Source organism: Sunxiuqinia elliptica (assembly GCF_900113005.1).
GTDB classification, from domain to species: domain Bacteria; phylum Bacteroidota; class Bacteroidia; order Bacteroidales; family Prolixibacteraceae; genus Sunxiuqinia; species Sunxiuqinia elliptica.
Genome location: NZ_FONW01000004.1, coordinates 115,343 through 173,013, shown reverse-complemented (window position 1 = coordinate 173,013; position 57,671 = coordinate 115,343). Strand labels below are relative to the sequence as shown.

General features: G+C 39.1%; 53 protein-coding genes and 1 riboswitch (2 of these 54 running past the window's edge). Of the genes, 20 read left to right on the top strand and 33 right to left on the bottom strand.

What is annotated here, in order from left to right; translation table 11 throughout:
• Both BM156_RS10545 and BM156_RS10540 read left to right on the top strand, forming a co-directional pair.
• Positions 1-500: the end of a TonB-dependent receptor gene (locus BM156_RS10545; RefSeq protein ID WP_170846932.1), read on the top strand. 2,932 nt of this gene lie to the left of the window's left edge; the window shows 500 of its 3,432 coding nt (coding positions 2,933-3,432); its start codon lies off the left edge, out of view; its stop codon occupies positions 498-500.
• A gap of 22 nt (positions 501-522) precedes the next feature.
• The gene (locus BM156_RS10540) at positions 523-2,250 is read left to right on the top strand and encodes a RagB/SusD family nutrient uptake outer membrane protein (RefSeq protein WP_212733479.1); all 1,728 of its coding nucleotides are present in this window, start codon (positions 523-525) and stop codon (positions 2,248-2,250) included.
• Positions 2,251-2,406: 156 nt separating this feature from the next.
• Here the strand turns inward: BM156_RS10540 and BM156_RS10535 are convergent, their stop codons facing one another.
• The 14 genes from BM156_RS10535 to BM156_RS10460 form a co-directional block, all read right to left on the bottom strand.
• Positions 2,407-3,471 carry a linear amide C-N hydrolase gene (locus BM156_RS10535; protein WP_093919835.1) on the bottom strand — a complete coding sequence of 355 codons (1,065 nt, stop codon included), beginning with the start codon at positions 3,469-3,471 and terminating at the stop codon, positions 2,407-2,409.
• 103 nt (positions 3,472-3,574) lie between these two features.
• Complete coding sequence (locus BM156_RS10530) at positions 3,575-4,984, bottom strand: serine hydrolase domain-containing protein (RefSeq protein WP_093919834.1); 1,410 nt, start codon at positions 4,982-4,984, stop codon at positions 3,575-3,577.
• A gap of 170 nt (positions 4,985-5,154) precedes the next feature.
• Positions 5,155-5,736 (bottom strand): hypothetical protein, encoded by a 582-nt coding sequence (locus BM156_RS10525; protein WP_093919833.1) that lies wholly within the window; start codon positions 5,734-5,736, stop codon positions 5,155-5,157.
• A gap of 183 nt (positions 5,737-5,919) precedes the next feature.
• A complete protein-coding gene (locus tag BM156_RS10520) occupies positions 5,920-9,351 on the bottom strand; it encodes a C10 family peptidase (RefSeq protein ID WP_093919832.1) in 3,432 nt (1,143 codons plus the stop codon).
• A gap of 208 nt (positions 9,352-9,559) precedes the next feature.
• Positions 9,560-10,438, bottom strand: coding sequence for a hypothetical protein (locus BM156_RS10510; RefSeq protein WP_093919830.1), 879 nt, complete (start codon positions 10,436-10,438; stop codon positions 9,560-9,562).
• A 93-nt stretch (positions 10,439-10,531) separates the two neighbouring features.
• On the bottom strand, positions 10,532-11,581 hold the full coding sequence (locus tag BM156_RS10505) for an MAE_28990/MAE_18760 family HEPN-like nuclease (RefSeq protein ID WP_093919829.1): 1,050 nt from the start codon (positions 11,579-11,581) through the stop codon (positions 10,532-10,534).
• 1 nt (position 11,582) lies between these two features.
• Positions 11,583-12,779, bottom strand: a complete 1,197-nt coding sequence (locus BM156_RS10500) for a DUF262 domain-containing protein (RefSeq protein ID WP_093919828.1) — start codon at positions 12,777-12,779, stop codon at positions 11,583-11,585.
• A 750-nt stretch (positions 12,780-13,529) separates the two neighbouring features.
• On the bottom strand, positions 13,530-14,114 hold the full coding sequence (locus tag BM156_RS10495; RefSeq protein WP_093919827.1) for a hypothetical protein: 585 nt from the start codon (positions 14,112-14,114) through the stop codon (positions 13,530-13,532).
• The gene (locus BM156_RS10490; protein WP_139218259.1) at positions 14,107-15,174 is read right to left on the bottom strand and encodes a M48 family metalloprotease; all 1,068 of its coding nucleotides are present in this window, start codon (positions 15,172-15,174) and stop codon (positions 14,107-14,109) included. The genes BM156_RS10495 and BM156_RS10490 overlap by 8 nt, the downstream gene beginning before the upstream one ends.
• 153 nt (positions 15,175-15,327) lie before the next feature.
• Positions 15,328-16,275, bottom strand: a complete 948-nt coding sequence (locus BM156_RS10485) for a nucleoside 2-deoxyribosyltransferase (RefSeq protein ID WP_093919825.1) — start codon at positions 16,273-16,275, stop codon at positions 15,328-15,330.
• Positions 16,276-16,452: 177 nt separating this feature from the next.
• A complete protein-coding gene (locus BM156_RS10480) occupies positions 16,453-17,166 on the bottom strand; it encodes a hypothetical protein (RefSeq protein WP_093919824.1) in 714 nt (237 codons plus the stop codon).
• On the bottom strand, positions 17,150-17,908 hold the full coding sequence (locus BM156_RS10475) for a HEPN domain-containing protein (RefSeq protein WP_170846931.1): 759 nt from the start codon (positions 17,906-17,908) through the stop codon (positions 17,150-17,152). The genes BM156_RS10480 and BM156_RS10475 overlap by 17 nt, the downstream gene beginning before the upstream one ends.
• Before the next feature lie 140 nt (positions 17,909-18,048).
• Positions 18,049-18,378, bottom strand: a complete 330-nt coding sequence (locus tag BM156_RS10470; protein ID WP_244525732.1) for a tyrosine-type recombinase/integrase — start codon at positions 18,376-18,378, stop codon at positions 18,049-18,051.
• A gap of 490 nt (positions 18,379-18,868) precedes the next feature.
• Positions 18,869-19,555 carry a hypothetical protein gene (locus BM156_RS10460; protein WP_093919820.1) on the bottom strand — a complete coding sequence of 229 codons (687 nt, stop codon included), beginning with the start codon at positions 19,553-19,555 and terminating at the stop codon, positions 18,869-18,871.
• Positions 19,556-20,620: 1,065 nt separating this feature from the next.
• On the opposite strand from BM156_RS10460, the gene BM156_RS10450 reads away from it, so the two are divergent.
• Complete coding sequence (locus BM156_RS10450) at positions 20,621-21,907, top strand: nucleoside recognition domain-containing protein (protein ID WP_093919818.1); 1,287 nt, start codon at positions 20,621-20,623, stop codon at positions 21,905-21,907.
• On the opposite strand, the gene BM156_RS10445 is transcribed toward BM156_RS10450, so the two are convergent.
• From BM156_RS10445 to BM156_RS10385, 13 genes are all read right to left on the bottom strand, one after another.
• A complete protein-coding gene (locus BM156_RS10445; protein ID WP_093919817.1) occupies positions 21,904-22,314 on the bottom strand; it encodes a Dabb family protein in 411 nt (136 codons plus the stop codon). The genes BM156_RS10450 and BM156_RS10445 overlap by 4 nt on opposite strands.
• A gap of 107 nt (positions 22,315-22,421) precedes the next feature.
• Positions 22,422-23,228, bottom strand: coding sequence for a 3-deoxy-8-phosphooctulonate synthase (gene kdsA / locus BM156_RS10440; RefSeq protein ID WP_093919816.1), 807 nt, complete (start codon positions 23,226-23,228; stop codon positions 22,422-22,424).
• 156 nt (positions 23,229-23,384) lie between these two features.
• Positions 23,385-24,329 carry an MOSC domain-containing protein gene (locus BM156_RS10435; protein ID WP_093919815.1) on the bottom strand — a complete coding sequence of 315 codons (945 nt, stop codon included), beginning with the start codon at positions 24,327-24,329 and terminating at the stop codon, positions 23,385-23,387.
• 21 nt (positions 24,330-24,350) lie between these two features.
• The gene (gene moaC / locus BM156_RS10430) at positions 24,351-24,806 is read right to left on the bottom strand and encodes a cyclic pyranopterin monophosphate synthase MoaC (RefSeq protein ID WP_093919814.1); all 456 of its coding nucleotides are present in this window, start codon (positions 24,804-24,806) and stop codon (positions 24,351-24,353) included.
• A 17-nt stretch (positions 24,807-24,823) separates the two neighbouring features.
• On the bottom strand, positions 24,824-25,621 hold the full coding sequence (locus tag BM156_RS10425) for a GTP 3',8-cyclase MoaA (protein ID WP_093919813.1): 798 nt from the start codon (positions 25,619-25,621) through the stop codon (positions 24,824-24,826).
• Positions 25,605-26,795 carry a molybdopterin molybdotransferase MoeA gene (locus BM156_RS10420; RefSeq protein ID WP_093919812.1) on the bottom strand — a complete coding sequence of 397 codons (1,191 nt, stop codon included), beginning with the start codon at positions 26,793-26,795 and terminating at the stop codon, positions 25,605-25,607. The genes BM156_RS10425 and BM156_RS10420 overlap by 17 nt, the downstream gene beginning before the upstream one ends.
• The gene (locus tag BM156_RS10415) at positions 26,777-27,313 is read right to left on the bottom strand and encodes a hypothetical protein (RefSeq protein ID WP_093919811.1); all 537 of its coding nucleotides are present in this window, start codon (positions 27,311-27,313) and stop codon (positions 26,777-26,779) included. The genes BM156_RS10420 and BM156_RS10415 overlap by 19 nt, the downstream gene beginning before the upstream one ends.
• Before the next feature lie 60 nt (positions 27,314-27,373).
• A riboswitch (molybdenum cofactor riboswitch) is annotated at positions 27,374-27,515 on the bottom strand.
• 120 nt (positions 27,516-27,635) lie between these two features.
• The gene (nadD, locus tag BM156_RS10410) at positions 27,636-28,208 is read right to left on the bottom strand and encodes a nicotinate (nicotinamide) nucleotide adenylyltransferase (protein ID WP_093919810.1); all 573 of its coding nucleotides are present in this window, start codon (positions 28,206-28,208) and stop codon (positions 27,636-27,638) included.
• 78 nt (positions 28,209-28,286) lie between these two features.
• On the bottom strand, positions 28,287-28,856 hold the full coding sequence (gene gmk / locus BM156_RS10405; protein WP_093919809.1) for a guanylate kinase: 570 nt from the start codon (positions 28,854-28,856) through the stop codon (positions 28,287-28,289).
• 131 nt (positions 28,857-28,987) lie between these two features.
• Entirely contained in the window at positions 28,988-29,863 is an 876-nt protein-coding gene (locus BM156_RS10400) for a YicC/YloC family endoribonuclease (protein WP_093919808.1), read from the bottom strand.
• Positions 29,864-30,065: 202 nt separating this feature from the next.
• On the bottom strand, positions 30,066-30,419 hold the full coding sequence (locus tag BM156_RS10395) for a hypothetical protein (protein WP_093919917.1): 354 nt from the start codon (positions 30,417-30,419) through the stop codon (positions 30,066-30,068).
• A gap of 177 nt (positions 30,420-30,596) precedes the next feature.
• A complete protein-coding gene (locus BM156_RS10390) occupies positions 30,597-31,211 on the bottom strand; it encodes an aminotransferase class IV family protein (protein WP_093919807.1) in 615 nt (204 codons plus the stop codon).
• On the bottom strand, positions 31,195-32,169 hold the full coding sequence (locus tag BM156_RS10385) for an aminodeoxychorismate synthase component I (RefSeq protein WP_093919806.1): 975 nt from the start codon (positions 32,167-32,169) through the stop codon (positions 31,195-31,197). Before BM156_RS10385 ends, BM156_RS10390 begins: the two co-directional genes overlap by 17 nt.
• 141 nt (positions 32,170-32,310) lie before the next feature.
• Between BM156_RS10385 and BM156_RS10380 the strand changes: the two genes are divergently transcribed.
• Both BM156_RS10380 and BM156_RS10375 read left to right on the top strand, forming a co-directional pair.
• Entirely contained in the window at positions 32,311-32,982 is a 672-nt protein-coding gene (locus tag BM156_RS10380) for a YggS family pyridoxal phosphate-dependent enzyme (protein ID WP_093919805.1), read from the top strand.
• A gap of 59 nt (positions 32,983-33,041) precedes the next feature.
• On the top strand, positions 33,042-34,028 hold the full coding sequence (locus BM156_RS10375) for a dihydroorotate dehydrogenase-like protein (RefSeq protein WP_093919804.1): 987 nt from the start codon (positions 33,042-33,044) through the stop codon (positions 34,026-34,028).
• Positions 34,029-34,097: 69 nt separating this feature from the next.
• Here the strand turns inward: BM156_RS10375 and BM156_RS10370 are convergent, their stop codons facing one another.
• Positions 34,098-35,075, bottom strand: coding sequence for a hypothetical protein (locus BM156_RS10370; protein WP_093919803.1), 978 nt, complete (start codon positions 35,073-35,075; stop codon positions 34,098-34,100).
• A 279-nt stretch (positions 35,076-35,354) separates the two neighbouring features.
• The gene (locus tag BM156_RS10365; protein WP_093919802.1) at positions 35,355-35,903 is read right to left on the bottom strand and encodes a HEAT repeat domain-containing protein; all 549 of its coding nucleotides are present in this window, start codon (positions 35,901-35,903) and stop codon (positions 35,355-35,357) included.
• Positions 35,904-36,020: 117 nt separating this feature from the next.
• Between BM156_RS10365 and BM156_RS10360 the strand changes: the two genes are divergently transcribed.
• On the top strand, positions 36,021-37,367 hold the full coding sequence (locus tag BM156_RS10360) for an MATE family efflux transporter (protein WP_093919801.1): 1,347 nt from the start codon (positions 36,021-36,023) through the stop codon (positions 37,365-37,367).
• Between the two features lie 84 nt (positions 37,368-37,451).
• On the opposite strand, the gene gdhA is transcribed toward BM156_RS10360, so the two are convergent.
• The 3 genes from gdhA to uvrA all read right to left on the bottom strand — a co-directional run bounded on the left by gdhA (position 37,452) and on the right by uvrA (position 44,171).
• Positions 37,452-38,807: an NADP-specific glutamate dehydrogenase gene (gene gdhA, locus BM156_RS10355; RefSeq protein WP_093919800.1), complete on the bottom strand. Its 1,356-nt coding sequence runs from the start codon at positions 38,805-38,807 to the stop codon at positions 37,452-37,454.
• Positions 38,808-39,412: 605 nt separating this feature from the next.
• Positions 39,413-41,206: a hypothetical protein gene (locus BM156_RS10350; RefSeq protein WP_093919799.1), complete on the bottom strand. Its 1,794-nt coding sequence runs from the start codon at positions 41,204-41,206 to the stop codon at positions 39,413-39,415.
• 163 nt (positions 41,207-41,369) lie between these two features.
• On the bottom strand, positions 41,370-44,171 hold the full coding sequence (gene uvrA / locus BM156_RS10345; RefSeq protein ID WP_093919798.1) for an excinuclease ABC subunit UvrA: 2,802 nt from the start codon (positions 44,169-44,171) through the stop codon (positions 41,370-41,372).
• A gap of 159 nt (positions 44,172-44,330) precedes the next feature.
• On the opposite strand from uvrA, the gene BM156_RS10340 reads away from it, so the two are divergent.
• From BM156_RS10340 to ccsA, 14 genes are all read left to right on the top strand, one after another.
• The gene (locus tag BM156_RS10340) at positions 44,331-44,924 is read left to right on the top strand and encodes an RNA polymerase sigma factor (RefSeq protein ID WP_093919797.1); all 594 of its coding nucleotides are present in this window, start codon (positions 44,331-44,333) and stop codon (positions 44,922-44,924) included.
• Positions 44,925-44,995: 71 nt separating this feature from the next.
• Positions 44,996-45,232: a hypothetical protein gene (locus BM156_RS10335; protein WP_139218258.1), complete on the top strand. Its 237-nt coding sequence runs from the start codon at positions 44,996-44,998 to the stop codon at positions 45,230-45,232.
• 96 nt (positions 45,233-45,328) lie between these two features.
• A complete protein-coding gene (locus tag BM156_RS10330; protein ID WP_093919916.1) occupies positions 45,329-46,174 on the top strand; it encodes an SPFH domain-containing protein in 846 nt (281 codons plus the stop codon).
• 56 nt (positions 46,175-46,230) lie between these two features.
• Positions 46,231-46,401 carry a type II toxin-antitoxin system antitoxin gene (locus BM156_RS10325; protein ID WP_093919795.1) on the top strand — a complete coding sequence of 57 codons (171 nt, stop codon included), beginning with the start codon at positions 46,231-46,233 and terminating at the stop codon, positions 46,399-46,401.
• A gap of 101 nt (positions 46,402-46,502) precedes the next feature.
• Positions 46,503-46,712, top strand: a complete 210-nt coding sequence (locus BM156_RS10320) for a zinc ribbon domain-containing protein (RefSeq protein WP_093919794.1) — start codon at positions 46,503-46,505, stop codon at positions 46,710-46,712.
• 327 nt (positions 46,713-47,039) lie between these two features.
• Positions 47,040-47,702 (top strand): Crp/Fnr family transcriptional regulator, encoded by a 663-nt coding sequence (locus BM156_RS10315; RefSeq protein ID WP_170846929.1) that lies wholly within the window; start codon positions 47,040-47,042, stop codon positions 47,700-47,702.
• Positions 47,703-47,839: 137 nt separating this feature from the next.
• On the top strand, positions 47,840-48,880 hold the full coding sequence (locus BM156_RS10310; RefSeq protein ID WP_093919792.1) for a hypothetical protein: 1,041 nt from the start codon (positions 47,840-47,842) through the stop codon (positions 48,878-48,880).
• A gap of 83 nt (positions 48,881-48,963) precedes the next feature.
• Entirely contained in the window at positions 48,964-49,344 is a 381-nt protein-coding gene (locus BM156_RS10305; RefSeq protein WP_093919791.1) for a c-type cytochrome, read from the top strand.
• 23 nt (positions 49,345-49,367) lie between these two features.
• A complete protein-coding gene (locus BM156_RS10300; RefSeq protein ID WP_093919790.1) occupies positions 49,368-50,249 on the top strand; it encodes a DUF5777 family beta-barrel protein in 882 nt (293 codons plus the stop codon).
• 22 nt (positions 50,250-50,271) lie between these two features.
• Positions 50,272-50,691: a c-type cytochrome gene (locus BM156_RS10295; protein WP_093919789.1), complete on the top strand. Its 420-nt coding sequence runs from the start codon at positions 50,272-50,274 to the stop codon at positions 50,689-50,691.
• Between the two features lie 84 nt (positions 50,692-50,775).
• On the top strand, positions 50,776-51,687 hold the full coding sequence (locus BM156_RS10290) for a cytochrome c3 family protein (RefSeq protein WP_093919788.1): 912 nt from the start codon (positions 50,776-50,778) through the stop codon (positions 51,685-51,687).
• 2 nt (positions 51,688-51,689) lie between these two features.
• Positions 51,690-52,346: a cytochrome b/b6 domain-containing protein gene (locus tag BM156_RS10285; protein ID WP_093919787.1), complete on the top strand. Its 657-nt coding sequence runs from the start codon at positions 51,690-51,692 to the stop codon at positions 52,344-52,346.
• A gap of 122 nt (positions 52,347-52,468) precedes the next feature.
• Positions 52,469-53,971 (top strand): cytochrome c3 family protein, encoded by a 1,503-nt coding sequence (locus BM156_RS10280; RefSeq protein WP_093919786.1) that lies wholly within the window; start codon positions 52,469-52,471, stop codon positions 53,969-53,971.
• Between the two features lie 142 nt (positions 53,972-54,113).
• Positions 54,114-57,230, top strand: a complete 3,117-nt coding sequence (gene ccsA, locus BM156_RS10275) for a cytochrome c biogenesis protein (RefSeq protein WP_093919785.1) — start codon at positions 54,114-54,116, stop codon at positions 57,228-57,230.
• A gap of 21 nt (positions 57,231-57,251) precedes the next feature.
• On the opposite strand, the gene BM156_RS10270 is transcribed toward ccsA, so the two are convergent.
• Positions 57,252-57,671: the end of an SDR family oxidoreductase gene (locus BM156_RS10270; protein WP_093919784.1), read on the bottom strand. It continues 1,026 nt past the right edge of the window; 420 of the gene's 1,446 nt are visible here — the last part of the coding sequence; its start codon lies beyond the right edge, outside the window — the gene reads right to left on this strand; it ends in the stop codon at positions 57,252-57,254.

Here is a 57,671-nt window from a genome sequence, read left to right as displayed (position 1 = left end):
CTTATGGTTTAAACGTTGATGTGAATTATAAGAACTGGGATATGACGATGTTCTTCCAAGGAACTCAAGGGAATGACCTAGTCAACTATGTCAATCGTTGGACTTTATTTACCAATTTCCAAGGAAACCGTAATCCAAGAAGATTGTATGAATCATGGACCGCAGATCGTTATGCTTCTGGTTCGAAAATTACGATGCCAATAGCTCTTCAAAACGATGGTGAAATGCAAAAGAACTCGACTTTCTTCGTTGAAGATGGTTCTTATTTCCGGATGAAAGATTTGCAGATTGGGTATACTTTGCCTAAAAGCTTGTCTTCAAAATGGAATATTGATAATCTTAGAATCTACGTACAGGCAACAAACTTGTTCACCATTTCAGATTATAGTGGATTGGATCCGGAAATTAGAACTGGCCGCGATGATCGTATTTTTGGAGTGGATGAGGGATCTTATCCAACATCCCGCATGTTTATGGTCGGTATTAATTTGAATTTATAATCAATTAAAATTTTAATTTATTATGAAAAAAATAATTGCAATTATATTACCAATTCTATTGATGACCAGCCTTTTTTATTCTTGCGGTGATGATTTCTATACGATCAAACCTAAAGGTCAGGCTTCATTGGAAACTTTTTATACTAAGGAAGGTGTTAATGCCTTGTTAACTGGTGCTTATGCCGTTATCGATGGCGGAAATGTTCGTTCAGGAAGTATTTGGGCCAGTTCAGTTACCAACTGGGTTTGGGGAAGCATCGCTGCTGATGATGCCTATAAAGGTTCTTCTTTCGGAGACCAGGCAACTATTAATCCTATTGAAGGATTCTTTGCTGATGCAGATAACGGATATGTTACAAACCACTGGAGAGCACTTTACGATGGTGTTGTTCGTTGTAATGACGTAATGCTTGTTCTTCCTGATGTTGAAGGAATGACTGATGAGGAAAAAACATTGGCAGCTGCACAGGCAAGATTCTTACGTGCTCATCTTTATTTCGAATTAACGAAGGTACATTATAAAGTGCCTTGGATTGATGAGAATACAGAAAACCCAACGGTTGTTCCCAATGATCATGTGGTATGGCCAGAGATTGAAGCTGATTTGACTTTTGCAAAGGATAATTTGCCAAGTCGTTGGGCAGGTGAGCCTGGGCGTGCAACAGAATGGGCCGCAAAGACCATGTTGGCGCAGGTATATATGTTTCAATCGAAGTTTCCGGAAGCTAAGACGTTATTAAACGACGTGGTTACGAATGGTGGTTTTGAATTGATGGAAAGCTACGAGCAGAACTACCTAGCCGCCACTAGAAATAACAAGGAATCGATCTTGGAAATTCAATATGCTGTGAATGATGGTTCAGATGGTTCTTATAACGCTGGTTGGGGAGATGCACTGAATTTTCCTCAAGGAGGAAAGATTGGAACTTGCTGTGGCTTCTTTCAACCAACTCAGAACTTTGTAAACTCCTTTAAAACGGACGAAAATGGATTACCTCTGTTAGACACCTACAATAACGAAATGTTACCTTGGGCTGACGTATGGGATAAAGATAACCCAGAGGTTTATACCAAAGACTTTTATCCCGGGAATGTTGATCCTCGTTTAGACCATACCGTTGGACGTCCTGGAGTTCCATTCTTGGACTGGGGGCCAATCGATGCTGAGCAGCCTATTCGAGATATTCAGAATGGTGGACCCTATCATTTCAAAAAGAATATGTTTTTGAAAGCTGATCAAGGCTCAGGAAATACAACTACCGGTTGGGCTACAGGAGTTAACAACAATTCATATCGTAAATATCGTTTAGCGCATGCCATGTTGTGGCTGGCCGAATGTGCTGCTGAAACTGATGATTTACCTCTAGCTTTGAATATGGTTAATCAAATTCGTGAGCGCGCAAAAAATAGTAACTATGTGAAGTTTGAGGATGGTGAAGAGGCTGCTTATTATGCTGTAGAACCATACGATAGTTTTGGTAGCAAAGAGTTCGCACTGAAAGCTGTTCGTCATGAGATGCGGATGGAGTTTGGAATGGAAGGCTATCGCTTCTTTGATTTGGTGCGTTGGGGAATTGCTGATAATGTGCTTAATGCTTATCTGCAAAAAGAAGGACAATTTATGGGACATCTTTCTGGAAAGAAATTTGTATCAAATAAGCATGAGTATTGGCCAGTGCCTCAAACTCAAATTGATCTTTCAGTTGACGAGTCAGGTGCAAGTGTATTAGAACAAACACCTGGGTATTAATTATATCTGCTAAGTCGTAAAACGGAAAGGAGTTGTCAGTTTTGGCAGCTCCTTTTTTTATGGAGTGATCGAGCAAATGCCTTCATTCTTCGGATTGGGAGTTGTGCGTTGAAGAGAGGGGAGGGCTTGTTGGAACAAATGAGCGAGAGGATTTATTTAGCAGCAGCTTTCTTGATCATTAAAAACAGTTTGTTCTGGATAATTTGCGCTGATCTCTCTTATTTCCTTTGGAATGTCTTTGAGCATAGCTAAGCTGTCAAATACCCGATTGATTAGGGCTAGATTATTGGCCGATGAGTACGTTTCAAAAAGGACTGTCTTTGTTCGGTTTTGCAAGTCGGAAACCAAGCACGGCGAAGCACTGGAAAAGTCAAAGTCTTCCAAGCGAATTACAGCTTTTTGTAAGTTGCTCTTAGTTTTGAAATGGACTTCCAGATTTGAAATATCGTAAACAATACTCCATTGTGTGAAATTGGCTTGCTTGATAGTATCTAGAATGAGGAATGAATAGTCAATTAAGTTTGGAGAACGCTCCTGATCGAATTCTCGCAGCAGTTTAGCCGTCCGCTTAAAGCGATCTAAAGAGTTGCTGGTAAAAATAGATTGATTAATTTCTTCCTGCTTTGTACGGGACAAACTCCCTAAAGACTCTTCATAGGAGCTATTGGTAAGAGCAGGTACTTTTAGGTCTTTCCCTTTGCTTACGTTCATCTTGCCTTTTATAAACTCAATGCAGGCAGAGTTTCCATTTTTGTCTGTTACGAAGAAATGGAGGTTTGCTCCTGAATTATCAATTATTCTGAGAAGAAGGTCACTTTCGATAACATCATCAATGTGTTCTGCTACGTCAAGCTGGTACTGAATCCATTGAAGCACCGAGATCCCATACCGATGATCAGGACTCGGATATTGCGTTGAGTCGAGCCATAGCTGTTCAATTACTAAGCCAGCTTCGTTGATTCCGCCATATGGAAATTCGCGCCCTACTTGGTTAAAGGTGACACTCCCGAACGTTGATGTCCATTGAAACTGCTTCTCTGATGGGGGAACTAATGCGGTCTTTAACACATTGCGTTTATTCACAACGATATGCCCATAGTCAATCATGAAGTCGAAGTTTCTTCCAAATACGATTTTGTCTTCATGTTGCAAAGCAAAGGTTGTACAACCAAATTCTTTGGTTGTCGTCACGAGTTGTTTCAATAAACTGGCTTCCTGCATCTGGTGGCTATTTTTATTGTTTATTCGTAATCGTTTTAAGGCTTTCCAGGTGTGTTCTATGGTTCTGTGTTTTTTCGGGATAGCTCAGATACAGCCTTGGCTACTATTCGTTTTTATTGAGTTTTTTAGCTAGTTCAAAGCAAAGGTTGTCTATATTCTTCATTTTAGGATTAAATGCCGACACATTTGACAAGACAATTACGGCAAACTTATTTTCGGTATCAAGAACCATTGAAGAAGAATAGCCTCCCGTCCCTCCGTTATGCCAATACCAAGCGTTACCCGTTTCAGATTTCAGAATATGCCATCCCAATCCAATTTTCATTTGGTCGTTAATTGTAAATGTTGGAATTCGGGTCAATGAGAGTTCCTTGTTTTTTGGATCAAACTGAGCATTGGCAAATTTTGCTAAATCTTCTGTCGTCGATAAAATCCCGCCACCGCCAAACAACACATCAAAGTCCCAGTTGGGTACTTCATATCCATTTTTATCCAGTCCTTTTATGAGTGTTTTGTTAAGGTCATTTGAGCCGGTATAAGAATTGGTCATTTTATACTTGTCGAAGACTTCCTTTTGTAGCAAGTCCTGGAAATTTGTTTTTTGTGTTAACCCCAACGTGTAGCCCAATAGTCCCGCTCCTAAGTTGGAATAGGAGTAAGTTTTTGAGCGGTCGTTTTCGAGTTTCAGATACGTTTTTAAGTAGTCCTCAAGGTCGTCTTTGTTATAAGATTTGTACGGGTTCGTTTCGTTGCTTAAATCTAAATTCACAGGAAGTCGAGGCAAGCCTGAGGTGTGGTTTGCCAAGCTCTCAAAACATAGTTGAATATTGTTTTTGAAAGCGAAAGGGAAATAAGCATTAATCGTATCGGTAAGCTTTAGCTTGTTGGCTGTTGCCAATGAAGCCAACACAGTTGAAGTAAAGACTTTGGTAATGGAGCCGATTTCAAAAACTTTAGCTTGATTTTCGGCTGCTTTTATCGAGTCGTTCTCCTTTACGATTCCATAATATTTCGTCATTCCATGATCAATGATTGCAATGGAAAGCTGCGTATTCGTTGGAAATGCTTTTGCCTTACCAAAAATCGTCTGAGCAATGGCCTTGGGGTATGCGGTTAAAGCATTCGTGGTTCGGTTGTCGTTGCTTGTTTCTTCTTCGTAGGGTTTTATTAATAGGCCACCAATTTTGTTTTGATTGTCAAGTGAAATGTAGACTCCTAAAACAGCTCTTTCAAACTTGGCCCTATAAATAGCACCGGTACCCTCCTCATCATTGATAAACTCTTTCGTTTTCATTTTCCCGACACTGGCGAAGAGATTGGTGAAAAACTGCTTGGTTTTTTCGATTGACAGTGCTTGTTGCATCTGGGGGGAGAAGCAATTAAAAATCTGCTCATAGCTTTCCGAATTATAATCTGTCTGCAATTGATCAATTGCAGTTTTATAATTTTCAGGTTGTGCATTTAGAGGAGTTGTCGCAACAAATGCAATCAGAACAAGAATTAATCTTAGCATAGGTTTCTTTTTAGGCAGACTAACTACAGAAAGCTCTTAAAGTACTAATTTATTGTGTTAAAGAGGGGAGTGCTAACCGATTATTTTAGGAGTGACTCGGCCAGCTGCCCTCAATGCTCAAGAAAGGAGCAGAGACAAGGCACCGCAAGGTAATTTTTTTGTAGCTGGTTTTATGCCTTTAATTTGAGTTTCATCGCAAAAACGATCGTAAAACTAAAGGGTATTGCCGAAGTTAACCCTACGAGTAGCCGGGTTTGTAGAGGATTGGTAGATGCCAAATAGAAGGAGTGTGTCGTTGCAAAAAGATAAATAAGCAAACTACAAATTGCGTAATTCCGAATGGCGAGCATTCCCTGGTCTGTTTTGGCGGTATTTCTGAAGAGACCTACAAGCAAGACAACTGTAGCGATAAGCCAAATTGTACTTGTACCTAGCAGAACCACTTTTTTCAAGGGCGATTCGAATAAGCTGGAAAACAGCGTACTCTTTAGAATTAGTTCTGCAGCGAATATTAGAAGAATAGAACCCTGCAAAACCTTCCGTTGATAGTGTTTGAGGTATTTATAGAATGCCAGCATTAAATACCCAAAAGGGATTAAATAGATCGTATTCCAAATTAGCTGCTCAGCAAGCTCAATTTTAGTTGGTGTATTAATCAGGAATAATAATCCTCGGATTAAAATAGATAAAATCAAAAAGCAAGAAGATAAAATGATTCCATTTCTTTGGGTCTTAGTTATTGTGTATTCCATGTTGTTCGTTATTTAGTTTTGATTAATTTGAGCTTGTTGAGTTTGAGCGGAACGGTTGGTGTATGGTGTCGTGTCTGATTGCGGGATAGCTATTCTTTTAATGTTTTTATATTCAATTCTAGATGAGGCAATTCTTTTGACTTTAAATTTGGTTATCACCTCGTATCGATAAATGAAAATACATTAATTAATAATAATTTTTTTTGTTTCATGAATGCTATCTCCCATTAATATGATGTGATATATACCTGCAGATAAAAATGAAACATCAATATTAATACTATGAGCATAACTGAGATTATTCATTTTGTGTACAATTCTTCCGGTATTATCAATAATTGAATATGAGGTGATTTGATCTTCCAATTCTTGTAGATTTACGGTAATTCTATCTGAAGCAGGATTGGGGTATATCTTTATAAATTCATTTGTCGTTTGATCAATTTTTAATTCAAAAGGCTCTGATTTTAGGTTAAAATCTGGAATTTTTTCATTCGTAATAACACAGTGGTATATTCCAGAATCATCTGGCTTAGTTGAACCAATTATAATCTCGGGTATATTAATTGCTCGAAGAACAGTGTCGTTTTTATACCATGTATATTGATTGGATGTTCCGGCGCAGCTTAGTTTATATACAAATTCATAACCTGACTTTTTATAAAAAACGTCCTTATTACCTAATAAGGATTGAGGGGAATATTTAAAATAATTTTTTCCAATTAAGTCAAGATTTTGTTCAAAAGAATTAAATTCTAAGGAGTTATTGCTTACGTCAATATTGTAAATATATTCGAACAAAGAATCTACTACAAAAGCATCTAATTCATCAAATTTATTATTGGCAAAATTCAAGTCTCTTGCTTGGCGGAGATATGAAAACTCCTTATTTATTATTCCTGTTAGCTGATTGTTTGATACGTTAAACAAGTCTAATGCCCTTAAGTTAGCAAAACCTAAAGGAAGATCTCCGCTAAAATTGTTGTTGGATATATTAAAAAGGAAAATATCTCTTAATTGTGTAACTTCTGGTGGTATATTGCCTGAAAATTGATTTCCTGAAACGTCTAGATTACGCAGATTTGGACAATTTTTAATTGTGTTAAATATTTCACCTTCTATATTGTTATTCTTTAGATCAATGACTAAAAGTTTAGAATTTGTTTCAATTTCTTTAGATATTTCACCGGATAGATTACAATTGTATGCCTGAATTTCTACTAGTTTTTTCAGTCCAAATATTCTTTCGTCAATTTTACCTGAGAGTTGAGTTTGGTTAATACCAATAAACTCAATTTCTTTAAATTTTAGAATTGAATCAATACTTCCAGTAAGTCTATGGTTTTGGCCTAATCTAAGAACTTTTAATTTTGAGAGGTCGAATATAGATTGTGGTAGTTCTCCATTTAAATCATTTTCATCTAATACTAACTCTTTCAAATTTTGTAAATGTCCTATTTCATTTGGAATCTCGCCGCTAAGACCAGAGTGATATAAATTGATAAGTTCTAGCTGGCTGAGTTCTCCGATGGACTGCGGCAAGTGTTTAGAATTCATTTCAGCATAGAGAAGTTTAATGCTTCTTAAACTGTCTAATTCTGAGATCGTTTCGGGAAGTCCTAGGGGATACTTATTAAAACCATGTTCAGACGTTCCCCAATCGGGCTCCATTAGTACGTTTTTCTCAAATACATTTGAAATCTCAGTAATATGACCATTTTCTAATGTTAAGCCATCCCAAGTTGAAATTGGTTCATCCAACATCCACCCTTTATTAAACTCCCAATTTCCATTTTCTGAATTCTTATATATTTCTTGTAGAACAGCCCATTCTTTCAGTGGTATTTCCCTATTAAAAGCAAAATTGATGGTGGTTGTGTTATTCTTTTCATCTGTTTCATTTAGTTGATTTTCCGGATCAATAATAATCTTCAATGTTTTTTTGCCCATGCTAATTTTATCCAGAGATAAACGAAATCTGATCACAGTCTTATCTGCCGAAAGATTATAACTTAAATCATCGGTAAACTCAAGCACATCTTTAGAATACACATTGTATCTCATCTTACAACTTCCATTTACTTCTGCATTAGATAGTTCTATTTTATACTCAATATTTGGAGAGTTATATGTGAACTTATTGCTTGTTTCGACTGATTTAATTAACAGGTCTCTTGTATTTATGGCATTTTTAACCTGCATGGTCAAACTATCAATTTCCTGAATTTTGTATCCATCGTCGATAAGTAAGCTTAATCCATAGGTTCCCTCCTGTGATGGGGTTTTGAAATAAATGTGATACTGAGAGTTTGTTGAATCTGTTTCATATGATTGCTCAGGAATTATCTTGCCATTATTTGGTGATTTCAATGCTATTTTTGGGGTTATATAAGAAGGAAAAGATCTGTCTGTTTCCTCTATTTGTAGTGCTATTTTAGTATCACTTAAAGGACTAACTGTATTATTATATTCTTTCAGACTAATAGAGTATTTGATATCTTGCGGAACAATATCGATATAAGCAGAATTAAAAAGTAGATCCGCGCACCAGATATTTTGGGAGTAATGATAAAATCCATCTGATTGACCTCCCCATCCATAATTTAGATGATAAAAACCTTCATCATCGTATCCGTCGCAAATCATTGCATGGAACCCCCCAGAGACATGTCCAATTACAATCACTGGAATTTTGTTGTCGAGATTTTCTTTTATTTTTTCGTGAAATAGAATTGAATCATTTTTACTTTTTAGAACGTCAAGGAGTGATCCATCATATATGGATATATGTTGCGGCAATGAGTAATTGAAATATTTATTAAAAATAGAGAAATCGCTAGCACCTGTTCCCTCTGGAGCGTAGATTGCTTTCATTGACATACCGATGTCTAGCATTAAATTAGAGATGCAACGTTTACTCTCTTCAGTTGAGCTCTCATCGATTTTTGGCAGCATTTTCTCCCAGTTATAGTTGGATTGTCCTAAGCGATGAGAGAAAGAATGTGTTTTATTTGTTTGGGAAATGGTATAGCTGTATTGACAGTTTCCTTTGCTTCTTGGAGGAAATTGCCAATATCTCATCACTTGTGCCACAGCAACAGGGACACATCCAGAAGGTGTTTGTATACCGTCAATCACAGGACATTGTGAGTTATACGGGGCACGTTGAGCCCATTGTATATCTTCACCACTTGATGTTTTCAAGAATGGCTCTACTCCCCTTGACAAGTTTTTGTTTGAAATAGCTTTAGTCGTTTTTGCATTTATTTCTAAGGTGTTATTTAAATTAGATTTTAACCAGTTTTTTACGTAAGGAATAGCTTTATCATAGTTGAAGTTTCCATCTAATGAGTAGGCTAATATTCTTATGTTATCATCGATCATTTCGGAAATGATCCATCCATCACCTTTTCCTACATTATGTATGTATATTTTGTTTGCCTCTTTTTCCAGCAATTTATTTAGCTTGAATATTTTGGCGCTTTTCAACAGATCTTTCGTTTGGAGAAATAATTTGGCATTTGCAATTACTTTTCTCTCGCCTATTTCTTGTGAGTTTGATGATAATGAGTTGGTAGCAATAAACACTGTTAGTATTAGAAGGATAAACTTCATATGTTGGTTGGTTTTTATTTGTCAAAATTGAAAGTAACGGTTCAGGTAAATTTAGGGGCGGATTTCGGAGAGCCTGACCGGACGGGCAGGCGGACGTTCCTGTCCGAAGGACACGGAACTGCAAAACGAGCCCTCGATAGCTATCGGGGCGCAGTTGGCGTACCACTAAACCCCACCCTGCAATATGTACTCGATTAGCAACCTTATTTTATTTTTCTCCAATTGTCAACTCCTTCATACTACCATATATTTCGCTGCTAGTCCGCACATGAACTTCACTGAAACCGAATTTTGCATTTACTTCATTGTTGTATTTATGAATCATGGTATAATAATAGTGGTCCCTGGTTTCATTGTCAAAAGACCTTGCAACATGAGTATTTATTAATGCCTCCACTGCAAGGAATGCAAGACTTAAAGCAGGAATTTGATTCCCTTTTTTTTTAAAGATGTTTTGAGAAATCCGTAAGAAATTGGAAAATAGTGTAAGGATAAGAGGTACTATAAATACCATTGGTACTAAACTCATTATAACTCCACTTAAACCATAGTAGATGTTTGAAATGAACACAATTGTTGCAACAATCAACGGTAACAATAGGACTATAACTTTTAGCATCACATCTGATGATTCCCAAAATACAACCAACCTTCTACGACCATCAAATTTTATGCATAAAAGGGCACTATTAATTATTTCAGAATGCGTTCTTAAATCTCCGCCTGTATCATTATCAAGTAGTTCTATTAATCTTTTAAACTTCGAAAATTTCTTGCCTAATATTTTTTCCAATCCTTCAACATGATTTAGAATGTCTTTAGCCGTGAACTCCCCTCCAAAATGATATGGCAGCTGTTCTTCAGGAACTATATGAATTTTCAAATATCCAATATAAACAAAGGGAACAATGATTAACATACAAGCAAGATATAACAGTATATCCCAATATGATACTAAATCTTTTATCGTTGAAACAGAGTCTGCTGAAGTGTTTGTAGCCAGGGAGTTATTTGTTGCAAAACACAGTGTTGTTATTATAAGGATTACTAATCCAATCTGTTTTATATTATTCGTTTTTATACTCATTTCAGTTTAATCTCGGGTCAATATGGTTGCTAACGGCTAGGCTATGAAGCTGTAGGCTTGTGTTGCGCCTGCGGCAAGCCTATGCTTTATGAGCTATTGTTGTGTTGCGTTATTAATATATACCTTGTAATTCTTCTTGAATGGTTTGTCAATTAATAGGCCTACTTCATAATTCTCTGTTTCATCTGTTGTTTCAATATCAACATCCACTCGCTGAATATTCAATATTTTAGATTTACATATTGTGTCACTATTAACTCCGTAAATCACATCTCCATTTGAGAATCTCAAATTGTTTGAATCCAGACATATAACTTCACCATTTCTATATGTATTGCGTATATCATTGATTAAAACACAATTTTGCTCAACATCTAACGTATAGATACTTTTATTTACAACTTCTATTAAAGCATTTGATAGATGATCAAAATATTCAATGTAATCAATAATGATATCATTACTCAGAATTTGTGAGGGTACACCATGTGCGACTTCATTTCTTCGCTCTGCCAAATCATTGAGAATCGTGTTTATTTCATCGTTACCTAGTTCTTGTATTTCAGCAACTTCATATTTATCTTTTATATAGTTGACAAACTCTGGTACTTTCCTGATTCTATTTGAAATTGATTCTATACCAACTCGACTAAATATCTCATCTACAACCTGTAGTCGAAAATTAGCAGAATGTTGTGAAAATGCTTCTTTATTTAATTGGTAATTTTCATTTACGTTTATACACTCGTGTAGATTCTTAATTATTCCTTCTTTATTTAATGAACCAGAATATCTCGAATTTTGTGTTTTTTCAATTAGCTCAAGCGATAGTCTTAGATGGTTCTTCACTATAGGCTCAGGAAGGCTACTATATCGATTAAAAATAATATTAATCTTATCAATATACTCAACTAATATATTTTCTATGAATTTTTCAAAATAACCATACAATGAGATTATTAGTGAGTTATAATTAAATATTTTCTTTTGAGAATAAAACTCATGGAAATCTGTTTTAAACTCTGTTAATGAATCACACCCTTCTGCATTAATGCGAAGAAGATTAAATTCACTATTATAAAAATCAACTAATTTTTCAAGTGAATTTAATTCAGAAATAAATTGTGATTTTACATTATCCATACTACAACCAACTTTTAAATAAATCATTAAAAAGTTGCTCTCTTACAACAATAACAGAAGCATTTGTATTTCGTCCTTCAAATGAATCATAGTTGTTTTTATAGAATTCTTCCATTTGTGAATCTATTGTTAGAGCTTGCTCTAAAATCTTTTCTTTATGAGGTAAATATTCACTTGCTACTTGAGTAAGAATATCAAAAACTGCAGTTGTAGGCCTTGAATACCAATTCCAACTCCCATTTCTCCTGCGGTATAACCAAAATGCTTTCTCTCCAAAAAGCTCATAAATAAAACTTAATGTGTCAAGAAATAGAGATTCCAGAGACTGAAGAGTTTCAGTACTATATTCATTTCCATGCTTTAAATAAAAGTCAAGATAGTCACGAAAGCGAGTTCCTTTAAATAACTCAGCTCTTTGTCTGTTTGCGAAAAAGCGTAATACGAGCTCAACATCTTCCATTTTTGCAAATGCAGGAGTACTTCTTAATTCATCGCTAAAAATTCCATATTCTACCTCTTCTGAATCAGGAAGAGGAATGTCCCATAGCTTGCATAAATTTGTATTACGTGATAGCTTTAGACATAATTGGTTTAAATCCCCATTGAAAATTGCATTCCTAGTTTCTTGTGGTTCAAGTTTAACTCCACCGCTATTAATTCTTTCAAAAACCAATTGCTTTAATCTATTTGCCTCTAACTCTGTTTTTGCTGTTTCTTGTAGTAAGATAATTGAAGATAAATAGCGTCTGTCAACTCCTTTTTTGACTTGTACAGGTAATTCTGAGTAGCGTTTGCCATTTAGTTCTTTCCATTCATCAAGGCCTTCTAATTCAAACTTGTCTTTATAGAATTCATAAATCGCCGTCATTCTTTGTAAGCCATCCATTACTTCATAATGTGAAAACTTATCCTCATAAAGAAATATTGGAGGAATAGGGACATTCATAATAAATGATTCTATTAGCTTTGACTTTTGGATATTATTCCATCTATGTCTTCTTTGAAATTCAGGATTAAGTGCATAATCCTCACTTTCTACCATCCCGACAATTGCAGTCAGAGGATATCTAGCTTGCTCGGTTATAATACGAACTTCTCCTTTTATATATTTTTCATTAATCTGGTCCTTTGTTGCATTTACTAATGTTTCAGTTTCGTAACCAGTTAAATCAAGCTTTTCTCCTTTTATTAAATTCATAGTTATTTATTTTGATGTATTTAGGGGGCTTTTTAATGCAACACAACGGTTTACTGTAAGCTCTGAAAAAATGTTTAAAATACAAATTTTTATTGTTAAAAGTAAAAGTGTAGCATGAGATTATTCCAGAGGGTGTCCCGCCCGGCTGACTCCGGTCGGACGGGAAGTCCCTTATGCGCCAAGGTAACGATTGGAAGCATTAGCAAGAGGAAGCTGGTTTACCGTAAGGTAAGCAGTGAAGGTTATTTGTGATTGATTAATGAGCAAATAAATTCAACCGGCAAAACCCGGTACTGACGAACAGAAACTGGATACGAGGCTTGATAAACCGGATAAGCAAGCACATCATTGTGACGTCCAAAATGTTCCGTAAGGAATGAGCACCGAAGTAGTAGATCAGGCAGCGATTGGGTGAAGGAAGATGCTCTTACCTGGGGAGATCCTGATGAGTGCAAGCTCCGTCAGGAAGTCAGCAGAAGCCATAGTACCTAGCAGTAACGAGCTGCATTAGTTGCAGAGGTCTCACAAGTTAGGGAAGGGCTAAACGTTGGGCTGTCCTAAATTCGATATGGAAGCTTGAGTTTACTCGTCTAGCCATATCTTAAACTCGGACATAGCTATCATGGTGAAAAGAGCATGGTATTGATGCTCAACGAACCGCCGTATACGAGACCCGTACGTACGGTGGTGTGAGAGGCGCTCCGGTGGGCTATTAGCTCACCGGCCGTCTACTCGATTAGCTACAGTTTTTTATGGGATTAAACCATTTATCCATGAATAAAATTTTAGTCCTTTATGAATTTTCTTCCATATAAGCTTGTATTCAATTGACCTTTGTACATTAATAAAAACTTCATCATTTTTCTTGAATTGAGGTAGTATTTCGTCAATTGTTGATTTAACTATTTCGATACCTTCTTTCAAACTATTATATACTGAATCTAAATTCGAATTTTCAATTGGGAATTCACATTTCAGTATTTCTCCTTCTTCATTCTGACTTACAATAAGTAGCATTGGCAATTTAGAGGTGTCTTTTAAGTCAAATTCCTGCATTAACTTCAAATTCTCTTTTGGCTCTTTCCAAACTGGAACCATCATTTGAAGAAAATTTCCTTTACTTGTAGGAATCTCAATTTTTCCTTGCTTAGGCTTTATTGAAAAAATGGCCCATTCATTTCCTGATATCTCATCTAATGCTTGCCAGAAATCATCATCTCTAAGAACTTTCTTGACGTATGGATTATTGTCAGTAAATAATATAAACCCCATAATTTTAGTGAGTTCATTTTCATTTGCATATTGTTTTGCAATTTCTAGATTAATCCTATTCATAGTTTTCTTTTATTATATCATATAAAGTATTTCCTATTTCAAATCCAATTTCAATTGACATTTTATGTCTTGGATAGTGATTGCGCAAAGTTTTTTCTACTGTTTCATATCGCATTCTTGTTCTGGGATGGGTTGTTGAAAAAACAGACCCATAAAGAATATCAATACTGCAATAAAATATTGTAATTCCAATAATTGCAAAATGAATCGGTAATCGATTGATATTTAGATTTTCCACCAATAATATAGCGCCGACAACATCAGCTTCACTTTCCATTCGATAGTGTTTGCTAATTTGTTCTTTATAGTCTTCAAGTGTTGATGGAATTTTGAGTTCGAATTCAGCTAAATGTTGTTTGAAAAAATGACCAAGTTCATGAGCCAAAATGAACTTGATATAACTATCAGCATATTGTTTGGCTTGGCTTGTTTTATGCAAAACATATTCTCCATTCATAAATTCATCACCATATTCATAGGTAACAAAGTATTTTCTAAATTCATCAAGGGTTAGTAAAAATGACTTCTTTTTAAGGTGATAATTTCGCAGAATAATATTCTTGCTGATTGCATTAAAATCTATCCAACCATGCTTATTTTCAGTAATGAGTAAATCAAATAAGCGTGATAATATCAAACTAAATTTTATTATGCCATGATTTAATAGAATTGCAAACTCATCCGAATTTGGAACTTTGCAGATAAATGCATTTATAGTTTTAATTGGTAAAGTGCCAATTACTGGAAATTGCTCAACATTGAATAGGTTTGGTTTTCCATTATTTTTATTAACGAGTTTAATACTATCAGTTAAGTTTGTATATAAATCATTGATAATTGGATACTCATATGGGTTTTCAAATTTTGTTGGTAAAGGTCGGTTTAGTGCATTGAACAACGAATTTAAATCATCTAAAGACATTCCGCTCTCTTTTAAGAATAAATCTTTATATGCAGGATTTTGAAGTGAATCTCTTATGTTGAACCACAAAGGCAAACCATCTTCTTTTTGGTAAAAATCATCCTGGATGGATTCGATATATTTATATGCAGCTTTCATAAAATTGTAGCTAACGGTCACTTGCAAGTTGTCGTTGCGGATTTTGAAGAGCGTTCCTGTCCGATAGGACGGAACTGCGAAACGAGAATCCAGCGAACGACACACCACGAACCCCGCAATGCAATTTGCAATTTGTTAGGCGTTCGTTTTTTTTTATTTAATCCATGCTTTTATTTTTTTATCTAAAAGTGCAGTTAGTTCTGTTGTTGATTCATAGATAACATGTGGAAAATGATTCGTGTCAAAATGTGATCGTTTAAACCAATCATTGCGGCATGAATAAATAACCGGTTTTCCTAATCCAACCGCAAACCCACTTTCAAAATACACACCGTCTTTTTGTTGTGTAAAGTCAGCAATGCAAAATTTACAACTTTTTATGGCAGCAATAATTGCATCATTGATTGTTTGAGAACTTTCAATTATTTGTTCGTCAATTATTATGGGCTCAAAATCATTTTTCTCAATTGCTAATTTTATTGCGTCTCTTGTCTCTTTCATGTTTTTATCAAAGGACATGGCTACAAAGCATCTATTTGATAAATCACCCCGTTCTGTTAATTCCAAGTAATAATTTAAACCTTTAAATGTAATGCGGAATTTAAATGGCTCATTAGTCGCATCGTTGAAGACACAATCGATTAATTCTTGATATTTAAGTTCTTTGAAATAATAAAAACATTCAGATGCAGACCTAAAGAAATGCTTATAATAAAACTCTGGTTTTGAAACTACTCCATTTATTTGTATAAGCTCACCCTCAACGTTTTGAAATTCAAAAAGCGTTTTTAAAAGGTTATCAAGTTTTGCTTTTGGAGTTTTTGGATATTCAATTCTACTTAGTTTTTCATCGAAACTGTCTGATGTTAATGTAAACCAATAAATATCATTCTCACTTTCATCCGCGAGTTGTTTATTTAATATTGCACCAGCAAGTAAGTATCGATTTTTTTTGAACTTTTCTTGATTTGAAAGCATATTAAATGTAAATCCAAGCCTGACGAACAGGTAATCATCATTTAATTCTAATCTATAAGAGTTGCCATCAACTCTTTCTGCATCTAGTTCGGTTATCGGACATTTCATATTGTTGTGATTCATTCATTTTATAACTTTCAATGCGAGCGTAAAATGACGCCTAACGGTCACCTGTAAGTTGTCGTTGCGGATTTCGGAGCTCGTTCCTGTCCGCTAGGACGGAACGATGTTGCGAGAATCCAGCGTACGACACACCACGAACCCCGCAATGCAATTTACAGTTTGTTAGCGGTAGATTTTTCAATATTTTATACATAAGATTATCACAACAGTGATGAATGATAAACAACTTAATAGAAAAGAAATAGAGGTTAAGAATCCAAAAATTCTAAACTTCTTCGATGAAGTAGGTTGAAACATTTTATCTGCTGCCTTGTCAGATAAACCAAATGCTTCTTTAAAAGTGTCTTTTGCGTAGTTCATTGCAAATTCAAATTCTCGTTTTGCGCCTTGCGCAATAATTTCATAGCGAGCTTTTAAATCATTAAGAACTATAAGTTTTCCTTCCTCGGTCAGTTTTGCATATTCATCCAATACATGCGAAACATCGTCATCGTAGTCAATTTTTAAACGCCTAATAACTTCCTTAATATCATTTTCATTTGAAATGTCATCTGGGTTTACTTCCATAATTTGCTGCCTGGAAAAAGCACCCTGAAGGTAAAATTCAATGTTTTGATAGAGCGTTTGATAAATATAGAAAAACCAACGATATAATATTCCTGAGATTATTGAAATGGATAGCAAAATTAGAATTGTCTTTATTGTGCAATGGTCAAATGAATTACTAAATTTTGCCAAGTTGGTAACAATAATTGAAAGCCCGCCAATGGAAAAACCCACGACCCAAATCATAAATTTCTCAGAATTATTGAAATTAAGTCTTTGATTTTCTTTAAGATTATCTAGACCTTCAAAGAAAGTGTCCATTACAAACTCAAATGGTCTTTTCATTTTCTTTTGTTTTAATTGTTTCTAATGAATATTCCAAAGCCATGTGTAATGTTGGTAATTCTTTGACAAGAGAATGTTCTTTGTTAAATATTTCACTTGGATTTATCATTTGGTCAAGTTCTGGATACCGAACAGTGGAAACAAGTCTTTGTGAGATTGTATTTATGTAAAACAAAATAATTATTCCTTGAATGTATTCATCAAAACTAGCTTTAAAATCTTGCAGCATTTTTTCTGCTATCGGTTTAAATAGTTTATTGTTGTCAATGCGTCTTAATTCTTCAAGTTGCGGCATATCTGGACTTATTTTTTTAAGAACTTGATATAAATCTTCAAAGTTTTTAATTTTTTCAATATCAAATGGTAATTCTGGTTTGTTTTTCAAAACATCAAAAATGTTTTTAAGAATTACTTCTAGTACTTTATCATCAGGAGTTTTCTTTATGATTTCATCTAATTCTTGAAACTCTTTATTTATATCAAAGTCAACAATTGAATTGTTAAGGCTCTTATATTTAGTCAATGCTTTTTTAAAGATAAGACTTGAGTTATGACTTATTTTCCTACTCAGGTCTTTGGTGGAAATAATTCCATCTTTTAAGCCTAAGTATTTTATTAATTTTTCAATGGATTGTTGAAAGTAAAAAAGTGATTGAGGATAAAAATTGTTTTCGAGAAGCAATTTAGAAGTCTCAAAATCTTCTTTTGAAATGTCATATAATATTTTGTAATCTTCAGTCACTATTATTTTAGTTATATGATTTTGGCTCTTTTAAATTTACCGCTAACGTATCTGGAATAACACATTTATGCACTTTATTCTTTTCATATGTGTGACAAAATGTGTCATTTCCAATAAAATAGTATTGTAAATGCAACAATTCATATTTTACTTATAATTTCATCTATCGGGTTAATAGCTTTTTGAATCTCTAAATTCGAAACAGGAGTATAAATCTCTGTTGTTTGAATATTTTCATGCCTTAGAAAATTTTGAATTACTCTTATGTTGATCCCTTGTTCGGGCAATTGAGTCGCAAATGAATGCTGCAGCATATGTGGTGTAATTCTTTTTAAGCCTGCGCTCCAACGGGTAGGCATTTCTGGCTTTAGTTTGGCCAGAAAATCACGCTCATCCGAAAATTCAATTTCGATTACTTCTTGTTGCCGATGTATTGTAAGCTTTAGCATTATTTGCGGGCGCTTATTCAAGGGTTTCGGTTTTTATTTATCTAAAAATAGGAAACATTTGTTAGATAACAAATGCTTTATTAAGTTGCTTTTACTCCTTGCTGCCGGTCTGTATTGGTATGATATTCCTGGTTGAACCCCAGAATTAGCCAAGGGGACGCTTACTCCGACCAATTGAATGCAAACTATAGCCTGTTGGACTGGTAATTTCCCCGATTGAAGCCGAAAAATGGCCAAGGGGAGCACATCTTTTGCCAATGGAGTAAAAAAAAGTGCAAATGGGCCGGTCCTTAGGGGCAATTGCGTCAAAAAAATGGCTAATTGGAGTCAAAATGGAGCCAATTGAAATAAAAATAAGCCCCAAGGGGCACGTAAAAGTTGCCTCGGGGCTAGTAAAATCAGGGATTTCAGAAAAAGAGGGAGGGGCGTGTTCAACAAACTGTGTCAACAGCTTATTTCAATAGCTATGTCTACTCCCATGTGCATCGTTCACCATATTTAATCATTAAGTCTAGCGATAATACCGCTTTCTTTTATCTTCATCTTTCCAAAAGACATAACGACCATATTCGCGAACAGCGCTATCGGTCTTATACAATAGGGTAAATGCCTTATCGCGCAGTTGTTTTGTGCCGTTGCTTTCATCCAGCGAGCCATTGGCTGCCGCCAGCAGTTCAGACATGGAGTGCGACAGCCTTCGTGCTGCTTGTAATTGGTCCAGATCGAAGTTGATGGCGGTTAATGGTTCGGGATATTTTTCACCTAAAACGGCCAGTTCAATTAAATCCTGTACCATATCGGCGTGACTGGTTCCTTCGCGAATGCGCATCACCTTTTTATGAATGTTAGTATCCTTGCGGTAAGCAAACGAAAAATGGTGCAATAAGTCTTTTTTAAATTCGTAGGCCATAGGAGATTTTTCCTGCCATTTTTGTTGAGCTTCGATCCGGTTGAGGTATTCGCTTTTCCATTGGGCCTCGCAGTAGCGCAAAGCTCCACTAAGAGTAACCAAGTTAGCAATAAGCGAAGGATCCATCCCCGCAGTGGTTAAAACATCGCGATCTTTGTTCGCTTCAATAGCCAGGGCTTCGGTGCTTGCCACAAATTCGTCTACGGGCTGGTTGGGTGGTTTAACCTCATGGGGAGCGAGGTCCTCGATTTGCTCTTTCCAAAGTTGAAAATCTTCAAAATAACTCATCGTAAGATTAAATTATGTGATATCTTGCAGAAGTTCCGTCGGCCTCCTCTTCCTCTCCGGGCTGCAAAATCGGGAATGGTTGATGACCAGCCGGCGGTTTACTTCTCACAATCTTATGTTTCAAGTTACAACACATCTTGGCATATTTCCAAAATCTATTTCTCAAATTACATAATATAGAGTATTTCTTAATAAGAGGAGTGGTATAGTCGATTTGCACAAAATCAGGCGATTAGGGCGGAGAGCAAAGGGCAAAGGGCAAAGGGCAAAGGGCCAAGAGCAGAGAGATAAACGGAGACCGGAGATCGGAAAGCGTTTGATAAAACCGTAGGTAGATCCTGAAACAAGTTCAGGAAGACAAGTGTGATCGGAGAACCGTTTTTTTTCGATCAAACTCACCCCAGAGTCTCGTTCAATCCTGTCGGATTTCACCGACTCTTCCCCTCTTTTCAAAAAGAGAGGGGCAAAGCCAGCAAAGCGGGCTTGGGGAGAGTTTCGAATCAAGTTCAGGAAGACGCTCAACTCAATGAAGGCACGAATTCAAATTCGAATTATTGGAAAAAGGAACGGCCTACGAGGGTTTTGAACCAGAAAACAAGGGAAGGTGGTTCCGATCATCGGAACCGGAAGAGTTAATAGTTAAGTGATCTTTCTATTCGTTTGACAGGAAAGCAAACCACCTCGACACCGATTAATCGGTGCCACTCCTCCTCGGCAAGGAGGAGAAAAGACGGTATTTGCAGGCTTTTTTGCAAGCTAACTGGCCTGAGCTGAGAGCAGAGAGCAAAGGGCAAAGAGCAGAGAGGTAAAGAGACGGAATGAACAGATTGTCTCTCTTCGTTTGTGATGACGTTCAAAAGGATTGTTAGCAAGAGTTCTCTTGATTGCTATGGGAGGAAATACACGAACGCATGTAGTTTATGAACTTGGGTACTCAGGAACTGAATAACCAGAATAGAGAGCAATTAGTAAGGGCATACCCGATTTCTCAAGCTTTTTTTGTAGATTCGGTTTTATTTTTTTGATCGAATGCCCGGCTCTCGGGCTTTGAATTAGCTTATTGGTATGGTATTAAATTACATATGGATCGGATTCTTTCTGGTTGCCTTTGTTGTTGCTCTTATTCGGGTGTTTGGTTATTTGTTTCGTGATTTCTTTGCCGATGCAATTGGCATTATTTTCACCGAAGCTGACCTGCACGTTTTTAAGGACATGGTTGATGCTTCCTTTTCGATGGCAACTGCCAGTGTCGATCTGATTATCGCTTTAATAGGGGTGATGGTATTGTGGTTGGGCATTATGAAAGTTGGGGAAGATGGTGGTGCGGTTAATGTTATAGCCCGTATTTTCGGTCCTTTTTTCAATAAGCTTTTTCCGGAGCTGCCTAAAAATCATAAGTCGATTGGAACGATGATGATGAACCTTTCGGCCAACATGCTGGGATTGGATAACGCTGCAACACCGCTGGGGCTGAAAGCCATGGAGGATTTGCAAGAGCTGAATGTGGAGAAGGACAAAGCATCGAATGCGCAGATTATGTTTTTGGTGTTGAACACCTCAGGCTTGACGGTAATTCCGGTGAGCATTTTAGCTTATCGGGTAGCTGCGGAGTCGCAAATGGTTTCTGTTATTTTTCTGCCGATTCTATTAGCCACCTTTTTTTCAACCCTTGCGGGCTTGATTTCCGTATCGATCTACCAACGAATCAATCTTTTTAATAAAACGGTGCTCGCCTACCTCGGAACGGCAACGGCGCTGATAGCCGGGCTGTTATGGTGGTTCTCCGGCATGACACAGGATGAGATTACGGAGGTCTCTTCTTTTGGCGGTAACCTGATCATCTTTCTGATTATTATTGCCTTTATCTTTTTGGCATTTCGAAAGAAAATTGATGTTTACAATTCCTTTATTACCGGGGCGAAAGATGGGTTCAATGTCGCCATTAAAATCATTCCTTACTTGGTAGCCATGTTAGTTGGGATTGGCGTATTTCGGGCATCAGGAGCGATGGACCTGGTGGTAAGCGGTGTCAAAGGCCTGGTTTCGCTGGTTGGGTTAAATACCGATTTTGTAGATGCTTTACCGGTAGCTTTAATGAAACCACTGAGTGGGAGCGGAGCACGGGGCGCCATGCTCGAAATCTACAATAACCCGAGCTTTGGACCCGATTCTTTTGCAGGCTTGTTATCGTCGGTTTTTCAAGGATCGACCGAAACAACGTTCTATACCCTGGCTGTTTACTTTGGAGCAGTTGGTATCTCAAGAACCCGCTATACGGTGGTGTGTGGCTTAATTGCTGACCTTACCGGGATCATTGCTGCCATTCTGATTGCTTACCTGTTCTTCCATTAAAGGGCGTCGTAAACAACCACTTTTTCCCATAAATCGCCATACTCCTCAATAAACTTCAGGTGAGTGGGATGGGTTTGATAGGTTTCCTGATCCGTTGGGCTGTCGAAAACGGCCAGGTAAGAATAACTGAACGAATCATCAACAACATCGCGATTGGAGGGAACGGCTTTTCCCCAGTGGTACAACTTAATTTCAGGGATGGTGACTAGCAGTTGCAGCCCTTCTTCAAAGCGTTTGCAATCGGCTGGCTTTTCGGGGTGTTTGAGCCAGAAATAAACCTGGTGCATGAAACTCCCTTTTAGAGCAATCTGCATTCCCTTTGCTGAAGCCGAACGGGCGAATTGTGGTGCCGCCAGCAGACTAGCTCCTGCCAGTGTTTTTTTCAAGAATGAACGACGGTTTTTCATAATCTGTTATGGTTTTAGGTGAAGAAAACAGCTGAGAACAAGCGCCTCCGATAGGCGTACGTTGGACTCAGCTGTTTCCTTTTCAAGTTAATTCGTTCCGAGTATGGTTACAGCTGATCAACAACTTGCTTTAGTTTAACCAGCTTGGTCAGCAAATTTTCCAGCAGGTCAAGTTTCAACATATTGGCGCCATCCGATTTGGCAACCGCAGGATTCGGATGTGTCTCAATGAAGATTCCATCAGCACCAACAGCCATCGCTGCTTTTGCAATGGTTTCAATCAGTTCGGGCTTTCCTCCGGTAACGCCGCTGGTTTGGTTGGGCTGTTGCAGCGAATGGGTAATGTCCATAATGACCGGGCATTGATTTTCTTTCATGACCGGAATGCCCCGATAGTCAACCACAAGGTCTTGATAACCAAAGGTTGTTCCACGTTCGGTAAGCATCACATTATTGTTGCCGGCATCGCGTACTTTGCCTACAGCAAACTGCATGGATTCAGCCGATAAAAACTGACCTTTTTTGATGTTCACCACCTTGCCGGTTTCGGCCGCAGCCACCAATAAGTCGGTTTGCCGACAAAGGAAAGCCGGAATTTGAAGCACATCTACGTAACGGGCAGCGAGTTCGGCTTCGCTTGCCGAATGGATGTCAGTGACTGTAGGAATGTTATACTTTTCACCAACAGCTTTCAAAATTTCAAGGGCTTTCTCATCGCCAATTCCCGTGAATGAATCGATACGCGAGCGATTGGCTTTTCGGTATGATCCTTTGAAAACAAAGGGAATCTCCAATCGATCACAAATGGCCACGATTTTTTCGGCAATGTCAAAAGCCATGGCTTCTCCCTCAATTACACAAGGTCCGGCCAGCAATAAGAAGTTTTTGTTGCTATGTTTTAATTTGGGTATCATGTCTAATTTTTTAGCGAATATACAAATTGCCAGCAAAGTTTTGCCCTTTTCTGTTTGCTGACCTGCTTCGTTTCTCGTATGCAGGTTGTTGCAGAGTAAATTCCGTTGCTTCTAGTTTCAGATAATCAATGGTTGATTACTCGTCGATATAATTGACTAATGATTATCAATTCCGTGAAGCATGTAAAGCGAATGTTCCAGTGTGGGGAGGATCTCGCGGCAATATTCGGTAACAGCTTTAACACTTCCCGGAAGGGTATAAACTAAGGTATTGTTTTTAACTCCGGCAATTCCACGGCTTAGCAGGGCTGCCGGTTTTTCCTGTCCGTATTTCATACGAATAAGTTCCATAATTCCCGGGATTTCCTTGTCGAGAAATGGCCTCACAACTTCCGGAGTAAGATCGCGTGCGCCAATGCCCGTACCACCCGTGGTAAAAATAATATCGGCTTTATTTTGAATGCCCGTTTCGAGATGATAGTTGAGTTGCTCGGCATCATCCGGAAGCAATACCTGTTCGAATTGTGAAGGACGTCCGATCGTGTTGAAATGGGTTTGAGTGAGGTGTTTAATTTGAGGGCCACTTTTATCTTGGTATTCGCCACGGCTGGCGCGGTCGCTCAGGGTGATGATTTTAACTCGGATTAGTCGGGGAGTGTAATGCAATTCGTCACCTGCTTTTAGCATGCCATGCCGGATGACTCGCGCAAAAATTCCTTCTTTAGGCATCACACAATTCCCAACTTCTCTGAAGATGGAGCAATTGTCGCCATGGCACTTTTTCCCAATCTGAGTTACTTCTAACTCCAGCTCTTTCCCAACGAAGCGATCCAGCGGCCTTGTTTTATGCAGCAGAAGCCCTTGGGTGGTTATATTTTCAGCAAATTCACCATACTTAATCGCACGACCCGCTTCCTGTTCAAACTTTTCAATGCTCTCGTTGGCCAGCAAGCTTACCTGTCGGTGCCAATTTCCCGAGTGTGCATCTCCAACCACTCCAATGTTGGTTAGCTGGATTTTATCAACTGGAAGCTTTATAGTTCCTTTTTTTTCGGATAAGTTAACCGAAAGAACTCGGATGTTTTGTGGTGCTTGTATCATGGGAATAAAGTTTTGAGTTTGCTACAAATCTAGTTTCTGCTTCTCCAGTAGTTTTACCTGCTCGATCACCATTGTTTTGTCCACGGCTTTGCACATATCATAGATCGTGAGCAGGGCAATCTGGACTCCGGTTAGCGCTTCCATTTCAACGCCGGTTTGCCCAATACAGCGACTGGTGCAAGTTGCCAGCACTCCATTGTCCTGAATGGAGCAGCTAACATCAACCTTTGTCAGTTGCAGCTGATGGCAGAGTGGAATAAGCTCACTGGTGCGTTTGGCAGCCTGAATGCCGGCTATTTCAGCAATGGTTAATACATCTCCTTTTTTGATGTGGTTGTCGCGGATCAAATCAACGGTGTGTTGTTGAAGCTTGATGAAACCTTCAGCAGTCGCAGTGCGAATCTGTTTCTCTTTGTGTCCAACATCAACCATGTTTGCGCGTCCGGCTTCGTCGGTATGTGTGAGTTTTGTGCTCATCGTATCGGTGTGTTTTATTATCCTCCAATGTTGTAAAATTCGCCCGATTGGTTGAAAGTGCCAGATCGGGGTTTGTTGCCAATAGCCAGGTTGAGGGCTTTCTCAGCCCCCAAAGACCGTATGTTGTAGGCCAAATCGCTAAATAAGCACGGTTTGATATCTCCGTTGGCCAATAGCCGAAGACGGTTACATCGCTTGCAATTTCCGCCTTCTCCTCCCTCTACTTTCGAAAATTCGCCTGTTTGCAGGTTCATCTGATGAATAAAGCGCAAACTGAGGTCATGGGCTTTGCAGAATGCTTTTAGTTGCTGAATCTCCTGCGTGGGCTCACCCATCAAAACGGCATTGATCTTTACTGGTGTTAGTCCTGCTTGTTGGGCAGCTTCAATGCCTTTTAAAACTTTATCCATTGTTCCGTTACGTGTAATTTGGCAATAACGTTCGGGATTTATGGTATCCAGGCTGATATTCACCCGGTTGAGACCTGCCTTTTTCAGATCTGCTGCAAATTTATCCAGCAGCTGTCCATTGGTGGTCATGGCGAGTTCTTGCACGCCTTCAATTTGTGCAAGCATGGCCACTAAATCGACAATTCTTTTTCGAACCAAGGGTTCACCGCCAGTCAGCCGAACTTTGTTGATGCCTTGCGATACCGCTAAGCGGGTAAAGTCAGCGATTTCTTCAAAAGACAAAATCTCCTCATGCTTCATGAGTTGAATGCCTTCGGCGGGCATGCAGTAGGTACAGCGCAGGTTACAACGGTCAGTCACCGAAATACGCAGGTAGTTGATCTTTCGGTTAAAGCGGTCGTACATAGACTATTTCTCCCTGATTTAGTTGATCTGTTCCCTGCGGAATATGCATAAACCCCATGGCTTGGTGGTAAGCGTGAATATGGGCTGATCCGTGGTAACTGATCGTTTCAACTTCCTTTTGAGCATTGATGCGGACGGGGATAAATTCCTCCCGGTCTGCTTTACGACGTTTAAAAGGTTGAGCAAGCGATAGCGGAAAACTTAAATCCGGTAGCTGATAGTTCATTAAATGAAAAATGAATGGCTTTACAAACACTTCAAACTGAATGAATGAAGAGACCGGGTTTCCGGGAAGACCAATAATGTAGCGATCTGATTTGGAGGCGAAAGTTGTGTGCTTGCCTGGTTTTACCGTTAGCTTATTGAAATGGATTTCAAAGCCAAGTTGTTGGATAATGGCTGGGACAAAATCAAAATCACCCACCGAAACACCTCCTGAAATAAGGGTAATATCATTCTCTTCTGTTGCTTTTTGAATTAGCTGGAAGGTTGCCTCCTTTTCATCGCGGACAACTCCATAGTAGTTTACAAGGCTCCTGGTTTGCTGGGCCTGAGCAACCAATTGATGTCCGTTCGAATTGCGAATTTGCGAGCCCTGAGGAATAACTTCGGGTTCAACCAGCTCGGAGCCGGTAGAGATGATTCCGATTTTTGGGAGGGCGTAGACCTTTGGAGAGGTGCATCCGACTGCCGCGAGCAAGGCAATATGCTGAGCTTTCAAAAGAGTACCCTTTCCCAGAACCAAGTCTCCGGTTTGGACATCTTCTCCGCTTAGGCAGATGTTGCTTGATGTTTTGGTTCCCGTAAAGCGTACTTGGTTGGTGTCCATTAACTCGCTTTGTTCAATCATAAACACCGTGTCGGCCCCTGCTGGAACTTGCGCTCCCGTCATAATTTTAGAGCATTGCCCTTCTTGAATGGCATAGCTGGGGGCTTGGCCTGCAGGAATCACTTCGAGAATTGTTAGTGCTTTCCCCAAGTCACTACGTTTACAGGCGTATCCATCCATGGCCGATTTGTCGAATGGCGGCATGCTGATATCTGAATAGACGGCTTGTGCAAGCATACGACCAACAGCGTCCTTAAAATAGATAAACTCGGTTGGGAGCTTTAGGGCTTTTTGTTGAGCTATGTCAAGTGCTTGTTGCAGGCTGATTATTGGTTGATGGTCCATGTTTTATTGAAGTTGAATTGTTCTGGTTTTATACTAAATGATTTTCCATCGGATTGAATGATGAAATCAGCAATTTGCTTATTGGCATGAGTGGCCGGCTTACTCGTTGCTTCCTGGTTGTAGATAAATACAAAAAGGCCTGCTGCAACATGTTTGTGCAAAGCTGCCGACTCAATGAGAATTGGATTTGTGTTAGTTAGAAATGGAAGCAAAGCCATGAAGGCATCGGGCAAAAACTCATCGGTTACCTGAATGTAGAATGAGCGTAAGGCTCCACTCTGCAAATAGCGGGAGCTATCTTTCGTTGAGTTTTGGTTCGTTTCTTCAAATAACTGGTAGTGCTCATTTTCGGATAATACTTTAAGTCCCTGAGTTGGGGCATGAAAGTGAGGGGAGATTTTAATTGCAATGGGGGCGTGGTTTCTCACTCGTTGCAACAGTTGGCAGATGAAGCTTGTTTTTCCAACATTACGGGTTGAACCCGCCACCAATAACATATTTAACCATTCCTGTGCCATAAAAAATTCCCCCAACCAATTTAATGGAAAGGGGAATTTGAGCAATCTATTCTAATTTAATTCAAAGCCTATTGCATTCTCCTTTCCAAATTCATCCGGCCACTACCGGAATCGGGAGGCTGAAACGTTTCCATTTCAACCCATCGGTTTTTATCGCCTATGCAGAACACGTAGCTCTAAAAACTCGGAGTGTTATGTGCAAATATATAAATATCTGCATTTGTTTAAGCGGCTGAGCTTAATTTAGATTCATTCCAAAGCGTGTTTTGGAACAGCTTTGTTATAAACAAGGGAATAATAAAATAGTTTCGATAAGTAGAGCTTATTTATAGAAACTCATTTCGTCAATGTATTCCCAGGTTTTAGTGGGGAGAAAATGACGGATGTCTTTTCCTTCAGCAATCGCTTTCCGAATAAAGGAGCTTGAAATTTCCATTACCGGAGCCTGAATGAAATGAATGTGAGGATGTTTTTTTAACTGGCTCTCGTCAATGCCCGGTCTGGGATAAACCAATAAATTGTAATTCTCCAGAATGAGCTCATAGTTTTTCCATTTTTCAATGTGAAGCAGGTTGTCGGCTCCCATAATTAAATAGAAATCATGCTTGGGATGACGTTCATGGAGGTAGGTTAGCGTGTCGATGGTGTAAGAGGGGATAGGCAGATTAAACTCGATGGAAGAGGATCGAAAGCGATCATCATTTTCAATGGCCCGTTCTACCATTTCCTGTCGCTGATAGTTATCCAGCAGTTTCTTTTTGGTTTTAAACGGACTTTGCGGGCTAATGACAAACCAAAGTTGGTCAATGTCTGAATGTGTGACCAGATAATTGGCAATTGCCATATGCCCGATGTGTATGGGATTGTATGTTCCGAAATACAGTCCGACTTTCATGCGATTAAAATTGTTTATTTACAAGATGTTGCATGTTTGTAAGCATTTCCCCTTTTACATGCACGTTTACGAAAATAGCTATTTGTTAATGAATGAAGTTACCAGTTTTTCCGCATTGGCCAATGTTACTGGTAGCTCTTCGCTAATGAGCACAACATCAAACTTGGGAGCGAAGGTTAACTCATAAGCCGCTTTTTCCACCCGTTTTTCAATGACTTCCTGGCTATCGGTTGAACGTCCAACCAGTCTGTTTCTTAACTCTTCGATAGAAGGTGGCTGAATAAAAACGGCAAGCGCTTCATCGCCATAGTGTTTTTTGATGTTGACTCCACCGACCACATCAACATCAAAGACGACATGCTTTCCTTGTTCTCTGATGCGCTCAACTTCTTCTTTTAAGGTTCCGTAACAGGTTCCGGCATACACTTCTTCCCATTCAAGAAATTCACCTTTAGAGACTTTGCTTTGAAACTCATCCGGGCTTAGAAAATAATAGTCTTTCCCATTGGTTTCGGTATGCCTTGGCGCACGACTGGTTGCCGAAATTGAGAATTCAAGACCAAAGTCTTGTTGCAATAAATGTTTTACAACCGTGGTCTTGCCGGCTCCTGAGGGAGCTGAGAATATAATAAGTTTACCTTTTTTCATACTAAGGTTTATTACAATGTAACTTTCATCTTTGTTTAGAAAGCAGATGTAGTTGATGCTTTCAAAAGTCTCACGATTTAATCCAGACCGAATGATTTACTGGATTGGGCCAAAATAATAACAATATAAAGTTACAATACGTTCAACATTTGTTCTTTGATGCGCTCCAACGAATCTTTCATTTGAACAACAATGCGCTGGATATTGCTTTCATTGGCTTTGCTTCCAAGCGTATTGATTTCCCGTCCAATTTCCTGAGCAATGAACCCGAGCTTTTTGCCCACCACTTCATTGCTTTCCATCGTTTCCAGAAAATAGTTGCAATGGTTAAGTAAGCGAACTTTTTCTTCGTTGATGTCTAGTTTCTCCATGTAGTAGATCATCTCTTGCTCGAAACGGTTTTTATCCATGTTTCCGTTTAAGTTGAGCTCATTGAGCCCATCCATAATCCGATTTTTTACATTCTCAATCCGTTGTTTTTCGAAAGGCTCTACTTGTTTTAATAATTTAAGTATTTCGTTAATGTTTGAACAAATGTCTTTTTCTAAAGCAACACCTTCCTGAGCGCGAAACTGATTAACAGCAGCAATTACTTCATGAATATTGGCATGAATAACTTCCCATTCTTTTTCATCCAGTTCTTCGTAAACCGTTTTCACCGAATCCGGTAAACGCATGATGGACTGCATGATTTCATCGGTTACAGGAAGTCCTAGCTTTTTTTGAATGCCGCTTAACTGCTCGAAATAAGCCGAAACAATGTTTTCATTAATGACCGAGTTACTTTCCATTCCCAGGTTTTCAATGTATAATGAAAAGTCCATTTTACCCCGAACCAATTTTTCATTGAGCTCTTTGCGAATCACAATGTCTTTTTCGCGGTAGAGGGCAGGAATGCGAGAATTAATGTCCAGTTGTTTACTATTGAGTGATTTGAGTTCGACAGTTATTTTTTTGTTTCCGGTTTCAAATTCGGCTTTGCCGTAGCCAGTCATTGATTTTATCATGCGGTAATTTTTAGTTGTGCGCAAAGTTAGTATTTTAAAAGGAGTTCGGAGCAATATCTCCAGATGTTTTTGGAGGTAGACATGTAGCTTGTTGATGCTCGTTTCAATAGGTGTACCTGCTTATATGGTACATTGTTAGCAAAAAAAAGGATTGCCAAATGACAATCCTTGAGCTTATGCTATTTTTTGAGAGTTTATTTGCTTAATCGTCTTCGTCCTCATCATCGCTGTCGCTGTCCTCTATATTTTCAGCAATGTAGTCGAGCTCGGCATACTTATCTTCAAATTCACTTCTCGACTCATCTTTCAGAACACCTTCATCATCGTAGTCGTCATCATCACTAATGATGTCTTCTGCTTGCTGGGTGGTCATTCTTACTAAATAATATTTTTCATCAGTTTCAAAAGGAAGAGCACTAACCAACATGCCATCCTTATTCGTAAAAGTGATCAAATGTTGGCTGAACCCTTCAGGATGCACCAGCTTGATCTGCTCCTGAATACTATTGTCCAGCTTCTCGAAATCTTTTATTACTCTCGGTTTGCTGATATTCATTGTTTTATCCTCCATCAGTTTTCGCCTTAAGAAGGCTCGTTATTAGCTTAAATTTTAGTTCTTAAACTTGTCGAAAAATACAAAAATGAGTGAATAAAAAAACAGGTTAGATAGCATCCTTGAACTTTTTTTTGAAGCTGATCTTGCCTGAAGCTAAGGGTAAGAGCGGAAAGCGGCTTAAGGTGTTGGTTTTGTGAGGTTATTGATTTTATTTATCGGCAGCGATGGCATGTTGTCAAGCAGATAAAATGCATTGATAATACCTACTTTTTGATAATTAATAAGGTCTTTTTCGGTGATTTTAGCCTGTCTAATTTGCCCTTCAGAGAGTAATTTCTGGCGTTGGGTGCCTGCCAATAGCGGTTGTTCCGGAGTGAGCCATTTTTCTCCATCATAAAAAACCAGGTTGCCAATGGTGCAATCAGTGATTAAGCCCTTTTTAACAATGATAATCTCATCAGCGTTTCCTCGCTTTTTGAACAACTCATTTAAATGAGTACGATCGGCATATTTGTAGGCGTAATTAATGGTATTGTCGTAAACAATTTGTAACGAATGGATTGAACGTGTTTGGTAGGGAATAAATTCAACTTTTTGAATTGTCTGATCGTAAAGAACGCGACAGCGGTAAGTGATGTTTGCCAGATCATCGGGAATTGAAATTACTTGCTCCAGGTCAATCTCAGGTAAATTGAAAAGCTCTTTCCGGGCCTGATTAAAGCGCCAGTTGTGGAAACTCATATTGAGCAGTCTGCCGTTTTCAACTTTTATGGTTTCAAGCAATTGGGACATAAATCTTCTTGACGAGTTCTTCGTATTCTTGTTCGCAGTCGCTTTGGAAGGTAATGCCACCTCCACTTTTAAAAATCAGTTCATCGCCTTGTTGTTCAAGGTAGCGAATTAATACACAGCTATCGAAATTCTCCCCATCGAAAAAACCAAAAATCCCGGTATAGTAGCCCCGGTCATACTTTTCCGCTTCTTTAATTATTTCCACTGTTTTTTTCTTTGGAGCCCCACTGATGGATCCTGCAGGCAAAAGTTTATTAATTATATCCCCCAGGTGTTCGTGGTAATTTTCAGGTAAAACGCCGGTGATTTGCGAACTCATTTGTAGCAGCTCATTGCGGTTCGATTTGATGTGATCGAGGTAACGGTATCTTTTCACCTGGACCTGATCGGCAACAATACTTAAATCATTGCGAATGAGGTCAACAATGGTATTGTGTTCGGCCAACTCTTTGACATTGTTTTTCAGAATGAAAGCAGCATTTTCAATATTGGCATCAATGGTGCCTTTCATAGGAAAAGAGGAAATCTTTTGATCTTCTATCCGCACAAAGATTTCTGGAGAAAAGCAGACAAATTGATTTTTGAGCATGATCTTGTATGGCGCCTGGCTGGCATGAAAGATCTCGGTAAGCGATAGATTGGTCTCAACACGACTGGGCATCGTCAGGTTAAGCAAATAGCTGTCGCCCCCGTGTAAATGGCTTTGTGCCAAGTTAAAGGCTTTTTGATAGCGACCATAATATACGGGCTGCACCTTCCAGTCAAAAGAATCAACTGTCGAGGAAGTCTCTTCGTAGTTTTGTTGTGAAGGAGTTTGCCATAAAAGGTGTTGGCGACTTTCTTCAATACCCCAAATTTTTGGGTGCTCAAAGTCAAAATCAATTAAAAAGACGAATGGGGTTTTCGTTTTTCCCAAGTCATTCATCTTTAAAATGGTATGTTTCCGAAGCTTATTCATGCGGGCGCAAAGATAAGAAAATGCTTTGCAAAGGCAGAGCTAATTGCTCATTGCTTTGAATGGTATCGAAAATGAAAAATATTTGATTTTGCTTAGGCCATTGCCCTTGCTTTTGTAGCTTTGTGCTACAATTTTGGAACTATGGGAATTGCAGAAAATATTAATCTACTAAAGAGTGAAATCCCCGAAGGGGTTAATCTTGTTGCGGTTTCGAAAACCAAACCCAACAGTGCTATTCAGGAAGCTTACGAAGCTGGACATCGTATATTTGGCGAAAATAAGGTCCAGGAGCTGAGCCGGAAATATGAAGAGCTTCCGAAAGATATTGAGTGGCATTTTATTGGTCATTTGCAAAGTAATAAAGTAAAGTATATTGCGCCGTTTGTCAGCTTAATTCACGGTGTTGATAGCTGGAAACTGTTGAAAATGATTAATAAAGAAGGACGGAAGAATGATCGGGTTATTCCTTGCTTACTTCAATTTCATATCGCCGAAGAAGAAACAAAATTCGGACTTGATTTAGAAGAAGCTAAGGCTTTGTTGGAGATGCCAGAGCTGAAAGAACTGGAGCATATTGACTTGGTTGGCGTGATGGGCATGGCAACCTATACCGATGATGAAAGCCAGGTTAGAAAGGAGTTTGGCAAGCTGAAATCGATCTTCGAGCAGTTGAAAGATACTTATTTTGCAGGAAAGGATTCATTTAAGGAGATTTCAATGGGAATGTCGGGCGATTATCAATTGGCTGTGGACGAGGGAAGTACGATGATTCGAGTTGGAAGCCGTATTTTTGGGGAACGCGAATACCATTAAAGAACATAAATTGAGACGTGTTTTTTTAATATATTAGAAGCACTAAAAAAAGAGAAGAAATGGCAAATTTGGAGACAACATACATGGGTTTGAAATTGAAAAACCCAATCGTGGTAGCCAGCTCGGGGCTGACGAATACCGTTGAGAAAATTAAAGATTTGGAAGAGGCAGGAGCTGGTGCTGTTGTGCTTAAATCCATTTTCGAAGAGCAAATAAACAGCGAGGTGAGCCATTTAATAAACAAAGATCCTCAGAACCTTTATCCGGAAGCAGAAGACTATATTTGGAACTATACGCGGAATAACTCGATAACAGCTCATTTGGAGTTGGTTAAAGAAGCGAAAAAGGCGGTTGCTATTCCAGTTATTGCCAGCATCAATTGTATTTCGGCTAAGGAGTGGGTGAGTTTCGCCAGCGATTTCGAAAAGGCTGGAGCTGATGCTTTGGAACTGAACCTTTTTGTAGTGCCAACTGACCGTTTGCAAACAGGGGCCGAAGTAGAGCAATTGTATGTTGATGTGTTGAAAGCAGTAAAAAAAGAAGTAAATATTCCTGTGGCAGTGAAAATTGGTTATCATTTTTCAAACTTGGTATCGATGACGGAAAAGCTTATGGCAAATGGAGCAGCTGCTGTTACCATGTTCAACCGTTTTTATGAGCCCGATATCAACCTGGATAAATTGGAGCTCTCGGCATCAGAGGTGTTTAGTTCGCCAGCTGATATTCGCCGGACTTTACGTTGGGTGGGCTTGGTAAGTGCAGCACTTCCAAAGTTGGAGATTGCAGCTTCTACCGGGATTCATGATGGAGCAGCGGTGGCTAAACAGTTATTGGCCGGGGCACAAGTGACTCAGTTATGCTCAATCGTTTATATTGAGGGAGCACAGGTGATTGATGGTATTTTGAAAGATCTGGAAGCCTTTATGGATAAGTGGAACTTTGAAAATATTGAAGCGTTCAGAGGGCGTTTGTCTTATGCTAAGATTGAAGATCCCCTTCTTTACGAGCGTTCTCAGTTTATGAAATACTTCTCAAGCAGAAACTAAGCGTAAGCTCAAAAAAATAGTGCAGGCTTTGGCTGATGGGAGTACCCTGAAGTCAAAGCCTTTTTTGTTTTAAAGATTTCGGATAAGCGGAGGCACAGGAATGCCATATCGTTTTAACTCGGGGAATACAACGCTGATACTTAAATTGTGCATGGGATAGATCCAGTCCCCTGATTGACTGAGAACAGAGCCCAAGTAGTGTAGCTTGAAATACTTGAAGTCGTAGCCCAGGTTAAGCGATACGCGGTAATTGTTTGTGTCAATGTTGTAAACAGAGCCTAGTCCAATTTCAAACTGTTTGCGTTGTACCATCACCTCTCCAAAAAATTGCATGGTGCTATCGGAAAGGTGGGCTATAGCTCTCGGGCGAATAAGGTATTTCTTTGTTAACAGATCACGTTTGTAGTAATTGAAGATTTTTTCGGCATGAATTAATACCTGATACGAAGAAGCATCAAATTCATCCGTGTAGGGTTTTTTTTTGTACGATCGCCTGAAGTTTGCTGTAAGGCCGACACTGCCATCAAAATTAGCGAACAAAATTCCAGCTCCTCCAACAACCTCTGTCGTTCGGTAAAGCGAGAATCCTGGAGGCGCATTATTATCTGGATGATCACCTGGGCCTAGAAAACGGTCGAAAATAAAAAGGCTGAATTCCTTTGATGGCTGCTGCATGCCAAGCATGATCGATGGAATAATGTAGCGCTTGTTCTCTTTGGGATAATACTTTGCCGCAGCTAACCGAAAAAAAGGAGCGTAAATGTTTTGAGTGTAATCCATATCAATACCACCGATGTAGCTAAGTCCTAGCGAACGTTTTTTTCTGAAAAAATCGTGGCTAATGAATCGCATGTAACTTTGCGTATCTTTTCTTCGGGTTCCAACGAGCGAAACCATAAGCCGATCTCCTCTTGTTGCCCCACTGTACGATGAGTTAAGTAAAATAGGAGTCGAATAGGTTTGAATATCTCCAAACGTTTGGCTAGTTGCGTCATCCAGCATTCCCAGTAAGACAATAAAAGCAAGTATAAATCGGGTAAATCTCACGAACTACAAATCTGGTTTTTTCACTTCTTTAGCATAAACAACAGCTTTTTAGGGAAACTGTTTTATGCAATTGACCTGAAAATACAATAAGACTGGTAATTTAAGTCTTATTTCTGAAAAAATGAGTCCTCGAGCTAGCGATAAATGATCCGTTTTAGACAATCGAAAGTTTCTATAAAAATGGTCGAAGGCAACAAAATTAGAATTGACATTCGCCCATTTTTATTCCTCTTGAAAATCAGGGTGATTCAGAAACAGAGCTGTGAGCAGGTGTGTCGCTTAATAGGATTGCGGAGAAATACCTCGTTCAAAAGCTGGTAAAAAGTCCAGTAAGTCGTGCATTAAGGCTTTCTTCTGTTCGTCTGATTCGAGCATTGCTTCCTTGAGTTTCCGGCTTTCCTTATCGGCAATCTCTTGAGATATTTTGCCTGACATGTTGGTTATCACGGTATAGGCTTCAATGGCCGTTTCCAATTCTTGCTCAATGACCAGGTCAATAAAAAGGGAAAGGTGATTGCTGTAGTCTAACCCGTTTTCCCAACAGGCTGAAGTTAAAAAACGGAGTTCGTTAACGTATTTTTTATTTTCAATCGCTTCAATAAGAAATGGAACGGCATCAGTTTGTTTTAAGTCAGATAGCAAGCGGACAATCTGATTGCGGATTTCTTTGTCTGAAGCCGTGTGGAGAACTTCGATGAGTGTTGGGATATAGCTTGTATTTCCAGTTTCTTTTAGCTGTTTTAAAGCTTTAATTACTGTTTCAGGACTTGATGAATTGAGTTGATTAACAATTGTTGAATTAATGCCTGGTGTTTTCTTTTGTTCCATGTTTTTGCTTTTAAAAACACAAAGTTAGCATTTCCAGTTAAAATACTGTTAAAGTAGGATATTCGTAGATTGTAGAATCGATTCTTTACCTTTGTGGCCTATTTTTCATTTTTTTAGATGGATAAAACAAAGGAATTAGGAGAGGGGCATATTCCCCGTCTCATGCTAAAATATTTTATACCAGCATTTATCGGGGTGTTTGTGAATGCCTTGTACAATATTGTTGACCGGATTTTCATCGGACAGGGAGTTAGTGCTGTCGCCTTGAGTGCAGTTTCTGTAATTTTTCCGGTCATGTTGATTGTTATGGCTTTTGGTATGCTGATTGGTATTGGTGCTGGCGTGCTGGTATCAATTAACATGGGGCGTCGCGACGTGGATCGGGCTGAAAAGGTCTTAGGCAACAGTTTTATTTTGATGTTGTTGGTTTCGGGCGTAATAACCCTGATTGGCTTTGCCATAAAAATGCCCATGCTGAAGATGTTTGGGGCAACGCCTGAAACGATTACCTATGCAAATGACTATCTGAATATTATTCTGGTTGGTGCTGTTTTTCAGGTGGTTGGTTTTTCTCTAAATAATATTATCCGAAGTGAAGGCAATGCTCGGATTGCCATGTATTCGATGTTGTTGAGTGCCGGTTTGAACCTGATTCTGGATCCAATTTTTATCTTTGGATTGGGTCTAGGCGTAAAGGGAGCCGCTTATGCTACGGTTGTTTCCATGATTGCCTTGTCAGCTTGGGTGTTGGTTCACTTTTATAGCAAGCGTTCGGTCGTTAAGTTACAGTCCAAGTATTTTCGCCTCGATCCTGTTATTGTGAAGGAGATTGTGGCGATTGGAATGGCGCCATTCTTTATGCAGACCGCTAATTCAGCTGTTCAGGCATTGATTAATACGAAGTTGATTCAGTTTGGAGGCGACTTGGCCGTGGGAGCAATGGGAATTGTTAACTCGGTGGTGACTTTGATTATCATGTCGATTGTGGCTATCAATATGGCAACACAACCCATCATCGGTTTTAATTACGGAGCTAATGCAGGTTTTCGGGTGAAGGAAACCTTGCGTTTAGCAATGATTGCTGCGACCTTCATTTCGATCAGTTCGTTTGTCTTAATTCTGGCAATTCCAGATGCAATTGTTCGCTTGTTTAATGCTTCGGACCCCAATTTACTTGCCCTTGGAAAGGAAGGTTTAACCTTGTCCTTGTTAGCGCTTCCTTTGATTGGTTTTCAGGTTGTTGTTGGTAATTTTTATCAATCAGTGGGAAAAGCGCAGATTGCCACTTTATTAACTTTGCTGAGGCAGGTGATTATACTTATTCCTTTACTATTCATCCTACCTCGGTATTGGGAATTAACCGGAATTTGGCTAGCCATGCCTATTGCAGACACATGCTCCGCGATAATTGTTGTCTTCTTTATATCGAAAGAATGGAAGCGTCTGGATACGATAAAGGCATAATGAAGATTTAGAATAAACAGCTATGAAAAAAGTCTTAACTCGAATAAAATCGAATTAAGACTTTTCTTTTTTAACAGGATCTTTTTAAACTAATCCTTGTGCTATCATGGCGTTGGCAACTTTTACAAAGCCGCCAATGTTAGCTCCTTTTACGTAGTTGATGTAGCCATCTTCTTCTTTCCCGAATTTGACACACATTTCATGAATATTGCACATGATGCGGTGTAGTTTTTGGTTTACCTCTTCGTGGCTCCAAGCCAAACGCATGCTGTTTTGGGTCATTTCCAATCCTGATACGGCAACACCACCTGCATTGGCTGCTTTTCCTGGTCCATAAAGAATCCGGTTCTCAATAAACAGGTTTTTAGCTTCAGGAGTACTCGGCATGTTAGCGCCTTCAGCCACCAAAATACAGCCATTGGCTAAAAGAGTTGCAGCATCATCCCCGTTCAACTCATTTTGAGTTGCACATGGTAGGGCAATGTCACATCTGATTCCCCATGGGCGTTGGTTTTCGAAATACGCTACATTGTACTTTTCTGCATATTCATAGATCCGGCCACGGTAACCGTTTTTCAGTAGTTTTACGTATTCCAGTTTTTCCCGGTCGATACCATCGGGGTCATAGATTGTTCCGTTTGAATCAGAAAGACTCACCGGCTTTCCTCCCAAGTCAAGAACTTTCTCAACCGCATATTGGGCAACATTGCCTGATCCCGAAATTGCAACGGTTTTTCCGGCAAAACTTTCGCCACGTGTTTTTAGCATCTCTTCAGCAAAATATACGGTACCGTAACCCGTTGCTTCAGGACGGATTACTGAGCCTCCCCAGCCAAGTCCTTTCCCTGTTAACACACCGGTAAACTCATTGCGAAGACGTTTGTATTGTCCAAACATAAAGCCAATTTCGCGACCTCCAACGCCGATATCTCCAGCAGGAATATCAGTGTCAGGACCAATATGGCGGGCTAGCTCGGTCATAAAGCTCTGACAAAAGCGCATAACTTCATTGTCTGATTTGCCTTTGGGATCAAAGTCTGCTCCTCCTTTTCCACCACCCATTGGCAACGTTGTCAAGCTATTTTTCAAAACTTGCTCAAAAGCCAGGAATTTGAAAATATTCAGGTTGACATTGGGGTGAAAGCGAAGTCCTCCTTTGTAAGGTCCAATCGAGCTATTCATCTCTACGCGATAGCCGCGGTTAATTTGGACGTTACCATTGTCATCAGTCCAAGGAACTCGGAATTGAATAACTCTTTCGGGTTCAACCATACGCTCCAGGATTTTTGCTTTTAAAAATCGAGGATGTTTGATAAGATAATCTGCAAGACATTCAACAGAACCCTGAACTGCTTGATGGAATTCTGCTTCACCTGGATTTTTGGCTTTCACATAGGCCATAAAATCCTCTGTAAATTTTTTTGGATCGTTTAAGCTCATTAAAAAAACAATATTGAGTTGGTTTATAACTTCTACTTATTAAAAAATAAATTTTAAGCGCTGAAAAGTTGGGAGGTGTAAAATTATAATTTTTTCACTGTTTTGATGTCAATTTGATTGATAAAGTTGTCAAAATTTTACTAATGAAAAGATAAAACTAGGATAGTGTGTTGATATTCAATTTGTGTGGCACTTTTTCGAGCAAGATGTCTAAATTGTTAAGAGAAGTGTTTGTAGGCCTGGTTTTCGAGTAATTTACGCTTAAAGCAGGTGTTGTCCTAAAACTTTAAGTTCTGGACGAATGATTGAAATTTTTATTCCCAGAGTAATCGTTTATCTAAAATGATAGATGCTATGTAAAGAAAGAATGAATTTGAAAGCCTGATGCTGAATTGCAGATAAAAATGAAAATCGATGATCTTTGCAGATAATTATGAAAATTGTATTGAGTTGGCTTTGCTTTTGATGATGATTAAAATGATGAGATGGGTATGATGATGTGGAGGTGGGCTTAACTGTTTTTACAACTGCGCATAACGCAAAAAGCCTGCTAAAACACTCTTGTTTCAGCAGGCTTTTCTTATTCAGCTGTTTTTTATAAACTACTAGAATTTGATATTTTCAAGGCGGGCATTAAAATGCTCCAATTCGCTGAATACGTTTTTCTTCATCTCGTGAAGCTTATTTTCGTAGTCTTTAAAAAATTGGTGATAGTATTGAATGCCTTCCTGTAGGTTCTCTCTAAATTTCTTGAAGTAATTGACCTGCTTTTTATCTTCTTCCGCTTGCGCTTCTTTTAGATTGCTTTCCAGGTAATCAACGTACATGCCCAACTCTTTAATAAATAGATTTGGACGTTTGACTTCTTTCAGAAGATTGATTTTTCCATAAATATGGTCAACCATCTCTTTTAAAGAAACAAGTTGTTTGAAGTAGGCAATGTTTGGCCCGGGACAGATACTCACTCCGGTTCTTTTGCTTTCGGTATCCAGGCCATTAGCTAAGTAAGTTGAGTTGGTCAACCCTTCGCACAAACATTCTTTTTCAGTCAATTTATCTTTGAGTGTTTGCTTTTCTTCTTCACTGTGGGCTGAAAGTTCAATCTCGTTGAACTTCTTTCTTAGGTATTGTTTTGAAGCAGTGCAAATGGGCTTATCCGTGAATTCTGTGTTGAAAACCAAGTAACGTTTGGTACAAGGGAATCCAGGCTTACCATCTTTTAAATAATTTTGAATGGCTTTTTGCTGGCTGGCACCACGAACATTGTTAAAAGGAACACCAAGAGGAGAGGCTTTACTGAGGTAAAGGTCTTGTTCATCAGCATCTCTAAGTAGTCCAAGGCTTTCCGAATCAATGTGACAGGCTTCGGGAACCAGCATAAATGGGCTTCCCCAGCCAATACTATCCAGTTGGTATTCGTCAAGTAAAAGCTGGTGCTCTTCGTTGGTTCCAATGCCACCTTGAGCTGTAATTTTCATTTCAGGTGCTTGTTGGAGTTCTGGAAGACCTTTATCTTTTAATCCAGACTGGAGTACATTGAATGTTGCATCCAATAGTTCCTGGCGCTTCTCTTTAAACTCATTTAAAATGGGTCCGAGCAGATGACCTTGGGTTGCAAAGGCGTGTCCTCCACAATTCAGTCCTGACTCAACTCGGAATTCAGAAACCCAGATACCTTTTTTAGCCAGAAAACGGCCTTGTATCATCGCCGAGCGAAAGTCACTTACCTTAAGAATAATTTTTTTACGAAGGTCGCCATTTGCGTCCGGGTAAAAATCGCTGAAATTTTCAAGATAACTGTACAAGCGTGGATTCATACCAGCTGAAAGTACTAAGGATGAACACAAGTTGCTGTTGGCAAATCCGCGCAAGGCTGCATGAGCATCATTGTATTCGGCTGGGAGCTGTTCTCCATCAGCAGAAACATTTGCTTTATCCAGTTTTGTCATGATGTTGACATCGATTTTACCTGGAGCTAAATTGCTTCTTAGCCAGTTTTTCACCTCTTTCAGATTGGTATTCTTGGTGTTTTCTACCAAGTGATTAAATTTTTCCCGAATTTGAGTTGAATTGGGGAGCAGGTCGAAATACTTTTCAAGTTCACTTTCTTTTTTTTGAAAGTTATTGATCATTTCTTCGTATTTGTCGTGCACCAACTTATCAACCATATTGAGGTAAGCCGTAATTCGTTTTGCTCTGGAGTCTTCAACTTTAGAACTGATGTTCTGGTAGGGAATATCAAATTTCTTGCTGTAGAATTCTCGCATTTTCTCAATCAGAATATCGTCGACCAGCGATATAACCGATGATATTCCAAGGTGACCTACTTTTACAGGAGTGTCGATGGTGTATCCTAATCCCATGACCGGGATACTAAAAGTGTGCGAATTAAAATTCATTTTTCGATTTTTATTAGCGGAGAGCTATGCGCCAACGAGGGCGAAAAAGCGCTAAATCATTGGGCATAAAATTCTTCCTTTCATTCAGTATTGCAACGCAAAGATATCGTTTTTTCTCTCGTATGAAAGAAAAAACGTCTTTGCAAAACAATATTTCTGAAGTCTAGACCTTTTCGCTTAAGGCATTGGCCGTATGTGTATTGGTGATCTTGACTAAGTCTTCGGGAGTTCCTTCAAAAAGGACATTTCCCCCGTTTTTACCGCCTTCAGGGCCGAGGTCAATAATCCAATCAGCCGATTTGATGACATCCAGGTTGTGCTCAATGATGATAATGCTATGTCCTCTTGCGATTAGCGCATTGAATGAATCCAGCAGTTTTTTAATATCGTGGAAATGCAGCCCGGTTGTTGGTTCATCAAAGATAAAGAGCGATGGAGAATCCTTTTCTTTTGAAAGGAAGGCAGCTAGTTTCACTCGTTGGCTTTCACCACCGGAGAGGGTGGAAGAACTTTGCCCTAATTTGACATAGCCTAAGCCGACATCTTGTAACGGCTGTAGTTTTTTGGCAATTTTTTTCTCCGTATTTCCTTGGCATGCTGAGAAAAATTCGATGGATTGATTGACGGTCATTTCCAGAATATCGTGGATGCTCTTTCCATTGAATGTAACTTCCAGAATTTCCTCTTTAAATCGCTTTCCTTGGCAACTTTCGCAGGTTAGATGAATGTCTGCCATGAACTGCATTTCAACTTTGATTTCGCCTTCTCCTTGACATTCTTCACAACGGCCTCCATCGACGTTGAAGGAAAAGTGCGATGGTTTAAATCCTTGGTATTTGGCTGCCTGCTGTTCTGCAAAAAGCTTGCGAATTTCGTCATAAGCTTTTAAGTAGGTCACCGGATTGGAGCGAGATGACTTACCTATTGGATTTTGGTCAACAAATTCAACAGACGTCAGTTGCTTGAAATCCCCTTTAATAGCATCGTGTTGGCCGGTTTTTTCTCCATACCCTCCAAATAGTTTAGCCAATGCTGGATAGAGAATTCTACTGACTAAAGTAGATTTGCCTGATCCGCTGACTCCTGTAACAACAGTCAATGTATTTAAAGGAAATTTGACCGTCACGTTCTTCAAGTTGTTTTCGCGGGCACCTTTTATCTCGATGAAATTATTCCATTTTCGGCGATACTTCGGAAGCTCGATTTGCTTTGTTCCGTTCAGGTAGTCTGCAGTCAAGCTCCCTTGGGCATGACCCAACTCTTGGTGATTTCCCTGAAAAACCAATTTTCCCCCATGAATTCCAGCTTTTGGGCCAATGTCGATGATTTCATCAGCCGCACGGATAATCTCTTCATCATGCTCAACAACTAAAACTGTATTTCCAATCTTTTGAAGTTTGCGTAGCACACGAATGAGTCGCTCCGTATCTTTGGGGTGCAGTCCAATGCTCGGTTCATCTAAAATGTAGAGTGAGCCAACCAAGCTAGATCCCAAGGAGGTTGCCAGGTTGATACGTTGCGATTCTCCTCCGGAAAGGGTGGAGGAGAGCCGGTTCAGGGTTAAGTACCCAAGGCCAACGTCGTTTAAAAACGCTAACCTGTTACGAATTTCAATCAAAATGCGTTTGGCTACCGTTTGTTCGTGTTCCGAAAGGGTTAGCTGGTTGAAGAAATCCTGGAGTTCGGCAACAGGTAAAAGCACTAAGTCCTGAATGGAATGATTGTCAACTTTTACGTAGCTTGCTTCTTTCTTTAATCGTGTGCCGCGACACTCAGGGCATGTTGTTTTGCCTCGGTAACGGGACAGCATAACCCGATACTGAATCTTGTAGCTTTTGGATTCGAGCATGGAGAAGAAGGCATTGATGCCCTCAAAGTAGCTGTTTCCGGTCCACAATAATTCCCGCTGCTTATCCGTAAGTTCGTAGTATGGTTTATGAATTGGAAAGTCGAATGAAGAGGCATGTTGAATGAGTTGCATCTTCCATTTCTGCATACTTTCCCCTTTCCAACAAGCAACAGCATCCTGGTAAATTGATAAGGATTTATCAGGGATAACCAAATCTTCATCAATTCCGATTACTTTGCCATACCCCTCACAAGCAGGACAAGCACCCACGGGATTGTTAAAGCTGAAAAGATGCTCAGATGGTTCTTCAAATTCCATTTCGTCAGCCTCAAATAAGTTTGAGAAAATGCTGACTGTTGGTTGGTCATCTTGGTATATTTTGACGATACAAGCTCCACGGCCTTCAAAAAAGGCTGTCTCAACAGAGTCTGCAATTCGGCTTACATTGTCTTCGTCTGGAGAAGCTTGCAGACGGTCAATCACAATGTTGCATTCTCCAGCGCAAAAATCAGTTGCTTTTTCTTCAAGTAGTTGGTCAATACGCTGAATACCCTGAGCGGTTTCAATTCGAGAGAAGCCTTGTTGCAATAAAAGCTCGGCTTCTTCCATGACCGAACGACCATTGCGAGCAATGAGTGGAGCACAGAGTAAGACTTTTGTATCAGCAGAAAAAGACAGGATGTAGTTGACTACATCACTAACCCGATGGCGTTTTACTTCTTGTCCTGAAATTGGGGAAATCGTTTTCCCAATACGCGCAAATAACAATTTTAGGTAATCATAAATTTCAGTGGAAGTTCCCACTGTTGAGCGCGGATTTCGTGTGTTAACCTTCTGCTCTATGGCAATGGCAGGAGGTATTCCTTTTATGAAATCAACCTCAGGCTTATTGATGCGTCCCAGGAACTGTCTGGCATACGATGACAGGCTTTCAACATATCGACGTTGTCCTTCGGCATAAAGCGTATCGAAAGCCAAAGACGATTTTCCAGACCCCGAGAGGCCTGTAATAACCATAAGTTTATTACGGGGAATCTTTAATTCGATGTTTTGCAAATTGTGGACTCTAGCGCCTTTGATGTGTATTTCAGACGTTGATATTTTTGTTTTTGTCATGGATGTTCTCTGATTTTAGCAGGTAGAAATTTGGTTTTTAAACAAAAAACTGGCATTTTTACCAAGTGCAAAATTAACAAATTGTTTTACTCATACTAAAAACTGATTGCCTATAGGAGAATTTTACTTTTGTTTATTTAGAAATATAAATTGAAAGTAATGTTCAATGCAGAAACGTTGAACGACAATATGCTCGTTCAAAAATTTATAGACGGTGATCAGTTTGCTCTCGAGGAACTCATCAATCGGCATAAGAACAGGGTGTTTACGTACATTGTTCTCATTGTCAAGAATCATCAGCTTGCAGAAGATATTTTTCAGGATACATTTATAAAAGTAATTCGTTCCTTAAAAACGGGTAAATATACTGAAAACGGGAAGTTTGTCAGTTGGGTTTTACGGATTGCTCACAACCTGATTATTGATCACTTCCGAAAAGAAAAACTGCTTAGTACAACCTCTAATGACGATACCGAAATGGACTTATTCAATTCTCAAAAATATTCAGATGAAAATATTGAGGATCGATTGGTTTATGAGCAGATAACCGAAGATGTACGGAAATTGATTGATTTACTGCCCGAAGACCAACGACAGGTAATTATCATGCGTCATTACATGGGCTTGAGTTTTAAAGAAATCTCGAAGCAAACTGACGTGAGTATCAATACTGCCTTGGGACGCATGCGTTATGCGCTTATTAATCTTCGAAAAATCATTGAAAAGAATAATTTGCATTTGACGAAAATTTAGATGAATTCACAGACAATAATCTTTTCTCATAGACGTTCTCTATTTGAATCCAAAAACAAATCTAAATGCCTATGATGAAAAATTCTACATTGTCTTTCTATTTCAATACCTATTATGCTGATCAGTCAAAGACTGAAGCAATTGGTTCTAAAAGCCGGGAAGGAGGCATTAACGATATGATTGAGAAGTTGAGTGAAGCTAGATTTTCACCGTCAGAACAAAGCGTACAGAATATTTTGAATTTTTCAAAATCGTACGAAGTACTTGAGTCCCGTCTGACAAAAAGTATTGAAATTATAAAAAACTGAACCAGACGAAAAAGTGGTTGTAAAGCATCTTGACAAAGATGCTTTTTTTTATTTATATTCGTGATATCAAAATGATATCAACGTAATATGAAGGCTATGGAAAAAAATCATGAAGCTAAATCTGGTTATCTGTTTGTTGCTGTTGAGCTTTTGGGGCTTGTAGTAATTGTTTTTGGGTTTGCCAGTGGACTTATTATCCCTGCTATTGTGCTATTGCTTGTTGTTGTGTTTCTATCGAGGGGGTTCACGATTGTTAATCCCAATCAAAGTGCAGTATTGATTCTGTTTGGAGAGTATAGAGGAACCATTAAAAAGAATGGTTTTTGGTGGGTCAATCCGTTTTTTGTTCAGAATAAAATATCGTTAAGAGCCCGTAACCTGGATAGTGAGCCAATCAAGGTGAATGATAAAATTGGTAATCCGGTGATGATTGGAGTTGTTATGGTTTGGCGGGTGCAAGATACTTTTAAGGCAGCCTTTGATGTGAATGATTACGAACATTTTGTTAATATTCAGACTGAAGCGGCAATGCGAAAATTGGCAGGGCTTTATCCATATGACAATTTTGAAGATGAAGATGCCGAGATTACGTTGAGAAGTGGTGGAGAAGAAGTGAATGAAGAATTGGAGCGCGAGGTAACTGAACGTTTGGCAATTGCAGGGATTGAAGTGATGGAAGCTCGTATTAATTACTTAGCCTATGCACAGGAAATAGCCCAGGCGATGTTGAAACGCCAGCAAGCAACAGCAATTGTCGCAGCTCGCTTTAAAATTGTAGAAGGAGCTGTAGGAATGGTGGAAATGGCGTTGGAAGAATTAAGCACGAAAGAAATTGTAGAGTTGGATGAGGAAAAGAAAGCAACGATGGTTAGCAATCTCATGGTTGTACTATGCGGAGACAAGGAAGCTACGCCGATTGTAAATACAGGATCTATTTATTAGATGTTTACAAAATTGGTTATATAATAGTGTTAGCGAATTGAGAGGAAGGAAATGGAATGGCTAAAAAGAAATCATTTGTTTTACGATTAGATCCGGATGATTATGCTGCCTTGGAACGCTGGGCAGCTGATGAATTCAGAAGTATAAACGGGCAGTTGGAGTGGGTTATTGATAAAGCCTTGAAGGATGCTGGTCGTAAAAAAACGAAAAAATCTAAGGATGAATAGAAAAACAATGAGCTTATAAAACGAATGTCATATTTAGTAGGCTTTTATTCTTACGCTTAGTAAACGTTTATGGAAAATTTAAGTATGCTAATATATATTTTATGAAAAAAAACTATACATGTTCGAAGTGTGGAGGTAAACATCCAGATATCGATGAACTTAGGATGACTGGAGCTGGTTTTACGCGCTACTTTAACATTCAGAATCGTAAGTTTACGGCTGTTTCTTGCCGAAAGTGTGGGTATACCGAATTGTATAAAAAAGGAGCTTCTTCAGGTCTTAGTTCTGTTCTTGATTTTGTCACGAACTAACTCTCAACTTATTGGTTATCAAATAGCAGTGAGAAAATGATTTTTGCTGCTATTTTTGTTTGCATTCGAAATCCCATATTTTACAACATTTTTTGGAACTTGTTTCTTTTTTAATTGTCGTATTATCAGTATCTTAAAAACATCGAAATTGAAGAAGAATATTCTATGTTTCATAATAGGGATTTAATCCGATAGTTATGAGTGTATTTATATATATATTTATACGACAATTTACTTTTGTTTAACTAGAGTGTTAGGTGTAAGATGTTTAAAGAAGCAGAAATAAATGATTGTGTAAATTGTAGTCGAACTTGTTGTCTAAACTGTTTGCCTAAGGCTGAAGCAAGCATTTTTGAATGTTTAACGAAAGAAGATATGGATTATCTAATGACTTGCAAACGCAATGTCATTTTTAATCCAGGTGAGACAATTATAAAACAAAATACTTCTACAACTCATTTTGTTTGTATGAAGGAAGGCTTAGCTAAAGTCCTCGCAGAAGGTACCAATGGTAAAAATGTTATTTTGAAGCTAATTTCTACACATAATTTAATTACGGCTGGTGGAGTAATTAGTGATGACATTCGACATTTCACGGTGACGGCTTTAACTCAAGTTGAATGCTGTTTCATTGATTCGAATAGGCTACACACCCTCCTTGCTCGGAATAGTAAATTTGCTTACGAACTGCTCAAATATAACAATAAGCAAAATTTGCAGATGCTTAGCACGCTAATTGGACTAACCCAAAAATATATGCCCGGGCGGGTAGCAGATACTCTACTCTACTTGAAAAATGAGATCTTTCATGCCAATCCTTTTACCTACAAATTAAGCAAACAAGAGTTTGCTGAAATGTCTGGAATGACAAAGGAAAGCTTTATCCGAAGTATGAAGGAATTAGAAGTCTCAGGTATCATCAAACAAAGCCGTAATGAAATTGAGATTTTGAATGAGCCAGAGCTGATAAAAATCAGTAAAAACGGCTGATTGATATATGTCAATTCTACTCTCGCAATATGTCACCCCTTAAGCTTTAGAACTTAGTACTTTCAACTTTATTTTTATACTCATAACTAAGAATGGAAGTCATTCCATGTTTATTGAACGTACTAAATTTTAAGCGTATGAAACTCAGAGAAATAGTTCGATTACTGTTTGTTGCCTCGTTGGTATTGTTTATTATTCCTGCGTGTGTAAAAGAAGGTCCTCCGGGATTGGATGGAGCTGATGGAGCTGATGGAGCCGATGGTTCGGATGGAGCTGATGGTCATGTTACTTGCTTGGTTTGTCATGGGGGTGACAATATTGAAGCAATTCAAGGGCAGTTCGCCATGTCGGTCCACAAAAGTGGTGTTAATGCAGTCGCCTATGCTGGAGCGCGCGCCTCATGTGCGGCCTGCCACTCTCATGAAGGATTTGTTCAGTATGCCGAGTTCGGTGAAGTATTTGGAAATATAACTAGCCCTAATGCTTGGGAGTGTGGAACATGCCACGGATTGCATGATTCATTTGATTCCGATGACTATGCCTTGAGATTGACTGATCCGGTTGCTCCTATCTTTAATGATGCAATAACGATGGATCTTCAAGGTAATAGTAACCTTTGTGCCAATTGTCACCAGTCTCGCAGAGCAGAACCGAATGAAACGAATCCAGGAGAAGAAACATTCTACATATCAAGTACTCACTACGGTCCACACCATGGTGCACAAGCTAATGTTGTTGCAGGTGTAGGTTTTGCTGAAATTGACGGCTCTTCTCCATACCCGGAAACAGGTTCAAATTTCCACTTGAATCAAGCTTCTTGTGTTGGATGTCATATGGCTGAATTCTCCAGCGGCCAAGGCGGCCACTCTTGGATTCCTAATGTTGATGCATGTAACGACTGTCACGATGCAAATTTGGAAGACTATAATTATGGTGGTGTTCAAACCGAGATGCACGAAAGTTTGGCTGAGCTAAGAGATTTGCTGCTTGATCGTGGAGTAATTGCCGGCAATGAAGAGGACGGTTTCCATCCAGTTGTAGGTACTTATCCAATGATTGAAGCAAGAGCATTCTTTAACTGGGTTGGTTTAGAAGAAGACCGTAGTTTGGGTGTTCACAATCCAAAATATGTTAGAGCGCTGTTGAACAATTCAATTGAAGCACTTAAAGCAGAATAGGTAAAATATAGTGCAAAGGAAGAAGCTTCTGGGTGAAATGGAAGCTTTTTTCTTATTCTTTGATAAGTTTAATACTACGCAGCATGAAAAAAAATAAAATACTCTTATTAATTGCATTCCTTGGTTTAACAATTGCATCTTGTGATTATGCTTTTGTTGTCCCTGAGGAAGTGCCAGATATCCCTTCAACGGAGGACGTTAGCTTTGCAACGCAAGTGCTGCCAATTTTTACAGCGCAATGTGCCAGTTGCCACAAGCCTGGAGGGAAAGCCCCGGATCTTACTGCTGAAAATGCTTACCAGAGCATTAACACAACCAAATATATTAATCAGGACAATCCTGAATCAAGCTTGATCTATTCTTATGCAGCGCCCGATGCTTCGACACACAGCTGGAAGCACTTGTCGGCAGCTCAAGCACAATATCTTTTGGTGTGGATTGAACAAGGAGCGAAGAATAATTAGTGAAATTCAAAAGAACTTAAACTATGAAGAATATTATATTATTTATCCTTTTAGGTCTGTTTGTTTCCACTAATTTATTTGCTCAGGATGAAGCTACCGAAGAAAAGGAAAAAGATAAACCCGTAAGATTTGCGTGGGAGAGTGGGGTGTTGATTGATCAGCAAACTTCTCATATTCCTACGGTAAAAACGCTGAAGATGGTTATTCAGCATAAATTCGGACCAGTAGAAAATGGCCATTCTGATTTGTGGGGGATTTATGCTCCCGCTGGCAATATTCGGCTTGGACTGAATTATGTTGTTGCCAATAATGTGGAAATAGGTTGGGGTATTTCTAAGCGAAAAATGTACAATGATTTTAATGCCAAGTGGACTATTTTGGAGCAAACCCGAAAAAATCAGATTCCAGTATTTGTAACACTGTATGGAAATGCAGCGATTGAGGGAAGTCCAGAAGAAGATTTTGGAACTGAATACCAGTTTAGCGATCGTCTGTCTTACTTTTCACAATTGATTATTGGGCGAAAAGTTACTGACGGAATTTCCTTGCAAGCAGGACTTAGTTTCTCTCATGCCAACTCAGTGGCTCCGGAGTATGATCATGATCGGGTTGGACTTCACTTTAATGGTCGCGCAAAGGTTAGTCCTCAGGGAGCAATTATCTTTAATTTCGATGCTCCTCTGAAAATTGATAAGATATCAGAACAACGTCCAGAATGGGACAACCACCCTAAGCCAAATTTATCATTTGGGTATGAAGTTTCTACAAGTACCCATGCTTTCCAGATTTATATGGGCAATTCAGAAGGTATGTTGTTGCAGGACATCATGATGAACAACTTCAATAGCACGGATTTTGATAACTTTGCTATAGGGTTCACAATCACTCGATTGTGGAGTTTTTAATCGTTAACTAAAATCGAAGGATATGGAAAAGCACAGAAATTTTTTAACACTTTTGGCTGTTGTATTTATTGGCGGATTACTATTATCGTTTGTAACCGTTCAAGATAAGAAAAAAGGTGAAGCATGGGATGTTCCAGAAAAATATCAGAAGATGGAAAATCCATCAAAAGATGATGCATCGCTGATGAAGGTTGGAAAGATTCTTTACATCAAGCATTGTCGGTCATGCCACGGAAATAAGGGAGAGGGAGATGGACCGAAAGCTGCCAGCTTAGAGACAGCAATTGAATCATTTACCTCAGATAAGTTTCAGGGGCAGTCTGATGGTGTTATTTATTATCAATCCATTATTGGACGTGATGAGATGCCAAATTATGAAAGTAAAATTCCAGAGGAGGAAGATCGCTGGGCGCTAGTTAACTATTTGAGATCAATGAAATAAGAATCTGTTATTGGGCCGGAGGCAATGAGCTTCCGGCTTTTAATCCTTCGCAAAATGTCAACCTTTCTCAAAACGTGTTTATTCTTGTCATTTCTTTTGATAGGAATTGTAGGGAATGGGCAGGATAAGGAGATGCCTGCTGAAAATAGCCATTGTTTATCGTGCCATGCCAACCAAACCTATTCGTTTTTTAATGAATGGTTAGAGGTGGAAACTAAAAGGATGATGAATCCTTTTTACATCATTGACTCAACAATGATGGCAGTAGGTGTGCATGGTACTTTTAGATGTACTGATTGTCATTCTGCGGATTATGAAACCTATCCGCACAATGCAGAATTAAAGCTGGAGCCATTGGCAACATGTATTGATTGCCATGGAGGCGATGATACATACGCTGACTACCAGTTCGATAAAATTGAAGAGGAATTTCATAAAAGTGTTCATTTTCAGACAAGTGGAGAGAGCTTTTCTTGCTCTAAATGTCATAACCAACACTATTACCAGGCGACGGCCCGTAACAGTAGCAAGGTATCTGAAATTGTGACTTACAATAATAATATGTGTTTGTCTTGTCATGACAACGTTTTAAAGTTTCAAACGGTTTCGTCAGAGGAAAATCCTCAGTTAAGTCAAGTGCACGATTGGTTACCAAACCAGGAATTGCATTTCCAAAATGTTCGATGTATTGAATGCCATACGGTGGTTGTCGATTCATTTTTAGTTTCTCACAACATCTTGCCAAAAGAGGAAGCTTTGCGAAATTGCAATGATTGTCACTCGTCCAACTCATTGTTAAAGGCATCATTGTATAAATATCAAAACTTACAAGCCCGAAGTGAAGATGGAGAGTTGAGTAATTTGATCAGGAATGAGTCGTACGTGATTGGAGCCAATCAAAATCCATTGATGAGGCTTTTAAGCTTCATTATCTTTGGAATGACACTTGTTGCTATCGCAATTCACTGGATTTTCCGAATCGTTAAAAGAAAGTAGCTATGACCTCTGAAAATAATAAAATATACCTGTACCCGCTCTGGTTGAGAATTTGGCATGGAATTAATGCTTTGGGAATTATACTGCTGATTATAACCGGTATTCGCTTGCAATATTCAGATTTACGACTTTTATCAATGGATTTTGGAACGGCAGTCCAGATGCACAATATTAGTGGAGTTGTGGTTACATTAAACTATTTTGTTTTTATTATTGGTAATCTGGTAACACCCAATAAAAAATACTATCGTATCAAACCCAAAGGATTAGTTAAGCGCGTTCGTAAGCAAGCTAACTATTATCTGTCGGGATTATTCAAAGGCGAAGAAGCTCCTTTCCCAATTTCTGAGAAAAGAAAATTCAATCCACTGCAAAAGTATGCATACATTTTTGTGATGTACGTCTTTGTGCCTTTAGCCATCTTAACCGGGATCGCACTATTGTTTCCTGAGTTAATTATTGAAGAGGTATATGCTGTTAGTGGGGTATTTCTAACTGCCTTATTGCACGGTTCTGTTGGTTTTCTGATCTCGGTATTCTTGATTATTCATTTGTATGTCGCATCGATTGGGAAGAATCCTTTGGACAATTTCCGAAGTATCGTAAATGGTTACCATGATGTTCATCCAAAAGAGGAGGATCCCAAAGAGAAGAAATAATTAGTTGGCTGGTTTATTGGGGAAGGATTTGGTTTGGTGTTGATTATGAGTAACTCATTCAGCGCGATTGAGTGAATGAAGATATTTGCAGAAGGATTACTAATCACCTAATTACTGTCATTATGAAATTGCCGCAATCAGTTCGAAATTTGACTACTGTCGTTGGTGCTTCTATTGCTGTTATCAGCTTATTGATTATCCTGTTTCTCTTTATTGTTTCATCAATCTTTGAGATTGGGAGTTCCTACTTGGGCATCTTTATTTATGTCGTTATGCCAATGGTTTTGGTATTGGGATTGATTCTGATGCCAATCGGAATGTGGCGAGAGAAGCGAAGGTTGAAAAAACATCCTGAATATGAGGAGCCCAAAGATTGGCCCGTAATTGATTTCAATCAGCAACCGGTTAGAAATGCAACGATCATTTTTGTAGCGGGGACAATCTGTTTTTTGATCTTGTCATCAATTGGGAGTTTCGAAGCCTTTCATTTAACAGAGTCAGATGAATTTTGTGGTAAGTTGTGTCACCAGGTAATGAAGCCGGAGTACACTGCCTACCAAGAGTCGGCACATGAGCGGGTTGGCTGTGTTGAATGTCATGTGGGGTCGGGAGCTGGATGGTATGTAAAAAGTAAGCTTTCAGGATTATATCAGGTCTACTCAGTACTCTTTAATAAATATCCGCAACCCATTCATACGCCAATCAGCAGTTTGAGACCGGCCCGGGAAACCTGCGAAGAATGTCACTGGACGGAGAAATTCTATGATCGCAAAATCAAGACAAAAAAATCATATTTGGCTGATGGAAGTAATACCGAGTGGGATATTCATTTAATGATGAAAACCAGTGCAACTTATAGTGCTCAAGGGCTCCAGGAAGGTATTCACTGGCACATCAATCCAGATGTAAAAATAGAATATAAAGCGCTGGATGTCGGGCGTGACACAATTCCTTGGGTGAAATATACCAACCTGAAAACCGGGGAGGTGACGATCTATGAAGACGAATCAGTCGAAACTGAAGGCATGGATTTACAGACCTTGGAGTTGAGGACAATGGACTGTATCGATTGTCATAACCGACCTTCTCATAACTATCAATCACCTGCTAATTTTATCGATGACTACATTACATCTGGCCGTATTTCAAAAGATATTCCTGATATTAAAGTGGTCGCAATGGATGCCTTAGGAGCAGATTACCCGACAGCTGATAGTGCAATGCGGGCTATTGAGGCTTATGCCAATGAGTATTATGAAATCATGTATCCTGAGGTTTTAAGTGACCAAAAGGAACTTTATGAACAAGCATTGACTGCAATGAAAGACGGCTTTAATGAAAATATTTTTCCGGAGATGAAAGTGAACTGGAAAGTGTATCCGAATCATCTCGGACATTTGGAGACCAATGGCTGTTATCGTTGTCATAATGATCGCCATAAAGCGACTGGAGGGAAAGTCATATCTCGCGACTGTAACTTGTGTCATAATATTTTAGCTCAAGGAACAGCTGATGAAATGCAGTATGCGGCATCTGATAATCCATTGGAATTTAAACATCCGATCAATATCAACGAAACATGGCGAACAACATTCTGTTCTGAGTGCCATTTTAGTTTGTATTAACCGTATAAATTGGTATTTTGAAAAAGGATTTCTGAAGTAAAGAATCATTTAGAAAATGGAGGAATTACTTCAACCCGAATAAATTAAGGTTGAAGTAATTTTTTGTAATAAACCAAGCGAGTTACCGCTTAAGCCTATACTTATGAAAAAGATAAAGTCCACCTTATTTTCAATGTTAACGACCTCTTGTTTAGTGGTTATTTTTGGAGTTTCTATCGCTTATGCCACTTTTATTGAGAATGATTATGGTACCGACACAGCCAAAATTTTAGTTTATGAAGCAGGATGGTTCAACCTTTTATTGGGATTTGCAGCTTTCAATTTGATTGGGAGTTTGTTTTATTATAAAGCCTTTTTATTGAAGCGTTGGAGCATGGTTTTATTCCACTTGGCCTTTTTAATCATTCTGGCAGGGGCCGCTATAACCCGCTTCTATAGCTATGAGGGGATGTTGCATATTCGTGAAGGAAAATCATCCAATCAGTTGATTTCTAGTGATACCTATATTGAAGTAGAAGCAAAGTCGGGAAAGTCCGTTGTTTCAGGTGATTGGAAAGTTCGGTTTTCACCATACACCAAGAATGCTTTTTCGAAAGAAATGGCTATTAATGGAGACAAACTATCCATAGAAGTGCTTGACTATGTGCCTACAGCCATGGAAGATATTGTGGCCGATGAAGGAGGTAAGCCTTTATTGTCTTTTATTTTGTTGAACCGCAATGGAGCCAGGCGGGATGTCGTTTTGGAAGCAACAGAGGAGGTAACAAATAACGACTATACGCTTAGTTTTGAAGGGGAAAACAAAGAGGCTGATTTGTATGTTCGAAGATCGGGAATTAAGCTTTTGATGCAAGCAAAGGATAGTGTCAAAGTCGTGTCAATGACTGGAAAAACAGAACAAGTTTTCCCGGCTGGACATGAGTTCGAGCTGAGCTCCAAAGGGATGTATCAAGTGGGAGACCGTATTTTTGCAACGAAGTCTTATTTGCCTTCAGGTAGAAAGGTGCTTTCTACAGCGACTGGACGAGCTGCAGCTTTAGGACGTGATGCGTTAATGGTACGATTGGCAATGAATGGTGAAGAGAGGCAGATTGTTGCCTACAAACAAGGAAAGGAGCATGCTGCCAGTAAAGCACAATTCGGTGATGTAGAGGTTAAGCTTAATTTTGGCTCTAAATTAATAGAACTCCCTTTTAGTATCTTCCTGGATGACTTCCAGCTGGAACGCTATCCAGGAAGTATGAGTCCATCTTCTTACGCGAGCGAGGTGACGCTAATTGATGACACCGAGAACGTAAAAATGCCTTACCGGATTTTTATGAATAACATTCTGGATTATGGCGGCTTCCGCTTCTTCCAGTCTTCTTATGATACCGATGAAAAAGGGACGGTACTCTCGGTAAGTCACGATTACCTTGGGACAGTGGTTACTTATTTTGGTTATTTTCTGATGTCATTGGGAATGATTTTTACGTTCTTCAATGGGAAAAGCCGTTTTCATGCATTGTTGCGTTCCAGCTCTCGTTTAAAAGAGCTGCGCAAGAAAAGTATACCGGTAATCGTTCTGGCACTTTTAACGATTGCTCCTTTTTGGGGCTCGGCTCAGTCTGTGACTAATTTAGAGTTGAATCAGGAGCATGTGAAGTCGTTTGAAACCTTATTGGTACAGGATCCCAAAGGGCGTGTTGAGCCTGTTAATACACTGGCTTCAGAAGTTTTACGAAAGTTAAATCGAAAGAACTCGTTTGAGGGGATGTCTGCTTCCGAAGTATTTTTGAGCATGAGTGCTCGCCCAAATGCTTGGCGAAATGTACCGATCATCCGGGTTTCAAATAGTGAATTACGAAAGCAGCTGGGGCTTCGGGATGAGTACATCGCGTTTAATCAATTGCTTGATTTGCAGACCGGGGTGTATCGACTGCAACAGTTGGTCGATGCTACTTATCAGAAGCAACAAACCCAACGGAATAAGTTTGATAAAGAGGTGATCAATGTCGATGAACGTATGAATATCTGTTTTCAGATTTTTCAAGGAGACTTTTTGCAGGTATTTCCTGTTTTGAATCATGATAATAATAAGTGGGCCAATGAAAAAGAGTTTTATGAATCTCCGGCGCATAAACAGGATTCAATTCATTTACTGACAGATTATTTTCAGGCGGTTAATCAGGCCATGGGGCAGGGGAATTATCAAACTGCCAACCAAAAGTTGGAGGCTTTAAGAGACTTCCAGCAAACACACGGGCATGAAATTATTCCAGGAAAGGCAAAAATAAAGCTTGAGATTTTATATAATAAACTTAATATTTTTAGCTTATTGTCAAAGTTTGCGGGTGTTGTTGGGCTCTTCCTGCTCATCGTTCATTTGATTCGTATTTTTAATGATAAGCTGAAGCTGAGCAAACTCCAAACCCTGGGAACTTTTTTGATTGCCTTTGTTTTTGCAGCCTACTCTTTGGGACTCGCCATGCGATGGTATATCTCAGGGCACGCTCCCTGGAGTAATGGGTATGAAACGCTCCTCTATGTTGGTTGGGCAACCTTATTAACCGGTTTTGTATTCATTAAGAAGTCGCACATAACGCTAGCTGTAACCACTATTCTGGCTTCCTTGATTCTGATGGTGGCCGGAATGAGCTGGATGAATCCCGAAATTACCAACTTGGTTCCTGTGCTGAAATCGTATTGGCTGATTGTGCATGTTGCAGTTATTACAGCCAGTTATGGATTTCTGGGAGTAGCCGCTATTTTAGGTTTTCTGAATCTGTTTATTATGATGTTTCGCAAGGGCTCAAACTTGCGAAATGCTTCTTTTACCATTGTTGAACTAGCTATTGTGATCGAGCTTTGTGTAATCGTCGGCCTAATTTTGTTGACCATTGGTGCTTTTATTGGAGGAGTTTGGGCAAACGAGTCGTGGGGACGCTATTGGGGATGGGACCCGAAAGAGACCTGGGCCTTGGTAACCATTTTAGTTTATTCGTTTATTATTCATCTACGCAAGGTGCCAGGGATGTACACTAACTTTTCATTGAGTGCGATGTCTTTGGTTGGTTTTAGTTCCGTATTGATGACCTTCTTTGGGGTGAATTATTATTTATCAGGAATGCACTCCTATGCTCAAGGAGAAGCACCTCCCGTTCCTGATTTTGTTTTTGTAGCTATTGGAATTATCGTTGTTGCGATTGTATTGGCAGCACGCTCTGAACGAAAATATGGAGATGCTGATAAGCTAGTCAAGCTTGAAGCGAAAGAATAATTTGAGGCCGGCAGTTGGGATTTAACTGCTGGCTCTTTTTAACAGGTTGCGAGCCATTCCTTTAAAAATGAACAGGTGAAATGGCCCGGAGAGACCCCAGTAAAAACGTCCGGCTACTCCTCTAGGTCGGAAAGTTGCTGTTTGAATCAAGGAATATTGATTGTTTTTGGAAACGATTTTAAATTCCAGCCAAGCTTCTCCGGGAAGTTTCATTTCTGCATACAATAAAAGGCGCATCTTGGTTTTGTCAGCAAGTAAGACCCGCCAAAAGTCAAGGGCATCACCATTTTTTATTTCATCAGGACTGGTTCTGCCACGACGAAGTCCAATTCCTCCAGATAGTTTGTCGATGTAGCCGCGAAGCTTCCATAGGGAATTGGCATAGTACCAGCCATTATCTCCTCCAATGGCCCAAATCGTTTGTAAAACTTTATGAGGATT

What these genes read in the sequence shown, in the direction of transcription:
- BM156_RS10525 (WP_093919833.1), bottom strand. Translation starts at nt 5,736, where the DNA reads ATGGAATACACAATAACTAAGACCCAAAGAAATGGAATCATTTTATCT.
- BM156_RS10415 (WP_093919811.1), bottom strand. Translation starts at nt 27,313, where the DNA reads ATGGCACAGGAATGGTTAAATATGTTATTGGTGGCGGGTTCAACCCGT.
- kdsA (WP_093919816.1), bottom strand. Translation starts at nt 23,228, where the DNA reads ATGATACCCAAATTAAAACATAGCAACAAAAACTTCTTATTGCTGGCC.
- BM156_RS10360 (WP_093919801.1), top strand. Translation starts at nt 36,021, where the DNA reads ATGGATAAAACAAAGGAATTAGGAGAGGGGCATATTCCCCGTCTCATG.
- BM156_RS10530 (WP_093919834.1), bottom strand. Translation starts at nt 4,984, where the DNA reads ATGCTAAGATTAATTCTTGTTCTGATTGCATTTGTTGCGACAACTCCT.
- BM156_RS10460 (WP_093919820.1), bottom strand. Translation starts at nt 19,555, where the DNA reads ATGAGTTATTTTGAAGATTTTCAACTTTGGAAAGAGCAAATCGAGGAC.
- BM156_RS10480 (WP_093919824.1), bottom strand. Translation starts at nt 17,166, where the DNA reads ATGAAAAGACCATTTGAGTTTGTAATGGACACTTTCTTTGAAGGTCTA.
- BM156_RS10380 (WP_093919805.1), top strand. Translation starts at nt 32,311, where the DNA reads ATGGGAATTGCAGAAAATATTAATCTACTAAAGAGTGAAATCCCCGAA.
- BM156_RS10330 (WP_093919916.1), top strand. Translation starts at nt 45,329, where the DNA reads ATGGAAAAAAATCATGAAGCTAAATCTGGTTATCTGTTTGTTGCTGTT.
- moaC (WP_093919814.1), bottom strand. Translation starts at nt 24,806, where the DNA reads ATGAGCACAAAACTCACACATACCGACGAAGCCGGACGCGCAAACATG.
- BM156_RS10365 (WP_093919802.1), bottom strand. Translation starts at nt 35,903, where the DNA reads ATGGAACAAAAGAAAACACCAGGCATTAATTCAACAATTGTTAATCAA.
- BM156_RS10520 (WP_093919832.1), bottom strand. Translation starts at nt 9,351, where the DNA reads ATGAAGTTTATCCTTCTAATACTAACAGTGTTTATTGCTACCAACTCA.
- BM156_RS10375 (WP_093919804.1), top strand. Translation starts at nt 33,042, where the DNA reads ATGGCAAATTTGGAGACAACATACATGGGTTTGAAATTGAAAAACCCA.
- BM156_RS10485 (WP_093919825.1), bottom strand. Translation starts at nt 16,275, where the DNA reads ATGAATCACAACAATATGAAATGTCCGATAACCGAACTAGATGCAGAA.
- BM156_RS10385 (WP_093919806.1), bottom strand. Translation starts at nt 32,169, where the DNA reads ATGAATAAGCTTCGGAAACATACCATTTTAAAGATGAATGACTTGGGA.
- BM156_RS10340 (WP_093919797.1), top strand. Translation starts at nt 44,331, where the DNA reads ATGTTCAATGCAGAAACGTTGAACGACAATATGCTCGTTCAAAAATTT.
- uvrA (WP_093919798.1), bottom strand. Translation starts at nt 44,171, where the DNA reads ATGACAAAAACAAAAATATCAACGTCTGAAATACACATCAAAGGCGCT.
- BM156_RS10310 (WP_093919792.1), top strand. Translation starts at nt 47,840, where the DNA reads ATGAAACTCAGAGAAATAGTTCGATTACTGTTTGTTGCCTCGTTGGTA.
- BM156_RS10540 (WP_212733479.1), top strand. Translation starts at nt 523, where the DNA reads ATGAAAAAAATAATTGCAATTATATTACCAATTCTATTGATGACCAGC.
- BM156_RS10320 (WP_093919794.1), top strand. Translation starts at nt 46,503, where the DNA reads ATGAAAAAAAACTATACATGTTCGAAGTGTGGAGGTAAACATCCAGAT.
- BM156_RS10280 (WP_093919786.1), top strand. Translation starts at nt 52,469, where the DNA reads ATGAAATTGCCGCAATCAGTTCGAAATTTGACTACTGTCGTTGGTGCT.
- BM156_RS10295 (WP_093919789.1), top strand. Translation starts at nt 50,272, where the DNA reads ATGGAAAAGCACAGAAATTTTTTAACACTTTTGGCTGTTGTATTTATT.
- gmk (WP_093919809.1), bottom strand. Translation starts at nt 28,856, where the DNA reads ATGAAAAAAGGTAAACTTATTATATTCTCAGCTCCCTCAGGAGCCGGC.
- BM156_RS10335 (WP_139218258.1), top strand. Translation starts at nt 44,996, where the DNA reads ATGATGAAAAATTCTACATTGTCTTTCTATTTCAATACCTATTATGCT.
- BM156_RS10490 (WP_139218259.1), bottom strand. Translation starts at nt 15,174, where the DNA reads ATGAAAGCTGCATATAAATATATCGAATCCATCCAGGATGATTTTTAC.
- BM156_RS10445 (WP_093919817.1), bottom strand. Translation starts at nt 22,314, where the DNA reads ATGAAAAACCGTCGTTCATTCTTGAAAAAAACACTGGCAGGAGCTAGT.
- BM156_RS10425 (WP_093919813.1), bottom strand. Translation starts at nt 25,621, where the DNA reads ATGTACGACCGCTTTAACCGAAAGATCAACTACCTGCGTATTTCGGTG.
- BM156_RS10500 (WP_093919828.1), bottom strand. Translation starts at nt 12,779, where the DNA reads ATGAATTTAATAAAAGGAGAAAAGCTTGATTTAACTGGTTACGAAACT.
- BM156_RS10350 (WP_093919799.1), bottom strand. Translation starts at nt 41,206, where the DNA reads ATGAATTTTAATTCGCACACTTTTAGTATCCCGGTCATGGGATTAGGA.
- BM156_RS10400 (WP_093919808.1), bottom strand. Translation starts at nt 29,863, where the DNA reads ATGATAAAATCAATGACTGGCTACGGCAAAGCCGAATTTGAAACCGGA.
- ccsA (WP_093919785.1), top strand. Translation starts at nt 54,114, where the DNA reads ATGAAAAAGATAAAGTCCACCTTATTTTCAATGTTAACGACCTCTTGT.
- BM156_RS10450 (WP_093919818.1), top strand. Translation starts at nt 20,621, where the DNA reads ATGGTATTAAATTACATATGGATCGGATTCTTTCTGGTTGCCTTTGTT.
- BM156_RS10495 (WP_093919827.1), bottom strand. Translation starts at nt 14,114, where the DNA reads ATGAATAGGATTAATCTAGAAATTGCAAAACAATATGCAAATGAAAAT.
- BM156_RS10395 (WP_093919917.1), bottom strand. Translation starts at nt 30,419, where the DNA reads ATGAATATCAGCAAACCGAGAGTAATAAAAGATTTCGAGAAGCTGGAC.
- gdhA (WP_093919800.1), bottom strand. Translation starts at nt 38,807, where the DNA reads ATGAGCTTAAACGATCCAAAAAAATTTACAGAGGATTTTATGGCCTAT.
- nadD (WP_093919810.1), bottom strand. Translation starts at nt 28,208, where the DNA reads ATGAAAGTCGGACTGTATTTCGGAACATACAATCCCATACACATCGGG.
- BM156_RS10285 (WP_093919787.1), top strand. Translation starts at nt 51,690, where the DNA reads ATGACCTCTGAAAATAATAAAATATACCTGTACCCGCTCTGGTTGAGA.
- BM156_RS10505 (WP_093919829.1), bottom strand. Translation starts at nt 11,581, where the DNA reads ATGGATAATGTAAAATCACAATTTATTTCTGAATTAAATTCACTTGAA.
- BM156_RS10420 (WP_093919812.1), bottom strand. Translation starts at nt 26,795, where the DNA reads ATGGACCATCAACCAATAATCAGCCTGCAACAAGCACTTGACATAGCT.
- BM156_RS10435 (WP_093919815.1), bottom strand. Translation starts at nt 24,329, where the DNA reads ATGATACAAGCACCACAAAACATCCGAGTTCTTTCGGTTAACTTATCC.
- BM156_RS10300 (WP_093919790.1), top strand. Translation starts at nt 49,368, where the DNA reads ATGAAGAATATTATATTATTTATCCTTTTAGGTCTGTTTGTTTCCACT.
- BM156_RS10325 (WP_093919795.1), top strand. Translation starts at nt 46,231, where the DNA reads ATGGCTAAAAAGAAATCATTTGTTTTACGATTAGATCCGGATGATTAT.
- BM156_RS10510 (WP_093919830.1), bottom strand. Translation starts at nt 10,438, where the DNA reads ATGAGTATAAAAACGAATAATATAAAACAGATTGGATTAGTAATCCTT.
- BM156_RS10535 (WP_093919835.1), bottom strand. Translation starts at nt 3,471, where the DNA reads ATGCAGGAAGCCAGTTTATTGAAACAACTCGTGACGACAACCAAAGAA.
- BM156_RS10305 (WP_093919791.1), top strand. Translation starts at nt 48,964, where the DNA reads ATGAAAAAAAATAAAATACTCTTATTAATTGCATTCCTTGGTTTAACA.
- BM156_RS10390 (WP_093919807.1), bottom strand. Translation starts at nt 31,211, where the DNA reads ATGTCCCAATTGCTTGAAACCATAAAAGTTGAAAACGGCAGACTGCTC.